Origin of the sequence: Nocardioides halotolerans DSM 19273 (genome assembly GCF_000422805.1) — a bacterium.
GTDB lineage: Bacteria > Actinomycetota > Actinomycetes > Propionibacteriales > Nocardioidaceae > Nocardioides > Nocardioides halotolerans.
On sequence record NZ_AUGT01000031.1, the window covers coordinates 1 to 49,778 of the forward strand.

The following is a 49,778-nucleotide window of genomic DNA, read 5'->3' on the forward strand; positions in this document are numbered from 1 at the left end:
GCGCCCCGCCAAGCCCGGTCTCGGGCTTGAGCCGACTGCGACGTGCAGCGCGAGGAGCCGACCCACGTTTCGACTGTGAGCCACCAGACCGACTGGTGACGCTCGACCTCAGAGAAGCGGAGCGCTCCTGCCGAACGCCGTCATGCGGTAACCAACCCGCGCATATCAGTCTCGACCGCGCGTCGCCAAGACACGCTGCGAAGCAGTCACCCACCCGAGACCGACGAGGCGCCGCCAGGTCACCCGACCCGGCGGCGCCTCACCCTGCCCTTGACAGCCAGCACTCACATATCAGTCGACACCTTCGACGATGCGGAAGTCACGCTCGGCGGCGTCCGAGAGCGTCGCCAGCGCCTGCTGGTAGGCCTGGCTCTCGTAGGCGGCGACGGCCAGGTCGAAGCTGTCGAACTCGATGAGGACGACCCGCTCCGCGGTGGCCGCCTCGTGGGCGACGAGCCGGCCGTCACGGGACAGGACCCGCCCTCCCCCGGCTCGGACGGCCGACCCGGCCAGCTCGTCGTAGGCCGCCAGCCGCGCCCGGTCGGCGACGGCGCGGTAGACACTGACCCAGTAACCCTTGGCCACGGAAGCCTCTCCGTTCCTCAGATGTATAAAGTGTTCATATAAAGCCTGTATGTTTCAGGCATGAGCCGTCAAGCCGCTTCCAGTTCGGCGTCCGCTGCCATCGGGGCAGCCCTCCACGGGCTGGCCGTGAGGGCCGTCCGCCGCCTCCCCCGCGACATGAGCATCACGTCCGCCGCCACCTTGGCGACGCTGCACCGGACCGGCCCCCGACGCATCACGGACCTGGCCGCGTCCGAAGGTGTCACCCAGCCCGCGATGACCGTGCTGGTCAGGGTGCTGGAGGAGTCCGGACTGGTCGAGCGGCGGGGCGACCCGTCCGACCGGCGCGTGACGCTGGTGAGCGTGACCGAGGCCGGTGCGGCGTACGTCGAGCGGCGGCGGCAGACCGGCGTCGACGCGCTCGCCCGGCTGGTCGACGAGCTCCCCGACGACGAGGTGGAGGCCCTCGTCGGAGCCCTCCCGGCGCTGGCCCACCTGGCGGAGCTGGAGAGCCAGGAGCGCGAAGGACCGGCGCGGTGACGGGGCGGGCCTCGGTGCGCTCCGAGGCGCGGCTGCTGGTGCCCGCCCTCATGTTCATCGCCCTCGTCGTGGCTGCGGTCGCCAGCCTCGGAGCGCCGCTGATCACCAGCGTGGCGACCACGTTCGACGTGTCGCTGGACAGCGCGCAGTGGACCCTGACCGCCCCACTGCTGAGCGGGGCCGTCGCCACGCCCGTCCTCGGCAGGCTCGGAGCCGGCGCCCACCGACGTGGCGCGATCCTCGCCACCCTGGCGGTCGTCGTCCTCGGCAGCGCGCTGACCGTGCTGCCGCTGCCGTTCGCGGGGCTGCTCGCCGGCCGGGCGGCCCAGGGCGTCGGGCTCGGTCTGACCGCGCTGATGATGGGAGTGGCCCGCGACCACCTGACCGACGAGCGCAGCTCGGCGACCATCGCCCTGATCTCGGTGGTCTCGATCGTCGGCGCCGGCGTCGGCTACCCGCTGACGTCCCTGCTCGCCGAGCTGGGCGGCGTGCGCGCCGCCTACGGCCTCGGCCTGGCCGTCACCGCAGGAGCGCTGCTGACCGCCTGGCGCTCGGTCCCCCGCGCCCCGCAGGGGCGCTCGGCCCACGTGTCCGTGCCGAGCGCCGTGCTCCTCGCGGGCGCGCTGTTCCTCGTCCTGTTCCTGGCCAGCCAGCGCAGCACGTGGACCGGGCACCTCCGCGTGGCGGTCGTCCTCGCCGGCGTCGCCGTGCTCCTCCTGTGCGTCTGGGCCGCCTCCGAGCTGCGCAGCACGACGCCCCTCGTCGACGTCCGGGCGGTCCGCCACCCCGCGGTCGCCGGGGCGAACCTCGCCATGCTGGTCGGCGGGAGCGGCATGTACCTCCTGCTCACGCTCGTCACGCGCTACGCGCAGACGCCGCACGGCGCCGGCTACGGCTTCGGGCTGACCACCTTCGTGGCCGGGCTGGTGTTCGTCCCGTTCTCGGTCCTGGGCTTCGTCGCCGGCAGGCTCACGCCCCGGGTCCGGACGGTCGTCGAGGGCCCCGTGCTCCTGGCCATCAGCGCGGTCGTCGTCGGCGGCGGGTTCGTCCTGTTCGCCGCGGCCCGGTCGAACCTGGCCGAGCTGTTCGCCGCGATGGGGGTGCTGGGGCTGGGAGTCGGCAGCTTCTCGGCCGCGATGCCCGGCGTCATCCTCGCCGCCACGCCCATGAGCGAGACGTCGAGCGCGATGAGCGTCAACTACGTCGTGCGCAGCGTCGGCTTCTCCCTGGGCAGCGCGATCGGCGGCCTGGTCCTGGCCACCGGCACGGCCACCGGCGAGCTCTTCCCCGACGGCCACGCCTACACCACCGCAGCCCTCGTCGGCGTCGCCGCGATGGCGGTCACCGCCCTGACGGCAATCACCCTCGCCCGGCGGCGACCGAGCAGCTGACCGCCCCGTGTCACAGCGAGGCTCGATGCGCCGTCTAGGGCATGTCCCTCGATTCGCGGTGGATGCCGGCGTCGTCCAGACGCGGGCTGGCAAGGCGCCGGCACGCGCGCAGACTGGGTGTCTTCGAAGTGTCGGCAACGCCGCCAGCGCGTGATCTGGGCGGCGTTCGGCGCCGCCGGGAATCGAGGGACATGCCCTAGTGCTCACAGCCGGAAGAGGAAGAGGAGAAGGACAGATGTCGACGTTCGTACTCGTGCACGGTGCCTGGCACGGCGGGTGGTGCTGGGACCGCGTCGCCGGCCGCCTGCGCCACGACGGCCACGAGGTGCTCACCCCCACCCTCGCCGGAGCGGAGGCCGGCGCGCCGACCGCGTCCGCCGTCGGGCTGCGCGACCACGTCGACCAGGTGGTCGCCCTGCTGCGCGACGGCGACCTGCGCGACGTCGTGCTGGTCGGCCACAGCTACGCCGGCCTCGTGGTCCGCGAGGTCGCCGACCGCGAGCCCGACCGGGTGGCCGAGCTGGTGCTCGTGGACGCCTGGGTGGGGCGCGACGGCGACTCCCTGGACAGCCTGGCGCCGGAGTGGTTCCGCACCTGGATCGAGACCAACACGTCCGAGGGCCTCATCGCGATCCCGGCCCCCGGCGTCGTCGGGATCACGGAGGCGGACGACATCGCCTGGGTCGAGCCGCTGCTGACCGCGCAGCCGCGGCGCACCTTCTCTGAGCCGACCCGGCTGACGGGCGCCGTGGACACCGTCCCGTGCCGGGCGGTGGTCTGCTCCCCCGGCAACGGGATCCCGTTCCGGACCTGGGCCGAGGAGGTCGCCGGCTCGGTCATCGACGTCGAGACCGGTCACGACGTGATGGTCACCGAGCCCGAGCAGCTCACCCGCTTCCTGACGCGCGCGGCCTGACCTACGCCGGCACGGACGTGAGCAGCCGGTGGGGCGAGCGGAGGGCCACGCTGACCGGGTCGGTGCGGTCCCCGGCCCGCGCCGGACCGGGATGCGTCACGACGTCCGCGGGACCTGGGGTGGCGCCGCACTCCGGGCACCGACCGTGGTCGTCCAGCTCGGCGTCGCACCCCCAGTGCCGGAACGTGCGGCCGGACCGCCGCTCGGGCGGCCCGAACCGCTCACCCCACCGCGCCAGCGCGTAGAGGCTCGGCCAGGTGGCCGTCCCGGCCTCGGTGAGGAGGTAGACCGGGTGGCCGCCCTCGGCCCGGCGCTCGACGATGCCGGCCTCGACCAGGGTGTTGAGGCGCTCGGTCAGCACGGCGCGGGAGATGTCGAGGTGCGCGAGCAGGTCGCTGAAGCGACGTACGCCGTAGAAGCAGTCGCGCAGGATGAGCATCGTCCAGCGTTCGCCGAGCACCTCCAGGGCGCGGGCCAGGTTGCAGGTCTGGTCGGCGTAGCCGATCCCTAGCGCCACGACGGCACGCCCCTCATCGCTCCACTCCTCCCGCGCCGGCCGGTCGCACGCCCCGCCCGTGCAGGACGAGCACGGCGACGGCGCTCACGGCTGCCATGATCGCCGACGCCAGGACCGCGTGGTCCCACCCGGCGACCCGCGCGTCCGCGCTCGCGCCCGGGCTCGTCGCGATCACGACCACGATCGTGACGCCCACGGCCGAGCCGAGGTAGCGCGCGGTGTTGTTGGCGCCGCTGCCGAACGACGCGCGGTCCGCCGGCACCGTGGCCACGGCCTGGCGACCGAGGCCGGCGTTGAGCACGCCGCTCGCGACCCCGGCGAGCACCAGTCCAGGGATCAGGCGCTCGATCGATCCCGGCGACGCGCCGAGCAGGGCCAGCTCGCCGACCGAGACCCCCAGGAGGCCCACGACCAGCTGCCGTGACCCCGCGAGCGCGGGCGGCAGCCGTCGGGCCAGCGACGCGGACACGGCGCTCGTGCCGGACCAGGCGAACAGGACGGCCGCCGCGCCGAGCGTGGTCGTCTCCATCGTGCCGACGAGGAACGTGCACGCGTAGGACATCAGCCCGATGACGCTGACGCCGGTCGCGAGCGCCGCCAGCGTCGCCGCCGTGAACGGCGCCTGGCGGAAGAACGCCAGCTCGAGCACGGGGTGCTCGGCCCGCCGCTCGACGACCACGAACACCGCCGCGAGCAGGCCGGCGCCGGCCGTGACGACGGCGACGACGGGGTCGACGCCGTGCCGGCCCTCGACGAGGGCGACCAGGGCCAGCACGATCGCGCCGCTGAGGGTCACCGCGCCGGGGATGTCGAGGGGCCGCGGCGCCGGTGACCGCGACTCGGGCAGGCGGCCCCGCCCCGCGCCGGCGAGCAGCAGCGTGCCGGCGGCGAGCACGACGTACATCCAGCGCCAGGCGTCCGCGAGGTCGAGGAGCCCGGTGGCCACGGGTCCGATCGCGATGCCTGCGCCCACGCTGGCCCCCCACGCGGCGCTGGCGCGTGCCCGCTGGTCAGGAGTGGTGAAGACGCTCCCGATCAGACCCAGGCTGGCCGCGATCACCGCGGCACTGCCCACCCCCTGGACCAGGCGCCCGACGATGAAGGCGGGCGTGCCCTGGGCAGCGGCGCACAGCACCGAGCCCAGGGCGAGCACCAGGCAGCCGAGCACGAACGCGCGTCGCCGCCCGTGCCGGTCGGCGAGGGTGCCCACCGTGAGCAGGGAGGCCGCCAGCGCGACGCTGATCGAGCTCAGGATCCAGGTCTGCCCTGTCGGACCGGCACCGAGGGCGTGCGCGACGGTCGGGAGGTTGCCGAGCGGCCCCGTGTAGGCGACGAGTGCGACGAAGGTGCCGAGCGAGGCGATCGACAGGGTCGCGCGCGGGTGCGCCTCCTCCGGGCGAGCGCCGGGCACGGCGTCTCGCACATCGAGTCTGTTCACCAGACAAAGAATAGAGTTGGTTCAGTCTGATGACCAGACAATAATCGGCTGCATCGAGCCGGCGCCCCACCACCGCCACCCACTGACGGAGAACCTCGTGCCCAAGGCCTACTGGATCAACACGTTCCGCACGATCAGCGACGACCAGAAGCTCGCCGCCTACGTCGAGCTCGCCGGTCCGGCCATGCGCGCGGCAGGCGGCCGCTTCCTGGCTCGCGGTGACGCCGCGGCCGCGTTCGAGCTCGGCGTCACCGAGCGCACCACGCTCATCGAGTTCGACAGCGTGGCCGACGCGGTGGCGGCGTACCACAGCGAGCCCTACCAGGAGGCGCTGCGCGTGCTCGGCGACGGAGCCGAGCGTGACCTGCGCATCGTCGAGGCGATCGCGTAGCCGTCACTCGATGCGGTTGCCGTCCGCTTCCCAGTGCTCCTCGACCTTCTTGCTGGGCTGCACCCGCGGCGGCTCGCCGGGCATCTTGGGGTAGTCCGGCGGGAACGGCATCTCGCCGCCCGGCAGCTCGTCGTAGAGCGCGAGCAGCGGCTCGATCGAGTACGCCGTGTCGTCGATGCCCGCCCAGGCGTCGCCCGAGTCGGCCAGCCGCTCCGGCACGGTGAAGAGGTTGAGCCCGCGCGGGTCGTCGAGCGCCGCGAGCTCGTCCCAGGTCAGCGGCATGGAGACGGGCGCGCCGGGGATCGGGCGCAGGGAGTACGCCGAGGCGATGGTGCGGTCGCGGCAGTTCTGGTTGAAGTCGACGAAGATCCGCTCGCCCCGCTCCTCCTTCCACCAGTCGACGGTGACACCGGGGTCGCGCCGGGCCAGCTCGCGGCCGAAGCCGATCGCGGCGTGCCGGACGTCGAGGAACTCCCAGCGCGGCTCGATGCGCACGAACACGTGGATGCCGCGGTTGCCCGAGGTCTTCGCGAAGCCGTGCAGCCCGAGCTCCTCGAGCAGCTCGCGGGCCACGCCGGCGACCCGCACCGCGTCGGCGAACGACGTGCCCGGCTGCGGGTCGAGGTCGATGCGGAGCTCGTCGGGGTGGTCGACGTCGGTGCGCCGCACCGGCCACGGGTGGAAGGTCAGCGTGCCCATGTGCGCGCACCACACGGGCACCGCGATCTCGGTGGGGCAGATCTCCTCGGCGGTGCGGCCGGAGGGGAAGGTGATCTCGACCGACTCCAGGTAGTCGGGAGCGCCCTTCGGCACCCGCTTCTGGTAGAACGCGTCGGCGTCGCGGTCCATCCGCGACGTGGCCAGCTTCATCCCCGGGCGTACACCGGACGTCCACCGCTCCAGCGCGGTCGGCCGGTCGCGGAGCGCGCGCATGAGGCCGTCCTCGACGGAGGCGAAGTACTCCGCCACCATCAGCTTGGTGACCTCGGGCGTGGTGTCGGTCGCCTCGTAGATCACCCGGTCGGGGCTCGAGACCCGGACCGTCCGGTCGCCGGCCTGCACCTCGACGGCAGCCGCCTTCGGCATCAGACGCCCTTCTTCCTTGCGAAGAACGACGCCGACGGGCCGCTGTGGTTGTTCGCCTCGTGGGCGACCTCCACCTCGAACCCGTTGGCCTCGAACACGTCGAGGATCGTCTGCTTCTCGACCCACGCCGTCGTGGTGTGCACGCCGCCGATGAACTTCGGGTCGCTGGTCGGGTTCCTCTTGTAGGCCCGCCGGTGCAGGGGGTAGGTCCGCCCGCGGTGCTCGTGCTCCTCGACCCCGACGAACCAGCGCTTGTAGCGCCGGTCGGTCACCGGCATCAGCTCCAGGTCGACGTAGTGCGTCCAGAGGTAGACCTGGTCGCCGGCCCGGCAGATCGCGTCGAGCACGGTCACCGGGTCGGAGAGGTGGTAGAGCACCCCGGCGGCGACTACGAGGTCGTAGGTCTCCTCCGTCTCGAGCAGCCAGGGCACGAAGTTGCCGAGCTCGAACCGCGACCGCTTCAGACCGAACAGCTGCTGCACCAGCAGGCACTTGAGGTAGCACAGCGTGTTGGCCTCGATGGCGCGCACGTCGACGGCGCCGGCGCGCTCGAGCATGAAGGTGTGGCCGCCCTCGAGCGGCCCGAGCTCGAGCACCCGCTTGCCGGCCACCCCGCCGGCGAGGTCGATCGCCCACTGGATGCGGTCGTCGCCGAACAGCGGCACGTCGCCCGACGGCAGCCCCGGCAGCGCGGAGACCCACTGACCGTCGAACAGGGCGACGACGGCCTCCGGACTGGGCGCCCGGTCCTCGTACAGATCGTTGACGACGAGCTCCATGCCGGGACCCTACCCAGCGCCCCGCGGCCGTCCCGGCGCGGTCGAGCTCCAGCCTCTAGGTTGGTTGACCGTGAGCGAGCCAGCGTCCGACGGCCTGACCTTCCGCACCTTCCGAGCGGCGGACGAGCCCGACCTGATGCCCGGGTGGTACGAAGCTCAGTCGCGCGGCTTCCACCAGGGCCGGACCAGCGAGGAGCTGCGCGAGCGCTTCGGCCACCACCTCGACGCCGACCACGCCGTGCTGCGCGGCGCCTGGCAGCAGGCCCCGGCGCTCGGCTCGGGAGCGATCCCCGTCGCGACCTACGCCAGCTACGACAAGACCCTCAACACCGGCAGGGGCCTCGAGCGGGTGCGGATGGTGAGCGACGTGACGGTCAGCCCCACCCACCGGCGGCGCGGGCTGCTGCGCACGATGATCACCGAGGACCTCGCGGACGCCGCAGAGCAGGGCGTCCCCCTGGCGGTCCTCACCGCGTCGGAGGGCGCGATCTACGGGCGCTTCGGTTTCGGCCCTGCAGTCTTCCGGCACCGCCTCGAGGTCGACACCGGCGCGGGGTTCGCGTTGCGCCCCTTCGCCGACGACGGCGTGGTCGAGCTCGTCGAGCCGCTGGAGGCCTGGCCGGTCGTGACCTCGGTCTTCGCGCTCTTCCACGAGCGCACCCGCGGATCGGTGGAGCGGCCGCAGTTCTACGAGCCCATCCTCACCGGAGAGTTCAACTTCGAGGACGGCCGCGACACCAAGCTGCGCACCGCCGTGCACCTCGACGGGTCCGGAGACGCCGATGGCTACGTCGCCTACCGACCCGGGCCGCGCAAGGACGGCCGCCGCACCATCCACGTGAGCGACCTCGTCGCGCTGACGACGGCGGCGTACCTCCGGTTGTGGAGGTTCCTCGCCGACCTCGACCTGAGCGACTCGGTCGAGTGGGACAACGCACCGGTGGAGGACCCGCTCTCCTGGGCCCTGGTCGACCCGTTCACCGCCCGGGTCACGCGACAGGTGGACTCCCTGTGGGTGCGGGTGCTCGACGTGCCGGCCGCCCTCCGGTCGCGACCGTGGGGACGCGACGGCGAGGTGGTCCTCGAGGTGGACGACCCGCTCGGGCACGCCGCCGGCCGCTTCCGCCTCGTCACCCGCGACGGCGCCGCCGAGGTCAGCGACGCCGACGACACCGGCGCCGACGTCCGGATGGACGCCGACACCCTCGGCGCGCTCCACCTCGGCGGGGTGGGCATCGGCACGCTCGGGCGCGCCGGCCGGATCTCCGGACCCGGCGTGGAGGCGTTCGCCGCGATGGCCGACGTCGGGCCCGCGCCGTACTGCATCACCGGGTTCTGAGCTCGCCGGCGTGATGGCTGACGGCGGACCGACCGCAGCGGACCGCGGGCCTGGAGCGGGACCGCGCCCTCATAGGGTGACCCCCATGACCGACGACCCTTGGCCCGGCCAGCAGACCCGGCGGGCGGAGCGCCGGCGGCGGTTCTGGCGGATGCACGACTTCGGCTCGGGGCACGGGCTGGAGATCGGACCGCTCGACCGGCCGATGGTCCGCGAGGAGCGTGCCGACGTCAGCTACCTCGACGTCGTGAGCCGCGACGCGCTGCAGGAGCACTACGCCGAGGGGCACGGCGTCGTGGTCGACAACATCCCCGACATCGACTACGTGCTGATCCAGCCCGACGGCCGCACGCTCTCGATCGCCGACGCAGCCGCGCCCGGCGCGCCGTACGACTGGGTCGTCGCCTCGCACGTCATCGAGCACGTGCCCGACGTGGTCGGCTGGCTGACCGACCTGGCGGAGATCACCGTCGACGACGGGGTGCTCGCCCTCATCGTCCCCGACCAGCGCTTCAGCTTCGACGTGCACCGGCCGCTGACGACGGTCGGGCAGATGCTCCAGGCGCACGCGGACGGCGACAAGCGCCCGTCCGTGCGCGCGGTCTACGACCACTTCTCCGCCACGCTCGACTACAAGCACCTGGACATCTGGCGGGGCAACGCGCCGACGTACGACACACCCGCCCATCCCTGGTGGCAGGCGAACGACGAGGTCCAGCGCACGCTGCGCGGAGAGTACGTCGACTGCCACGTGTGGCTCTTCACGCCGGAGTCGTTCCTGCGGCAGATGCGCGAGCTGCGCCGAGGCGGCCACTCGAGCTGGTACGTCGAGCAGATCGTCCCGACCCGGCCCGACGACGTCGAGTTCTACGCGATCATGCGCCGCGTCCCCCGCGGCACGGAGGCGCGGATGGACCCCGAGGCCGAGATCGTCCCGCAGCTGGAGAAGCCGGAGTCGGTGCTGGTCCAGGACGTGCAGCAGCAGCTCGCGCACGCCAAGGCGACCATCGAGATGCTCGAGAAGCGGGTCAAGCAGCAGGGCCGACGCCTGGCCCGTCAGCGCCAGGTCATCGAGGAGCGCGACGCCGAGCTGGCGAGCCGCCGCCGGCCGCTGGGCCGGCTCCGGCGCTCCAACCCGGGGGACGGCTGACCCGCCGGAGCTGCGCTCAGAGCAGCGAGTTGGGCTCGAACCTCGGCTCGCGGTCGAGGTCCTCGGTGGCCGGCCGCACGAACTCGAACCCCGCCGTCGTGACCAGCTGCCACGTCGGGTCGGCGCCCGGAGTGCGCCGCAGCTCCTCGGCGCACGCCGTGTGCATCGGCGGCAGGTGGAAGGCGTTGCGCGCGACCTCGTCGGGCGTGCCGAGGAACGCGATCGGCCGGCCGAGCGACATCGCGCAGCCGCCGCAGATCCGCGCGAGGGCGCACTGGGTCACCCAATGACGTTCGTGCACCCGCGAGGCTTGAGTCAGCGCATGTCCGGGGTCCCCGCGGAAGCGCGCCGCCGCCAGCGCGGAGCGTCCCCCGGTGCGGTTTCGTGGGGTGGACGTCACGACGCCTGCCGCTCGGTGGACTTGCCGCGCGACCAGACCCCCAGCTCCTGGATGCGGGAGGGTCGCTCGGAGTCGGACTTGCGCTTGCGCGAGCGCGACGGCGTGGGCGGCTCCGGCTGGTCGCTGGAGGTCATGCCGTTGGGCAGCGAGAGCTTGATGATCGTGCGCAGCGCCTGGCCGTACTGCTTGTAGAGGGGTCCTGTGGTGTACGGGATGTCGTACTTCTCGCAGAGCGCGCGGACCTTGACCGAGATCTCGGCGTAGCGGTTGCTCGGCAGGTCGGGGAACAGGTGGTGCTCGATCTGGAAGCCAAGGTTGCCCGACATGATGTGCAGCAGCGGCCCGCCGTTGAAGTTGGCCGACCCCAGCATCTGGCGCAGGTACCACTCCGCGCGGGTCTCGTCCTCCAGCTCCTCCTCGGTGAAGTGCAGGGCACCGTCGGGGAAGTGGCCGCAGAAGATGATCACGTAGGCCCACAGGTTGCGCATCAGGTTGGCCGTGGCGTTGGCGGCCAGGGTGGTCTTCCACTGTCGACCCGACAGCGCCGGGTAGATCACGTAGTCCTTGAGCACCTGGTTGCGACCCTTGCGCCCGATCTGGCGCAGCTGGCGCTTCATCTCCTTCGGATCCTTCTCGCCCTTGCGGATCCGCTCGAGGTCGAGGTCATGGAGCGCGACGCCCCACTGGAAGAGCGAGGCGAGCAGCGCGTTGTAGACCGGCTGCCCGAGGTAGACCGGGTGCCACTTCTGCTCGCGGGCCATCCGGAGGATGCCGTAGCCGATGTCGTTGTCGTAGCCCAGCACGTTGGTGAACTGATGGTGGATGTAGTTGTGGCTGTGCTTCCACTGCTCGGCCGGCTGCGCGGTGTCCCACTCCCAGTTGGAGGAGTGGATCTCGGGATCGTTCATCCAGTCCCACTGGCCGTGCATCACGTTGTGGCCGATCTCCATGTTCTCCAGGATCTTGTGCAGTCCCAGGAACGTCGCTCCGGCGATGGCCGCCGGCACCCGCGTCTTCTTCGACTGGGTGCCGAGCAGCAGCGTGAGCCGGCCGGCGACCGCGAGGTAGCGCTGGATGCGGATCATCCGGTTGATGTACGCCGCGTCGGAGTCGCCGCGCGACTCCTCGATCTCCTTGCGGATCGCGTCGAGCTCCCGGCCGAGCTGCTCCACCTCCTCGTCGGTGAGGTGGGTGTACTCCTGGACGTCCGAGATGGCCACTGGATGCCTTCCTTTCAGAGGTTTCGAGACGGTCGCTGCGCGACCTCCTCGACCACCGGGGTGGTCAGATGTCGAGCGTGCACGCGCCCACGGCGGTGGTCACGCAGGTCTGCACGGGCTCGTTGGGTGAGTCGAACTCGTCGCCGTTGCGCAGGTCGCGGACCTTGCCGGAGACGAGGGTGAGGGTGCAGGTGTGGCAGATGCCCATGCGGCAGCCGTAGGGCATGCCGATGCCGGCCTCCTCGCCGGCCTCGAGCACGGTGGTGGCGCCGTCGACCTCGACGGTCTTGCCGGTGTTGCGGAAGGTGATCTCGCCGCCCTCCCCGCCGTCGCCGCCCAGGTCGAGCGAGAATCGCTCGAGGTGCAGGTGGTCCTCGAGGTCGGCGGCCTCGAAGTGCTCGGTGATCGCGTCGAGCATCGGCCCCGGACCGCACGCGTAGGTCTCGCGCTCACGCCAGTCGGGGCAGAGGTCGTCGAGGTCGGCGAGCTCGAGCATGCCGTCGGTCTCGGTGAAGAGCTTGTGGACCGTGAGCTCGTCGTACTTCTCCTCGAGCCGCTCGATCTCATGGCGGAAGATCATCCGGTCCTCGGTCGGCGAGGAGTAGTGCAGGACTACGTCGGGCATCGCCCTGCCGTTGCCCGCCGAACGCCGGTCGAGGGTGCGCAGCATCGCCATCACGGGCGTCACCCCGCTCCCACCGACCAGGAAGAGCAGCTTCTCGGGCGGCGGGTCCGGCAGCACGAAGTCGCCCTCCGGGAGCGCGAGCCGCACGATCGTGCCCGGCTCGAGGCCGCCGACGAGGTGGGACGAGACGAACCCCTCGGGCATCGCGCGCACCGTGATGGCAATGGTCCGGCCGCTGCCCGGCTGGTAGGAGCGCTGCGGCGGCGAGCTCACCGAGTAGGACCGCCACTGGAACTTCCCGTCGACCTGCACGCCGATCCCGACGTACTGCCCCGGTCTGTGGTCGTAGCGCCAGCCCCACCCCGGGCGGATCACCAGGGTGGCGGCGTCGTCGGTCTCCTGCACGACCTTCTCGACCCGGCCGCGGAGCTCGCGCGAGCTCCAGAGCGGGTTGAGCAGGGTGAGGTAGTCGTCCGGCAGCAACGGTGTGGTGAGCTTCGAGCCCGCGCGCCTGACTCGTTCCCACGGGATCGTCCCCGACATGCGTTCGCCTCCCCGAAGCGGTGGTTCATTTCAGTGAACGAGTGTTCTCCCAGCGTGTCAACAGCGGTACCCGCCTTTGTGGCCTTCATTACCCTTGAGGCATGGAGTACGCCGTGCAGAAGACCGACGAGCAGTGGCGCGAGGAGCTGTCCCCGGAGGAGTACGCCGTGCTCCGTCAGGCCGGCACCGAGCGGGCGTTCACCGGTGCCTACACCGACACCGAGACGAAGGGCGTCTACTCCTGCAAGGCCTGCCACGCCAAGCTCTTCGAGTCCGACACCAAGTTCCACTCCGGCTGCGGCTGGCCGTCGTTCTACCAGCCGATCAGCGACACGATCGAGTACATCGAGGACAACACCCTCGGCATGAAGCGGGTCGAGGTCCGCTGCGCCAACTGCGGCTCGCACCTCGGCCACGTCTTCCCCGACGGCTACGGCACGCCCACCGGCGACCGCTACTGCATCAACTCGATCAGCCTGACCCTCGAGCCGGCCGACGGCGCGGACGCTTCCTAGCGCTCCTGGTCCGTCACGTCGACCAGTGCCGAGCTGACGAGCACCACGCCCGCGCCGTACGCCGCGTCCGCCCACGCCTGGTAGGACCCGTCGTCGTAGGTCACCGACACCTCGACCTGTTCGATGCCGGGACCGTAGCTCAGCACCCCGGGCAGGCCCTCCATGTCCCCGGCGACGGACTGCAGCTCGCGGGCGCTGTGCGCGGCCACGGTCACGCAGAGCGGGCCGCCGTAGACCGCCCGCAGCTGCCGCTCGGCCGCGTCGGCGTCGTGGGTCACGGTGACGTTGAGGACCTCGAGGGCGGGGTCGTTGAGCTTGCCCATGTCCGCGAGCGACGAGGTGTCGACGTGGCCGTAGACCGGGTTGATCGACTGGTCGACCCACGTGGCCGCGTAGCCGTCCAGCTGCTCGGCCGTCGTCATGGCGGTGTTGAAGTCGTCCATCGACACCTTCGCGGGGTCGGTCGGCTGCCACCCGCCGGCGGGCTCCGCGCACGGCGTCGCGAACTCGTCGTCGTCCTCCGGGATCGGCAGGTCGTCCACCTCGGCCGCCGCCCGCACCTCGGACGGCGTGACCGAGGTCCCGTCGAAGGTGCCGGTGACGACGAAGTCGCCCCAGCGCACGTCGCCGGACGTGTCGTACTGGCCGTCGTGGTCGGCCCAGTCCCATGCGACCAGGCGCGGACCGCCGCACTGCGGCGGATAGGAGTCCAGCACCCCGCCGAGGCAGAGCTCGGCACCGCCGCCGTCGTCCAGCACGGTCACGGGGACGACCGTCGTCACCTCGCCCGCCGCGGCCGGCACCGCGGTCGGACGGCCGGGTGGCGTGCTTGCCTGCGTGGTCGTCTGTGTGGTCGTCGGCGCGCCCGGCGGCTCGCTCGAGGCCCGGCTCCCGACCTCGTCGCCGCAGCCCCCGACCAGGGCGGCCAGCAGCACGACACCGGCGGCCGCGGTCGACCGGGCGCGGCTCACCGTGCGTCCACCAGCGCCGCGCTGACGAGCACCACGCCCGTGCCGTACGTCGCGTCGGCCCACGTCTGGAGCGTCCCGTCGTCGTAGTAGACGTCGACGAGCACATGACCCTCGCTCCCCTCGCCGCCGTAGGCGCCCAGCACGCCCGGGGCCGCCTGCAGCTCGGTCGCGATCTGCTCGAGCTCGGCGTCGGAGTGGGCGGTGGCGGGGCTCGGCGTCGGGGTCGGCGTCGGCATCGCGGGGTCGTAGAGCGCGCCGGGGACGGCGTCGGTCGCGGTGAAGGCGGTGCCGTCCCAGGTGCCGGTGACGGCGTAGGTGCCCCAGCGGATGTCGCCCTGCTCGTCGTAGGTGCCCGCGTGCTCGGCCCAGTCCCACCCGAGGAGCGCCGGCCCGCCGCACTGGGGCGGGTAGGACTCGGCCACCGGCCCCAGGCACAGCTCCGGCGACCCGGTGTCCATCACCGTGGCCAGGTCGCGCGTGCGCACCGGACCGTCGGGCACCGCCGCGGCGGGCGGCCCCGAGGGCGCGGACGGCGTGGGGTCGCGCGCGACGTCGTCGGAGCCCTCGTCGCCGCAGGCCGACCCGGCCAGGACGAGGGTGGTCAGGGCAGCCAGCAGCGACAAGCGGGTCCGCATGATGCTCTGACGCGCGTTCACGTCCCGACGTTCCCACACGTCCCTGCACTGTTGCGGCGACGCCCGCACGCGGGGACGCCCGCCGGGCCGGACTACGGCAGCCGGTCGACCAGCTCGGCGACGGGGACGAGCGCGCCGGTGTAGAACGGCACCTCCTCGCGCACGTGCCGCCGCGTCTCCGAGCCGCGTAGGTGCCGCATCAGGTCGACGATGCGAGACAGGTCGTCGGCCTCGAAGGCGAGGATCCACTCGTAGTCGCCGAGCGCGAAGCTGGCCACGGTGTTGGCGCGCACGTCGGGGTAGTCCCGCGCCATCTTGCCGTGCTCGGCGAGCAGCGCCCGGCGCTCGTCGTCCTCGAGGAGGTACCACTCGTAGGAGCGCACGAACGGGTAGACGCACACGTGTCGCTTCGGCTGCTCGTCGGCGAGGAACGCCGGGACGTGGCTGCGGTTGAACTCCGCGGGCCGGTGCAGCGCCATCTGCGACCAGACCGGCGCGAGCCGGCGGCCGAACGCCGTGCGGCGGAACCGGTGGTAGGCCGCCTGCAGCGCCTCGGAGTCGGACGAGTGCCACCAGACCATGAGGTCGGCGTCCGCGCGCAGCCCGCTGACGTCGTAGACGCCGCGCACGACGACGTCCTCCTCCGCGAGCGCCGCGAAGAGCTTCTCGACCTCGGCGCCCTCGGCGGTCCGGTCCTGCTCGCCGAGCACGTCGGCGAGCCGGAAGACCGACCACATCGTGTAGCGGATCGAGTCATTGATCTCGCGGATCCGCGCGGCGTTCGACTGGCCCTCGCTCATGAGGTCCATTGTGCCGCCCGGGCGGGCACGAGGACGGGGTGGCCTACGCGCCCGACGACCTGAGTCACCTAACCGGCCGCCACGTCGGAATACGCCGTGCCCGGGTCGGCGAGCTTCTCGGGGTCGACCACGGTGCCGGCGGCGATCAGCGGCTTCACCGCGTCGGGGACGTCCCAGACGTTGACGTTCATCGCGGCCAGGATCCGGTCGCCCTCGTCGAGCCAGAACGCCACGAACTCCCGCGCGCCGACGTCGCCGCGGGTGACCACGCGGGCGGTGTCGTCGCGGGACGCGTGGCCGACGTACTCCATGCCGAGGTCGTACTGGTCGCTGAAGAAGTAGGGCAGCCGGTCGTAGGCCGCGTCCTCGCCCATCATCGCCGCCGCCGCGGTGGCGGGCTGGTTCAGCGCGGTCGCCCAGTGCTCGACACGCACCCGGTGGCCCAGGACGGGGTGGTCGTGGTTGGCGATGTCGCCGACGGCGTAGATGTCGGGGTCGCTGGTGCGCAGCGACCGGTCGACGAGCACCCCGTCCTCGACCTCGAGCCCGGCCGCCTCGGCGAGCTCGGTGCGCGGACGCACCCCGACCCCCACGACGACGGCGTCGGCCGCGATCTCCTCGCCGTCCTCCAGGCGTACGCCGGACGGCGTGACCTCGGCGATCCGCGCGCCGAGCCGCAGGTCGACACCGTGCTCGCGGTGCAGTGCGGCGAAGACCGCGCCCAGCTCGGGGCCGAGCACACCGAGGAGCGGCTGCTCGGCGGCCTCGAGGACCACGACGTCGGTGCCCGCCTCGCGCGCGGCGGCCGCCACCTCGAGGCCGATCCAGCCCGCGCCGATGACGACGAGGCGGCGCCTCTCGCCGAAGGTCCCCCGGACCCGGTCGGAGTCGGCCCGCGTCCGCAGGGTCAGCGCCCCGTCGGCGCCGGGGATCGCCAGCGTCCGCGGCTCGGCCCCGGTGGCCAGCACCAGCGCGCCGTAGTGGAGCCGGCTGCCGTCGGCCAGCTCGACCTCGTGCGCGGCGCGGTCGATCGCGGTGACCTCGGTGCCTCGGCGCAGCTCGACGTCGTGGTCGGCGTACCAGCCCTCGGGGTGCACGAGCGCCTTGGCGAACTCGTCCTTGCCGGCGAGGTAGCCCTTGGACAGGGGCGGTCGCTCGTAGGGCAGCTCGTCCTCGGCGGCGAGCACGGTCACCGGCCCGGCGAACCCGCGCTCGCGCAGGGCCTCGGCGGCCTTGGCGCCGGCCAGCCCTCCTCCCACGATCACGACGCTCTCGGGCGACTCAGTCACGTCGGGCCTCCATCCGGGTGAGTGCGAAGAACTCCTGGCGCGACCTCGGGTCGGCGCGGAGGACGCCGCGCAGCGTGGAGGTCACGGTCGTGGTGCCACGCGCCTGCACCCCGCGCAGGGTCATGCAGGTGTGCTCGGCCTCGATGACCACGCCGACGCCCCGCGGCGCGAGCTGCTCCTCGATCCAGCCGGCGACCTGGGTGGTCAGCCGCTCCTGCACCTGGGGCCGGGCGGCGAAGTGGCCGACCACGCGGGCGAGCTTGGAGAGCCCCAGGATCCGGTCGCCGGGCAGGTAGCCCACGTGCGCGACGCCGATGAACGGCAGCAGGTGGTGCTCGCAGACCGCCCGCAGCGGGATCGACCGCGCGAGCACGAGCTCGTCGTAGCCCTCGTCGTTGGGGAACGTCGTGAGGTCGAACTCGGGCGCGCTGAACAGCTCGGCGTAGGCGCGGGCCATCCGGCCCGGGGTGCCGCGCAGGCTCTCGGTGTCGGTCTCGATCCCGAGGGCGTGCAGCAGGTCGGCGGCGGCGCGCTCCGCGGCGGACAGGTCCATCGTGGCGGTGGGCGGCACCACCCGGAGGGCAGCGGTGGCAGTCATCAGTCTCCGTTCCTTTTCACTAACGAAGACTGGTTTTATTTTCAGTCAAAGTCAATACGTGCGTGGGATTCTCATGAACCAGTAGTCGTTGGTTCAATGAGGGGCATGGACCGGGCAGCGGTGGCCGCGATCGCGGCGCTCGACGACGACGTGCGCCGCGCGCTCTACGAGCACGTGCGCGGCGCCGGGTCGCCGGTCACCCGCGAGGAGGCCGCTGCCGCGGTCGGCATCTCGCGCAAGCTGGCGGCCTTCCACCTCGACAAGCTGGTCGAGCTCGGCGTGCTCCGGTCCGGCTTCGAGACACCCGGTGCCGTCCGGCGGGTCGGGCGGGCGCCGCGACGCTACGAGCCCGCGGCCGACGACATCGCGGTCCGCGTGCCGGAGCGGAGCCCCGAGCTGCTGGCCTCGATCCTGGTCGAGGCGGTGACGACCGAGCGCGACGACGAGCGGGCCGAGGACGCCGTGCTGCGGGTGGCCCACGAGCGCGGCACTGCGTTGGGCGCGGCCGAGCGCGCCCGGGTGCGCGGGGGCAGGGTGGGAGCCGAGCGCGCGCTGGCGACGAGTGCCGACCTGCTGGCGCGGCACGGTTTCGAGCCATTCCGCGAGGACGGCTCGGTGCGGCTGCGCAACTGCCCGTTCCACCCGATGGCCGGCGTGGCTCCCGCCCTGGTGTGCGGACTCAACCGCGCCTACCTCGCCGGCATGGTCGAGGGACTCGACGCCGGCGACCGAGTAGCCACCGAGCTCGCCCCCCGCCCCGGCGAGTGCTGCGTCGAGCTCCGCCCGCACTGACCGCCGACCCGGGCAACGGGTCAGTGGTCGGTTGAGGGGGGTCGGGTCGCTGACGCGGCGGCCGCGCGGGCGGAGGCGATGACGGCCGGGACGCCGACGCCGTCGTACGCCGCTCCGCAGACGGCCAGGCCGGGCACGGCTGCGACCGCGGCGCGGATGCGGGCGACGCGGTCGAGGTGGCCGACGGCGTACTGCGGCAGCCCGCCGCCCCAGCGCTGCACGTGCGTGTCGACCGGCCGGGCGGTCAGTCCGACGGCGTCCGCGAGGTCGGCGAGCGAGAGCGCCACCAGGTCTGCGTCCGGGCGCTGCAGCACCTCCGCCTCGCCGTGGCGGCCGAACGAGGTGCGCAGGTGGACGAGCCCCTCGGCGGCACCCGCCTCGCGCACCCAGCCCCACTTCGCGAACGAGAACGTCGACGCCTTGATCGCCCGGCCCTCGACCGGCGGCACCAGGAAACCCGAGGAGTCGTCGAGGCCGGAGACGTCGGCCGCTCGGAACGCGAAGGTCACCACGACGACCGACGCCGACTCGATCGCGGCCAGCTCCGTCGCGGCTGCCGGCGCGACCCGCTCGAGGAGGCGCGCGGTCGGCGCCGCCGGCGTGGCGACCACGACGGCGTCGGCGTCCACGCGCCGCGGCTCGGTGGTCGGGCCGACCGTCAGGGCGAAGCCGGCGGCCGTCCGCACCAGCTCCCGGACCGTCTCGCCGAGGCGCACGTCGATCCGCGCGGCCAGCGCGTCGGTCAGCAGGCCCATCCCGCCCGGGAGGCCCGCGAAGACAGGCAGGTCGTAGGTCGTCGCGATCTCGCCCGCCTGCGCCAGCACCGACCCCCTGCCCGCCATCGTGAGGAGCTGGGGCACCGCGGCCCGCGCCGAGATTGCGCGGGCGCGGCCGGCGTAGACGCCACCGAGCAGCGGCTCGACCAGCCGGTCGGTGACCTCCGGCCCGAACCTCGCGTCGACGAGGTCGCCCACCGAGACGTCCTCATCCGGGTCCGTGGGCGGGAGATCGCGCTCCGCCTCGACCCGTTGGACGCCGCCCTCGGAGAGGACGCCCGACGACCGCAGCTGCTCGAGGTCGAGCGGCACGCCCATCAGCGAGCGCGGCAGCGGGCGGAGAGCGCCCCGCGTCCAGATCCGCGACGACGCGACCGTCGGGTGCTCGACGGTCAGCCCGAGCTCGCGGGCCAGCGCGACGCCCTCGGGCCGCCGGTTGAGCATCGCCTCGGCGCCGACGTCGACCAGCACGCCACCGACCTCGGCGCGCCGCAGCTTGCCGCCCGCCGCCGGGGACGCCTCGAGCGCAGTGACCTCGTGCCCCTCGCCGGTGAGCGCGTGGGCCGACGTCAGCCCGGCCAGCCCAGCGCCCACGACGACCACTCGCACGCGCCCAGTGTGTCCCTGCAGACCTCGTGCCGCCCCGGCCGGGTGCAGGCGGGGGCGGCACGAGGAGTCTCAAGCCGGTCGGGAGAGCTGTCCGAACCCGCTGCGGTGGAAGATCAGCGGCAGCGTGGCGTCGCCGCCGTCGGGCAGCGTCTCGACGGCGTGCAGGCGCAGGATCACGATCGTGTGGTCACCGGCCTCGACCTCGCGGTAGACCGTGCAGTCGAACCGCGCGAGGCCCTCGTCGAGCGTGACCGCGCCATCCTCGGACGAGGTGACCGCGACGTCGTCGAAGCGGTGGGCCACCGGGCCTGCCAGCCGCCGGCAGACCTCGCCGTGGCCGGCCGCGAGCACGGTGAGGCCGAGGTGCGCGGCGCGCCGCAGGTCGGGCCAGGTCTTGGAGGTGTTCGCGACCGAGAACGACACCAGCGGCGGGTCGAGGCTGACCGAGGTGAACGAGCTGGCCGCGAGGCCGGTCAGTTGACCGTCGACCTCGGCCGCGACCGCGACGACACCGCTGGGGAACGTCCCGAACGCCGCGCGCAGCCGGGCCGGGTCGAGGTCCTGGTTGGTGGTGAGCGGCCCGAGCCTCACGCCGGCACCCCCGTCCGCGCCCCGGCCTGCACACGTGTGTGGGCGTCGACGACCGGGCGCACCCGGGCCAGCCACTCGGCGTACGCCGCCGGGTCGTCGTGCCGACTGTCGACGACGTAGTGGCCGCGGACCGTCGTGCCGCCGATCTCGGCGAGCAGCGGGCGCAGTGTGAGCTCCGGCGCCAGCGCGTGCGCGGGCCCCGCTCCGAGCATCAGCGGCACCGCCACACCGCGCAGCCCGTCGGTCGAGAAGCGGTCGAGGAACAGCTTGAGCAGCCCCGTGTACGTCGCCTTGTACGTCGGCGAGGCCACCACCACCAGGTCAGCAGCGCCGACCTCGGCGACCAGCGCCGCCACCCCCGGGTCCTGCCAGTCGAGCAGCGCGGGCCCCAGCGTGGCCAGGTCGACCACCAGGTCCGGCTCGCCACCGGCCAGCTCGCGGGCGACGTAGGTCGCGGCCGCGAGGGTCCGGGAGCCCGGCTTGGGATTCCCGACGACGACTGCTGACGGCACGGGCGCCTCCTTGTGTCCTGTAATTCGACTCGACTACTGCACTTTAACCCATCCGCAGCGGATCACGGTTCGGACACGTCCGGAACCGACCGGCACGCCACCCCGTCCGAGTCGCCATGGTGGCGACTCGACGACCCGGCAGCACCCGGGTCAGGTTCCTGCGCACGGCGTCCGCGGCGGGGGCCGCGGTCGTCCTCGTCGTTCTCAGCGGCTGCTCCTCCACGTCCGACGACGCCGGCTCCGCAGGTGACTCCGGCGGCGCCTCCGCCGACCGCGCGGTCGCGGCCGAGCCAGCGGGCCCGGCCCTCGACGAGAACGCGTCCGACGCGGGCGCCGAGGGCGCCGCGCTCTCGTCCCAGGGCGGCGACGACGCCGCCGCGCCCGTCGAGCAGCAGAAGCTCATCTCGACCGGCAACGTCCAGCTCAGGTCGGGCGACGTCGGGCAGGCGGTCTTCGACGTGCGCAAGGTCGTCGACGCCCATGGCGGCACCGTGTCGGAGGACGACACCGAGACCGACAAGGAAGGCGTCCCGCTGCGCTCGCGCATGGTGCTGCGGATCCCGACCGCCGACTTCGACGACGCCATGACCGAGCTCGAGGGCGTCGCGACGCTCATCTCCTCCAAGCACCAGACCGCCGACGTCACGACCCAGGTCCTCGACGTCGACGTCCGCGTCGAGGCCCAGCAGCGCAGCATCGACCGGATCCAGGTCCTCTTCGACAACGCCACCACGATCAAGGACGTCGTCAGCATCGAGGCCGAGCTCTCCCGCCGCCAGGCCGACCTCGCCTCGCTGCAGGCCCAGCAGCGCTACCTCGCCGACCAGACCTCGATGTCGACGATCACCCTGGCGGTCGAGCGGACCCGCTCCGCGACCAAGCCGGAGCCGAAGGACGACGACGCCACGGGCTTCCTCTCCGGGCTGTCCGACGGCTGGGGTGCGCTCAAGACGTTCCTGGTCGGCGGCTCGACGGTGGCCGGCGCGCTGCTGCCGTGGCTGGCCCTCGCGCTGGTCCTGGCCGTCCCGGGCTGGCCCCTGGTCCGGCGTCTGCGGCGGCGGACACCGGCGGCGGCCTAGCCACGGCCTAGTCTCGGGGGGTGCCGTCACCCGAGAACGTCCGGATCGCCGTCCTCATCGACGCCGACAACACCTCCCCCAAGCACGCCGAGGCGCTGTTGGAGGAGGTCGCCAAGTACGGCGTCCCGACGGTCAAGCGGGCCTACGGCGACTGGACCAACTCCCACCTCAACGGCTGGCGCAGCGAGCTGCCGAAGTTCGCCGTCCAGCCGATGCTCCAGATCGCCAACACCACGGGCAAGAACTCCACCGACTCCGCGCTCATCATCGACGCGATGGACCTGCTCTACTCCGAAAACGTCGACGCGTTCGCGCTGGTCTCCAGCGACAGCGACTTCACCTCGCTCGCGATCCGGCTGCGCGGCTCCGGACGGACGGTCTACGGCATGGGCCTGCGCAAGACCCCGCAGTCGCTGCGCCAGGCGGTGGACCGCTTCATCTTCCTGGAGGACCTGCACGACGGCGGCAGTGGCGACGAGACGTCCGGCGAAGACGCCGAGCAGCGCAGCATCCCCGACCTGCGCCGGCTCCTCGAGCGGGCGGTCACCGGCACCGCCCACGACGACGGGTGGGCGTCGCTGTCGTCGGTGGCCAACCACGTGACGCGCGTCGAGCCGTCGTTCTCGGTCAAGGACTACGGCGCGGGCAAGCTCATCGACCTGGTCCGGGCGCAGGACTACCTCGAGGTCGAGCAGCCCGACGGCGGGTCCGCGCGGGTGCGCCTGCGCAGCAACCGGCCGTCGAAGAGGGCCGCCCAGAAGACGGCAGAGAAGTCGGCCCAGAAGGCGACCCGGAAGTCGACCGAGAAGTCGGCTCAGAAGTCAGCCCGGAAGACGGCCGAGGAGTCGGCCGAGGAGGTGCCGGCGAAGAAGACCGCCAGGAAGGCTGCGGCGAAGAAGACCGTCGCTCCGCCCGAGCCGGCACCGTCCGTCGCGACGACCGAGCCGACCGAGCCGACCGAGCCGCCAGCGGCGCCCGAGCCGAGCCGACCCACGGTGACCACGCGCAAGCGGTCGGAACGGAAGTCTCAGAGAGGGTAGGACTGCACGAACTCCGTCAGCCGCTGGAGCTGGTCGGGGTCGGTGCTCGGCAGCACGCCGTGCCCGAGGTTGAAGACGTGGCCGCGGGCCGCGCGACCGGCCTCGATGATCTCGGCCGCGCGCGCGGTCATCACCTCGGTGGGCGCGAAGACCAGGGTGGGGTCGAGGTTGCCCTGCACCGCTCGGTCGCCGACCTGACCGATCGCGACGTCGAGCGGGGTCCGCCAGTCGACGCCCACGACGTCGCCGCCCGCCTCGCCCATCAGCCCGAGCAGGTTGGCGGTGTTGACGCCGAAGTGGATGCGCGGCACCCCCAGTGCGCCGGCGCGGGCGAGGACGGCTGTCGAGTGCGGCTGGACGTGGGTCGCGTAGTCACGCGGCGTGAGCGCGCCGGCCCACGAGTCGAAGAGCTGCACCGCCGAGGCGCCGGCCGCGACCTGCACCTCGAGGTAGGCCGCCGCGACGCCGGCGATCTTGCGCATCAGCGCGTCCCAGACCTCCGGGGCGCCGAACATCATGGCCTTGGTCAGTGCGTGCTCGCGCGACGGCCCGCCCTCGACGAGGTACGACGCCACGGTGAACGGCGCGCCGGCGAAGCCGATCAGCGGCGTGCTCCCGAGCTCGGCGACGAGCTGGCCGATCGCCTGCGTGATGAACGGGACGTGCTCGGGCGTGAGGTCGGGGATCGCGGCGACGTCGTCGAGGGTCCGCACCGGCGTGGCGACGACGGGCCCGACCCCCGGCTTGATGTCGAGGTCGACGCCGACCGCCTTGAGCGGCAGCACGATGTCGGAGAAGAAGATCGCGGCGTCCACGCCGTAGCGGCGCACCGGCTGCAGGGTGATCTCGGTGACCAGGTCGGGGTCCATGCACGACTCGAGCATCCCGACGCCCTCGCGAAGCTTGCGGTACTCCGGCAGCGAGCGCCCGGCCTGCCGCATGAACCACACCGGCGTGTGCGGCACGGGCTCGCCGCGCACCGCCCGCATGAACGCACTCGTCAGGATCGGGTTGGCGGGGGTGCTCACAGCTCCAGCCTGTCAGGCGGTGCCCAGGGCTCCCAATCCCGCGTGCGCGCGGGCGGGCGGGGCGCCGTACGGCGTGTTCGGGCATCGAGAATCAGCGCCCACACATACTGTGTGCGCATGGTCGTGCGTCAGGAGACGCGCCCGGGAGCGGGTGCCGACGGCGAGCCGCCGGAGTTCGTGGCGGCCGTCGAGACCATGCGTGCGGCCCGGCTCCGTCCCGAGATCCACTGCGAGGAGATGCCCGCGCCGCAGCGCATCGCGCCGTTCGCGGCGGCCCTCTCCGCCGACGTGACGGTCGACGGCGACGAGGTCGGCACCGGTCGGATCATCCTGCTCCACGACCCGCAGGGCAACGACGCCTGGGACGGCGAGTTCCGCTGCGTCGCCTACGCGCGGGCCGAGATCGACGTCGACCTGGTCACCGACCCGATGCTGGCAGCGGTCGGCTGGACCTGGCTGACCGACGCCCTCGAGGCGCACGGTGCGGCCTTCCACATGGCCTCCGGCACGGTCACGAAGGTGGCGACCGAGAGCTTCGGCGGGATGGCCGACGACAGCGCCGCCGCCCAGCTTGAGATCCGTGCCTCGTGGACCCCCCTCGCACCCGCCGGTGCCCTCGGCACCGCGACGTCGAGGGCGCAGCTCGACGTCGGCCCGCACGTCGAGGCCTGGGGCGAGCTGCTCTGCACGGCCGTGGGACTGCCGCCCGTGCCCGACGGGGTCGCGGTCATCCCGAGCCGCCGGGGGCAGCGCGGCTGATGCCGGACGCCGACCAGCAGCACGACGCCGGCGGGCCCGGCCACGACGTGCCGGAGGAGCCCGAGCGGCCGCTCCTCACGCTCCGCGACGGCCTCCCGGCGATCACCGACACCGACGCCGCGCTCGCCGAGGCGTGCGCCGCGCTCGCTGCCGGCAGCGGCCCGGTCGCGATCGACGCCGAGCGCGCCTCGGGGTACCGCTACTCCAGCCGCGCCTACCTCATCCAGCTGCGCCGGGAGGGTGCCGGCACCTGGCTGGTCGACCCGATCGCCTTCGAGTCGCTGGCCCCGCTGGCCGCGGCCCTCGAGGGCACCGACTGGATCCTGCACGCGGCGACCCAGGACCTGCCCTGCCTGGCCGAGGTCGGCCTCCGGCCGGGGTCGCTGTTCGACACCGAGCTGGCCGGCCGGCTGCTCGGCTACCCCCGCGTCGGCCTCGCCACCCTGGTCGAGACCGTGCTCGGCGGGCGGATGAAGAAGGAGCACTCTGCCGTCGACTGGTCGCGGCGGCCGCTGCCCGAGCCCTGGCTGGAGTACGCCGCCCTCGACGTCGAGGTGCTGGTGGAGCTCCGCGAGGCCCTGGCGGCCCAGCTCGTCGAGGCGGGCAAGGACGAGTGGGCCCGGCAGGAGTTCGAGAGCCTCCTGTCCTTCGAGGCCACGACGCGGGTCGATGCGTGGCGGCGTACGTCGGGGATGCACCGCATCCGCGGGCGCCGTGGGCTCGCGGCGGTGCGCGCGCTGTGGCAGACCCGCGACGAGCTCGCCGAGCGCCGCGACGTCACCCCCGGCCGGATCATCCCCGACGCGGCCATCGTGGCGGCGGCGCAGGCCATGCCGTCCGACCGCGACTCGCTGCTGGCGGTGAAGGGGTTCCACGGGCGCGGGGCCGAGCGCTACGCCTCGCGCTGGGTCGCCGCGCTGCGCGACGTCGCCGGCCTCGACGAGTCCGAGCTGCCCACCCGGTCCCCCCGCTCCGACGGCCCACCGCTCCCCCGCGCCTGGGTCGACCGCGACCCGGTCGCCGCCCGGCGGCTCACCCTCGCCCGGGCCGCGCTCGGCGAGCTGGCCGAGGAGCAGGGGCTGCCGGTGGAGAACCTCCTCACCCCCGACTACCTGCGTCGCGTGCTCTGGTCCCCGCCCTCGACCCGGGACCCGGCGTCGCTCGCGGCGGCGGTCGACGCCGCGCTCGCCGGGCTCGGCGCCCGGGCCTGGCAGATCGGGCTCGCCGGACCGGTCGTCACCAGGGCCATCCTGGAGGCCGACACGCCTGCCGCCGAGCCGGAGCCCGAAGCCGACACCGAAGCCGACACCGAAGCCGACACCGGGACCGACGACGCGGACTAGTCGTCGTCCGCGTCCGGCTCGTCGGCGCCGGGCGACTCGGTGCCGCCCGGGTCGGGGGCGTCGGGGTCCTCGGGCGGCGCCAGCACGCTGCGCGACGCCTCGTCGATCTGCTCGGTGAGCACGTCGAGGTCGACGACCTCGACCTCCATCAGCTGCTTGAGCGGCGCCGCGACGGCGGCCTCGAGGTCGGCGCCGTTGGTGAGCAGCGGCGGAATCCGCATGTACTTGACGCTGTTGTTGAACACGCCCGAGTGCACCGGCGTGCGGCCCACCTGGAGGAAGGCGTCGGAGAGCGCCACCTCGGTGTTGGCCGGGGCGAGGTAGCCCGCGGCCGCGACCGCGCTCACCGACTCGGTCGAGATGAAGTCGACCAGGAAGTCGGCCGACTCGGCCACGTCGGCGGTCTCGCTCGAGATGCAGATGCCGGTGAGGTCGCCGATGGTCGCCGCGTCGTCGACCACCGGCATCGGCATGACGTCCCAGTCGAGGACGCCGGTGGGCCGCAGCTCCGGCACGAGGTCGCGGGTGCCGGCGATCATGCCGAGCTTGCCTTCGCGGAACCACTCGAGGGGGGTCTTCTGCGACAGCATGTCGGCCGAGAGCGTCAGCTTGGGGTCGCGCAGCGTCGGCAGCACCTCCTCGAGCGCCGACTTGGTGTCGTCGGAGGAGAAGGCGAGCGAGGTGGGCTCCTCGTCGTTGTCGAAGACCTGCCCGCCGCCGGAGTAGATGAACGGCGCCAGCCCGCGCACGGTCGGCGAGATGAAGAAGCCGCCGATGTTGCGACGCGGGCGGCTGGCGTAGTCGGCGGCGGTCTGGAACTGCTCGAGGGTCCAGGTCGGCTTCTTGGCGAGGTCCTCGTTGTCGACGTTCGGCACGTCGAGGCCCTTCTCGGCCATCGCCTCGAAGTCGACGAGCTTGGTGTTGTAGTAGATGACCATCGGCGAGATGCCGTAGGGCATGCACTGGAGCTCGCGGTCTCCGGAGAACGCCTCGAGCGCCGGGCGCGAGTAGCCGTCGCCGAAGTCGACGTCGCGGTCGTCGAGGAGGTTGCCGATGGGCTGGTTGAGGTTGCGCTCGCGGAGGTCGGCGAGGTCGCCGCGGCTGACCAGGAACACGTCAGGGACGTCGCCGCCGTCGATCGCCGTCATCAGGTCGTCGTGCGTGCCGTAGGCCTCCACCTTGACCTTGACCTTCTCGGCGGCGTGCCAGGCGTTGTAGGTGTCGACCACCGACCGGTAGGCGTCGGTCTCCTTCTTGGTGCCCCAGACGCCGAAGGTCAGGTTGACCTTGGAGACGGCCCGGGTGGGCGACGGCGGCGCGGGGTCGGGGTCGTCGTCACCGGTGCACCCGGCCAGGGCCGCACCCAGCACGAGAGCCAGTGGCACCACGACCCACCTGCGCTGCACGCCCCGCCCTCCTCTCGGCCCGCGCCACCCTACAGACCGCCCACCGACAGCAGTCCGAGCCCTCCGCCGGGCGCTCACCTGATGGCGTGGAAGCGCCTGGCCTCGGCCACGACGCGGTCGAAGACCTCGCGGGTGACCGCCGCGCCCTCGCGGCGGATCGCGGCGTCCTCGAGGATGATCAGCCGGTCGAGGCGGACCTCGCTCGGCCGGTGCTCGTCGTCCCACGCGCCGGTGCCGATGTCCATCCAGTGCCGGCCGTGCCGTGCCTCGTCCGCGGCGTCGCGGTCGTGGTCCTGGCTGGTCAGCATGAGCCCGGCCCAGTACTCCACGCCCTCGATCTCGGTGTGGCCGATCAGCAGCACCGGGCGGTCCTTGCCCTGGCTCGGGTCCTCCTCGAACGGCACCCAGCCCCACACCACCTCACCGGGGTCGGGCTGACCGTCTGCCTCGGGCTCGTAGGACGTCACCGGACCAACCTAGGGTCGGAATCTGAGGAGAACCTGGAATGCCGCCCCGGGGCCGGTCGTTACAATGAACGTGCATGCCGGGCCGCGGCAGCCCCGGGTCCCAAAATCAGCCGCTTCGAGCGGCCACGCGCCGTGAGGCGCTCCCGGTCCGGCATGCACCAGCTCCAGGGTCGAGCAGCCCGGTCAGGCCAGTCCGTGCGCGAGCTCCTCGTGCCCCGCGGCCTCGAGCTGCTCGGAGAGCACCAGCATCCGGGCGACCTCCGTCTCCGACGCCTCGTCGAGCGCGGCCCGGCCGGTCGCGACCACCCGCGCGAACGCCGCCGCGCGGAACAGCACGTCGGCGAAGTCGCTGCCCGCGATCCCGCGCAGCACCGCGTCGACCATGGTCCGCAGCTCGTCGGGGCCGGGCGGGTCGGCGACGCCAGCCACGACCTGCGCGACCTGGGCCGTACGCCGTCCCGCGTCGTACTCGCGCGCGACCGCCACCGGGTCGGCGTAGACCCACGACCGCAGCACGAACAGCCGCCACAGGCACCCGGCGAGCGAGTCGGCCGGCGACCCGGCCCACACCTCGGCGATCGTCTCGATGCCCTCGGTCTCGGCGAGGTGCAGGACCCGCTCGGCGACCTCCGGGTCGTCGGTGTCGCGCACGCCGCGGACCAGCAGGTTGGCCGCCCGGTCGGCCGCCTCGCTCACGCGGGCCGGGTCCTCGCCGCCCACGATGTCGGCGAAGAACTCCGCACCGGGCTTCATCGGGCGGTGGTGCTGGCGGTCGGACGACACGCTGCTCACGCTACTGGGGCGCTCCTCGCGCCTCAGCCGTCCGTCAGCACCGCCCTCAGCCGCTGCTCGCTGACCGGGTGGGCGGTGCCGAGCTGCTGGGCCCACAGCGAGACGCGCAGCTCCTCCAGCATCCAGCGCGCCCGCCGCAGCCGCTCGCCCGGTGGCCGCCCCTCGGGGAGCGCCGCCACCTGGTGGAGGTAGGACTCCTGCAGGTCGGCGACCCGGTCCATCAGCGCGCGGTCGCGGTTGACGGCGCCCCCGCCCTGGTCGAGCGCCGCGCGGCGCAGCGAGAGGGCGCGGAGGTAGGTCAGGTAGCGGCGCAGCTGCTCGGGGCCGGCCTCGGCGACGAAGCCGACGTGCACCAGCCGGCCGAGCTGCGCCTTGAGGTCGGCGAGCGCGGGCAGCAGCGGCAGCTCGGCGCGTCCGCTCAGCACCTTGTCGGCGGCCCGCCAGTCGTCCAGCACGCGGAGCAGGTCGGCGAGCAGCGTCCGGACACCGTCTGGTGCGGTGGCGCTCGCCGACGCGCGCAGGGCCGCGTAGGTCTCCGGCGTGCGCACGGGCGGCGCGGCGTCCACCAGCCCCTGCACGACCGCGGCGCGGACGTCGTCGAGCAGCGCCGGGACCGCGCCGTACGGCGTGCCGACGAGCCCGAGCCGCTGCGCGGTGCTCAACCCACCCGTCAGCTCGGCGTCCGACGGCAGGTCGAGGCCGAGCAGGAGCAGCCGCCGCACGCCGAGCCGGTGCCGTGCCTCCGCCTCGTCGGTGGTGCCGAAGACACCGAGCCCGACGCTCTCGCCCTCGTCGACCAGCGCGGGGAACACGGTCACCCGGTGCCCGGCGCGGGTCAGCGTGGCCGACTCCTCCAGGGTCCCGAACGCCCAGGTCGTCTCGCCCGTGCGGGCCAGGCCGCTGTCGGTCGCGACCTCCTCCAGCGCCCGCTCGAACTGCGGCCGCAGCGGCGCCTTCAGCGCCTCGAGGTCCTTGCCACGGGCCTGCTCGGTGCCGCCCTCGTCGACCACGCGGTAGGTCGGCTGGAGGTGCGGCGCGACCTTCGACCAGTCCCACGCGTCGCGCGGCACGACGACGCCGGTGGTCGACCGCATCCAGCGCTCGAGCGCATCGAGCAACGGCTCCTCGCCCGCCGGCACCGCGGCGAGGAACTCCTTCGCCTTGTTGGGCGCGGGCACGAACGACACCCGCAGGCTCTTGGGCAGCGACCGGATGAGGCTGGTGACGAGCTCCTCGCGGAGCCCCGGGACGTTCCACGAGAAGTCGTCCGCCTCGACCCGGTTGAGCGTCGCGACCGGCACGTCGATCGTGAGGCCGTCCTCGGCCGTGCCCGGCTCGAAGTGGTAGCTGATCGGGAAGGTCAGATCCTCGCCGCCGTCCCACTGCTCGGGGTAGTCGGCGTCGGTGACGGCCTCGGCCGTGTCGTGGGTGAGCATCGCCGGGTCGAAGGTGAGCAGGTCGGGCCGCTCGCGTCGCTCCTGCTTCCACCACTGGTCGAAGTGGGCGCCGCTGACGACGCCGGCGCCGACGCGCTCGTCGTAGAAGTCGAAGAGGGTGTGCTCGTCGACCACGATGTCGCGCCGCCGGGCCCGGTGCTCGAGCTCCTCGGCCTCCTCGAGCAGCCGGCGGTTGGTCTCGAGGAAGCGGTGCCGACCGGACTCGGACGCGGCCCACTCCCCGTGCACGAGGGCGTGCCGGATGAACAGCTCGCGCGAGAGCGCCACGTCGATCCTGCCGTAGGCCACCAGCCGGTCGGCGACGAGCGGGACGCCGTACAGCGTCACCCGCTCGTGGGCCATGACGGACGCCCTCTTCTTCGACCAGTGCGGCTCGGAGTAGGTCCGCTTCACCAGGTGGCCGCCGAGCTCCTCGGCCCACTCGGGCTTGATCGCGGCGTTCTGCCGGGCCCAGAGGCGTGAGGTCTCCACCAGCTCGCCGGCCATGAGGAACTGCGGGTTCTTCCGGTGCAGGCCGCTGCCCGGGAAGATCGCGAACCGCGCACCGCGGGCGCCGAGGTACTCGCGCGGGCCCCTGGTGCGGCCGGCGTCGCGCCGGTCGCGCTCCTCGAGCAGCCCGATGTGCGAGAGCAGCCCGGCCAGGAGCGACTGGTGGATGCCGTCGGCGTCAGGGGTGTCCGCAGGGTGCCCGAGCCGGATCTCCATCTCCTTGCAGACCTGGCGCAGCTGCGACTCGAAGTCCTGCCACTCGCGGACCCGCAGGTAGTTGAGGAACTCGCGCTTGCACATCCGCCGGAACGCCGACGACGACAGCTCCTTCTGCTGCTGCTTGACGTAGCGCCACAGGTTGAGCCAGGTGAGGAAGTCACTGCCCTCGGCCTTGAAGCGTGCGTGCTGCTGGTCGGCCTGCGCCTGCAGGCTCTGCTGGTCCGGGCCGGGCCGCTCGCGCGGGTCCTGGAGCGACAGCGCCGCGGCGATCACGATCACCTCGCGGACGCACCCCCGGCGCTCGGCCTCGACCACCATCCGCGCCAGCCGCGGGTCGACGGGCAGCCGCGCGAGCCGCCTCCCGACCTTGGTCAGCCGCTCACCGCGCAGGGCGCCGAGCTCCTCCAGGAGCTGGACGCCGGCGGTGACGTTGCGGCGGTCCGGGGGCTCGACGAACGGGAACCGCGCCAGGTCGCCCAGGCCCAGCGAGGCCATCTGAAGGATCACGCTCGCGAGGTTGGTCCGCAGGATCTCCGGGTCGGTGAACGCCGGTCGCGCCTCGAAGTCCTCCTCGGAGTAGAGCCGGATCGCGATGCCGGGCCCCAGCCGTCCGCAGCGGCCCGAGCGCTGGTTGGCCGAGGCCTGGCTGATGGGCTCGACCGGGAGCCGCTGCACCTTCGTGCGCACCGAGTAGCGGCTGATCCGCGCGACGCCGGTGTCGACGACGTACCTGATGCCGGGCACGGTGAGCGAGGTCTCCGCGACGTTCGTGGCCAGCACGACCCGGCGACCCGTGTGCGGGGCGAACACCTTGTGCTGCTCGGCCGCCGAGAGCCGGGAGTAGAGCGGCACGACCTCGGTGCCGCCGCCCCGGGTCGAGCCGGTCAGCTCGGCGAGGGCGTCAGCGGTGTCGCGGATCTCCCGCTCGCCCGGCAGGAACACGAGCACGTCGCCGGGCCCCTCGGCGGAGAGCTCGCGGACCGCCTCGACGATGGCCTCCACCTGGTCCCGGACGATCAGCTCGCCCTCGCTGTCCCTGTCGTCCCGGCGATCCTCGGGAAGCTCCATCAGCGGCCGGTAGCGCACCTCCACCGGGTAGGTGCGCCCGGACACCTCGACCACCGGCGCGTCGAAGTGCTCGGCGAAGCGCTGGACGTCGATCGTCGCGCTGGTGATGATGAGCTTGAGGTCGGGCCGGCGCGGCAGCAGCCGCTTGAGGTAGCCGAGCAGGAAGTCGATGTTGAGCGACCGCTCGTGCGCCTCGTCGATGATGATCGTGTCGTAGCGGCGCAGGTCGCGGTCGCGCTGCAGCTCCGCGAGCAGGATGCCGTCGGTCATCAGCTTGACCCGGCTGCTCCTCGACGTCCGGTCGGTGAAGCGCACCTGGTAGCCCACGAGGTCGCCGAGCTCGGTGCCGAGCTCCTCGGCGATCCGCTCGGCCACCGACCGCGCCGCGATGCGGCGGGGCTGGGTGTGCCCGATGATCCCTCCGCCGCGGCCGCCCTGGCGCCCGGCCCCGCGACCGAGCTCGAGGCAGATCTTCGGCAGCTGGGTGGTCTTGCCCGAGCCCGTCTCACCGGCCACGATCACGACCTGGTGGTCGCGGATGGCGGCGGCGATGTCCGCCCGGCGTTCGCTGACCGGGAGCTCTTCGGGATAGCTGATCCGCAGCGAGGTCTCGGTCATGACAGGTCCATTGTCCAGTGCGTGCGTGACAGAGAGCGAGGCGATTGCGGTGGGCGACGACGGCGGGTCGGCCGGTTACCCGCCACTTGCCTAGAACACGTTCTAGTTGCAACGATCGCCGGCATGAGCGAGTACGACGTCGTGGTGGTCGGTTCCGGCGGCGGTGCGCTCACCGGCGCGGCGCTGGCCGCCAAGGCCGGGCTCTCAGTCTGCGTGGTCGAGAAGACCGACAAGCTGGGCGGCACCTCGGCGTACTCCGGCGGCGCGTGCTGGCTCCCGGGCTCCGAGGTGCAGCAGCGCGCGGGCATCGCCGACTCGACCGAGGGCGCGCGTGACTACCTCGCCGCGATCCTCGGCCCCGGCCTGCCGAGCGCCCAGCAGGCGAAGGTCGAGGCCTTCCTCCAGACCGCGCCCGCGCTGGTCGCCCGCCTCGAGGACGACCCCGACATGGAGTTCGAGTGGCTGCCGTTCTCGGAGTACTACGACGCGCCCGGCCGGGTGCCGTTCGGCCGCTCGATCCAGCCCACGAACCTCAAGCGCGCCGACCTCCCGCCCGAGGTCGCCGAACTGGTCCGGCCGCCGGTCGAGCGCGACCGCGCCGGCGAGCGCGGCCGCAACACGCTCAGCGGCGGCCAGTCGCTGATCGCCCGCCTCGCTGCCGTCGTGGTCCGCGAGGGCGGCACGTTCCGCACCAACCTCCCGGTGACCGGGCTCGTCACCGACCCCGACGACCCGGGCGGCCGCGTCGTGGGGGTCGCGGCCATGTCGCCCGAGGGGCCGGTCCGGCTCGGCGCCCGCCTCGGGGTCCTCCTGGCGTCCGGCGGCTTCGAGGGCAACGACGAGATGCGACGCGAGCACGGCGTGCCCGGCGACCCGGCCTGGACGATGGCGCCGCGCGGCACCAACACCGGCGAGCCGATCACCGCGGCGATCGCGATCGGCGCGGCCACCGACTTCACCGCGCAGGGGTGGTTCTGCCCCGGGCTCGAGCAGCCCGACGGCGGCGGCTCGTTCACGCTCGGGTTCCGCAGCGGGCTGATGGTCGACCGGACCGGCCGGCGCTACGCCAACGAGTGCCTGCCCTACGACCGGTTCGGCCGGGAGATGGCCGAGGCTCCTGACCGGATCCCGTCGTGGTTCGTCTTCGACTCCCGCGAGGACGGCCGGCTCCCCGCGATCGCGATGCCCGAGGGCGACCCGGCCGCGCACCTCGAGGCCGGCACGTGGGTCACCGCGACCACGCTCCCCGAGCTCGCCGAGGCGGCGGGACTCCCCGCCGGAGCTCTCGTCGAGACCGTCGAGCGCTTCAACGGCTACGCCGCGACCGGGGTGGACGACGAGTTCCACCGGGGCGAGGACGAGTACGACCTGTTCTTCGCCGCCGGTCACGGCCCCAACAAGGCGCTCTCCTCGCTCGACGCCCCGCCGTACTTCGCGGCGCGCTTCGTGCTCTCCGACCTCGGCACCAAGGGCGGCCTGGTCACCGACGCGGCCGGCCGCGTGCTCCGCGAGGACGGCACGCCGATCTCCGGGCTGTACGCCGCCGGCAACACCGCCGCGTCGGTCTTCGGTCCGGTCTACCCCGGCCCGGGGGCGCCGCTCGGCTCGGCGATGGTCTTCGCCGCGCTGGCCGTCGACGACCTGGCCGGCCAGAACACCTCCGGACAGATCATCTAGGCCGTGGCCTAGCGCGCCGGCTGCCAGGCCTGCTGGATGACGAAGCCGTAGGCCCGCTTCTTCGGGAACTTCGGGTTGGAGGAGAAGACCCGCACGCCGTAGGCGTCGCCGTCGTACTGCACCAGCCACCCGCCGCCGGCCCGCTTCTTCAGGCGCGCCAGGTGCACTGTGGTGCCGAGGTCGTCGATGACGACCTGCGAGCACGACCGGAAGCTGGTCAGGCACGTGAAGGTGCCGTGGCTGTAGATCGGCTCGACCGTCCAGGCGAGGGTGCCCTTCGACACCCCACCGACGCTCCACGTGCCGCGCACCCAGGGCGTCCGGCTGATGCCGGTCTGCGCGAAGGACTCGCCGGGCTTCACCAGGGCCGCCACCCCGGCGGTGACGAAGCCGTCGACGTCGATGCTGCGCGGCGCGACCGGCGCCGTGCCGGGCAGGATGAGACGGGGGTCCGAGGCCGCCGCCACGAGCTGGGCCTCGCTGGAGGTCACGCCGGCCGCGCGGCGGCCGGGGCTGTATGTCGGGTCGGACGTCAGCACCACGACCTGTCCGCTGTCGTGCTCCACCGCGACCTGGAGCACGCCGTCGTGCGTCGCGACCTCCGGCGCCCGGGTGTCGGGGGCGCGGGTGTTGGTGAAGCCGTCGGCGACGTGGCACTTCCAGGACGCGAACGACGCGCCGCACAGCCAGTCGACCTGGTCCCATCCGCTGGTGACGGTGATCTCGAGCCCTGACCGCGAGCGGCCGTTCTCCCAGCGGAAGGTCGAGCCCAGCGCGTAGAGGCTGCCGCCGAGGGTCTTGGTCTCCTTGGTGTCGATTTTGCGGTCGTACGGCTGCAGGTGCACGCGGTCGGGGTCGAGGCGCTCGGCGAGCACGGTGTTGTAGTAGCTCAGCACCCGGTGCACCCGGATCTTGCCGGTGTGGGTCGGTGGCACAGTCGGATCGGTCGTCGGCGCGACGGTCGGGGTGGACGTCGGCGTCTCGGTGGGCGTCGAGGTCGGCGTGCCGGTGGGGGTGCCCGTGGGCGTGGACGTCGGGGTGGACGTCGGGGTGGACTCCCCGGTCGGCCCGTGGCTGGACGTGTAGTGCGTCCCGCTCGTGCCCTGGGTGGCGGAGCCGCCGAGGTCCGGGCCGTGGGTCGACCCCTTGGCCGGCAGGTCGTCGCCGGCGCCCGACGGCGGGCCCGCCGGGTCGAGACCCTGAGCGCCCGCACCCTTGTCGTGGCCGTTCCCGGAGCCCTGGCCCTGCGCTACGACCCCGTCGCTGCTCTGCGCGGACGGCGTGGAGCCCGCGCTCGGCGTGGAGGTCGCCGTGCTCGAGGGCCGGGTGACCGACGGGACCTCGGTGGCCTTGGGGTCGCCGGCGGTGAGCCCGGTGACGCCGAGCACGACGGCCAGGGTCGCCGTGGTCGCGCCGGTCATCGCGACCCGCATGCGGAACAGCCGCCGGCGGCCGCGGCGCACGTCGTCGGTCGTGGGCACGACCGGCACGCTGACCCCGCGGGCCAGCGCGTGCAGCCGCTCCTCGAGGTGGCGGTCGGCTGGGTCGGTCATCGCCGTCCTCCTCGATGATCGGTGGCGGTCGGGGTCAGCAGGGCGGTGCGGAGCTTGTCGAGGGCGGCCGAGGTCTGGCTCTTCACGGTGCCGGGACTGACGCCGAGGTCGGCGGCCGTCTCCTCCACGGAGAGGCCCCAGTAGTGGCGCAGGACCACCACGCGCCGTTGCTTGGGCCCGAGGTCGCGCAGGGCGGCCCACAGGGCGTCGGAGTCCTCCGGCGCGACGCCCGTGGGCGCCGCCCGGTCGAGCCGGTCGTCCTCGGTCGGCGCCTCGCGGCGCCACGGGCGACGGGTCTCGTCGAGGTGGCTGTTGATGATCACCCGGCGGACGTAGGCGTCTACCGAGTCGGCGCGGGAGGCGCGCGGCCAGGCGACGTAGAGCTTCGCCAGCGCGGTCTGCACGATGTCCTCGGCGCGGTGCGGATCACCGCACAGCAGGTACGCGGTGCGGAACAGGTGCGCACGGCGACCGGCGACGTACGCCGTGAAGCCGTCGTCCCGTGAGCCGCCCAAGCGCCCGCTCCGATCGTCGGTGGCAGAACCTCTGTTCTACCCCTCTGACGAGGTGGCGCCCTCATCGGTTGGGATGGTTCCGAGAATTTTCCTCCGGCACCGCCGGGGGTCCGCGCTGCCGCTGCAGGCCGCCGGAAGGGCGCCGGCAGCGCGCCGAGTGGCACCGCCGTCGCCGCCGGGCTACGCTGGCGGCGTACAGAAATTGTCAGACAATCTGACGGACGACGCGACAAGACGGAGGAGGCGATCCCATGACGGCCACCCAGAACCCCACGCACGCGAGGGAAGAGTTCGAGCGGGCGGAGTCGCGCACGGCGCACAACTACCACCCGCTCCCCGTGGTGGTGTCGCACGCCGAGGGCGCCTGGATGTGGGACGTCGACGGACGCCGCTACCTCGACCTGCTCGCCGGCTACTCCGCGCTCAACTTCGGCCACAGCCACCCCGGCCTGATCGCCGCCGCGCACGCCCAGCTCGACCAGCTCACGCTGACCAGCCGCGCGTTCGTGCACGATCGCTTCGCCGACTTCTGCGCCGCCCTCGGCGACCTGTGCGGCAAGGACCTCGTGCTCCCGATGAACACCGGCGCCGAGGCCGTCGAGACCGCCATCAAGGTCTCGCGCAAGTGGGGCTACGAGGTCAAGGGCGTCCCGGCCGACCAGGCCAAGATCATCGTCGCGGCCGGCAACTTCCACGGCCGCACGACCACCATCGTCGGCTTCTCCGACGACCCCGACGCGCGTGACGGCTTCGGTCCGTTCACCCCCGGCTTCGTGACCGTGCCCTACGGCGACCTGGCCGCCATCGAGGCCGCGATCGACGCCAACACCGTCGCGGTCCTGATCGAGCCGATCCAGGGCGAGGGCGGCATCGTGATCCCGCCCGACGGCTACCTGCGCGGGATCCGTGACCTCTGCACCCAGCACGACGTGCTGTTCGCGGCCGACGAGATCCAGGCCGGCCTCGGCCGGACCGGCAAGACCTTCGCGTGCGACCACGAGGACGTCGTCCCCGACATCTACATCCTCGGCAAGGCGCTGGGCGGCGGCATCGTGCCGGTGTCGGCGATCGTCGCCGACCGCGACGTCCTCGGCGTGCTCCGCCCCGGCCAGCACGGCAGCACCTTCGGCGGCAACCCGCTCGCCTGCGCGGTCGGCCTCACCGTGGTCGAGATGCTGCGCACCGGCGAGCACCAGGCCCGCGCGGCCGAGCTCGGCATCCTGCTGCGCGAGCGCCTCGAGACGATGCTCGGCCACGGCGTGGTCGGGGTCCGCACCCGCGGTCTGTGGGCCGGCGTCGACGTCGACCCCGCGATCGGCACCGGCCGGATGGTCTGCGAGGCCCTGATGGCCCGCGGCGTCCTCGCCAAGGACACCCACGGCTCCACGATCCGGCTCGCGCCCCCGCTGGTCACCTCCTCCGAGGACCTGCTCTGGGGCCTCGACCAGCTCGAGGCCGTCGTCTCCTCCGCCTGAGCCTCAGACGAGGGCGGCCAGCGAGCCGCCGATGATCGCGAGCAGCTCCTCGCGCGTGACGGTCGGGCGGCCCGCCCGCTGGTCGGTGCCCCAGGTGATGACGAGCTCCTCGGTCATCGCCGACCAGCCGCGGACGACGAGGCGGTTGCGCGGGGTGTCGGCGACCAGCTCGCTGCCGGCGGCCAGGACCGACTCGGTGAAGATGCGCTCCGACAGCACGCCGCGCACCTCCTCGTAGATCGCGCGCAGCGCCTCGTTGCCGCCCGCGGCGCCCTTGAGCAGGGAGACGTAGCCCTCGAAGTTCGCCAGCACGTAGTCGACGTACGCCGCCACCGAGACCTGGAGCCGCACCAGCGGGTCGCCGTCGGCCGGTGGCGTCGTCTGCGCGATGAGGTCGTCGGCCGCCCGCCGTACGACTGCCTCGTGGAAGGCGTGCTTGTTGCCGAAGTAGTGGTAGAGCAGGCCGCGCGAGATGCCCGCCTCCTCGGCGAGCAGGTCGATCGAGAGCTCGTCCAGCGACCGCGTCGCGAGCAGCCGGACCCCGAGGTCGAGGAGCTGGCTGCGCCGCTCGTCCGGCGCGAGCCGGGAGCGTGTGGTGGCGGTCACGTCGTCCACCTTATTGACGTTTGTTCAACAACGCCAATACCGTCGGGGGATGACGTCCCGGACGGTCGACCACCTCATCATCGGCGCCGGCTTCGCCGGACTGTGCGCGGCGATCAAGCTCGACGAGGACGGGGAGAAGGACTTCGCGGTGCTCGAAGCCGGCTCCGACGTGGGTGGCACCTGGCGCGACAACACCTACCCGGGCGCGACGTGCGACATCCCCAGCCAGCTCTACTCCTTCTCCTTCGCGCCGCACGACTGGCCGCGGTCCTACTCCCAGCAGCCCGACATCCAGGCCTACATCCAGCAGGTCGCGGCCGAGTCCGGCACCCTGGACCGCTTCGTCTTCGACACCCCGGCGCAGGACGCCTCGTGGGACGACGAGGCGCAGCGCTGGACAGTGCGTACGCCGCACGGCGACTACGTCGCGAAGACGCTGATCGTCGGTGCCGGTGGCCTGTCCGCGCCCCGGATGCCCGAGATCGACGGCATCGAGACCTTCCAGGGCGAGGTGTTCCACTCGGCCCGGTGGAACCACGACCTCGACCTGTCGGGCAAGCGGGTCGCCGTGATCGGCACCGGCGCCTCGGCCATCCAGATCGTGCCGGAGCTGCAGAAGGTGCTGCAGGCGACGGGCGGCCACCTCGACGTCTACCAGCGCACCGCGCCGTGGGTCATCCCGCGCAACGACCGGGTCTACAGCTCCGTCGAGCGGTCCGCGCTGCGCCGGGTGCCGGGCCTGCGCAAGCTCTATCGCGCCGCGCTCTACTGGGGCCACGAGGCGTTCGTGCCGGCGTTCACCCTGGCCCCCGGGCTGGCCCTGCCGGCGGTCAAGCAGGCCCAGGCCAACATCAGGAAGGGGATCAAGGACCCGGAGCTCCGCGAGAAGGTCACGCCCCACTTCATGCTCGGCTGCAAGCGGGTGCTGAGGTCCAACGACTGGTATCCCGCGCTCGCCGCGGACAACGTCGAGCTGGTCACCGACCCGATCGCGAAGGTCACCGGCAACGCGATCGTCACCGCCGACGGCGTCGAGCGGGAGATCGACGTGCTGGTCGTGGCGACCGGCTTCTGGACGACCGAGCTACCGATCACCGAGCACGTCAGGGGGCGGAGCGGGCAGTCGCTGGCCGACCGGTGGCGCCAGAGCGGGATGGCGGCCTACAAGGGCACCGCGATCCCGGACTTCCCCAACCTGTTCATGATCGTGGGCCCCAACACCGGCCAGGGGCACACCTCGATGATCTTCATCATCGAGTCGCAGGTGGCCTACATCCGGGCCGCGCTCGAGCACCTGCGTCGCCACGGCCTCACCAGCGTGGAGGCGGAGCCCCGCGCCACCGACCGGTGGAACCGCTCCCTGCAGCGCCGCATGAAGCGAACCGTGTGGACCCGGGGCGGCTGCCAGAGCTGGTACCTCGACTCGCACGGCCGCAACACCACCCTCTGGCCGAGGACGACCGCCGACTTCCGTCGGCGGCTGGCGTCCTTCGACGCCGAGGCCTATCGGGAGGTACGCGCATGAAGACGCTCGACGACAAGGTCGTGGTGATCACCGGCGCGGGCTCGGGCATCGGCCGCGCCCTCGCGCTCGACCTCGCCCGCCGCGGGTCGCTGCTCGCGCTGTCGGACGTCGACGAGACCGGCCTGGCCGAGACCGTCGCGCAGGTCCGGAAGGCCGGCGTGGCGAAGGTGCGCAGCGACCGGCTCGACGTGGCCGACCGCGACGCGTTCGCCCGCTACGCGCTCGACGTCGTGCAGGACTTCGGCCGGGTCAATGTGGTCGTCAACAACGCCGGGGTCGCGCTGGCCGGCGACTTCACCGACCTCGAGTACGCCGACATCGACTGGATCGTCGGCGTGAACTTCTGGGGCGTGGTGCACGGCACCAAGGAGTTCCTGCCCCACCTGATCGCCTCCGGCGACGGCCACGTGGTCAACCTGTCCTCGCTGTTCGGGCTGGTCTCGATGCCCGGCCAGTCGATGTACAACGCGACCAAGTACGCCGTCCGCGGCATGACCGAGGCGCTGCGCGAGGAGATGCTCATCGCCGGTCACCCGGTCGGCGTCACCGCCGTCCACCCCGGCGGCATCAAGACCGCGATCGCCCGAAACGCGCGCGTCTCGGCGAAGGAGAGCAAGGAGCAGACCGCCCAGCTCTTCGACAAGAAGCTCGCGCGGATGACGCCCGAGCGGGCCGCCGAGATCATCGTGCAGGGCATCCTCAAGAACCGGGCGCGCGTGCTCGTCGGCATCGACGCCCACGCCGTGCACCACCTCGCCAAGCTGCTCGGGTCGCGCTACCAGGACGTCGTCGCGAAGACGTCGAAGCGGGTGCTGCCGGACAAGGCGACCGTGGTCTGAGTGTCTCGGATTGCGGTAGAACCTCGGGGTGGCTCTCTCCGCCGGTGACGCCGTCCGCGTCGTGATGACCAAGTGGGGCGACCGGCCGCACTGGGAGATGGACGCCCTCTACCTCGGCGCCGACCACGCCGGCGACTGGATCGCGTTCCCGGTCGGCACCGTCATGTCGCGGCCCGGGGTGTCCGTCACGACGACCAACGAGCAGGTGGGGCTGGTGCCGTCCGCCGGCACCGCCGTCGGCCGGGCCTGGCTGGCGACCTTTCACGGGCCGGGCGGCAACGTCTGGACCTACGTCGACATGACCACCGTGCCGTCGTGGCACGGGCACACCGTCCGGGCCGTCGACCTCGACCTCGACGTCGTCGAGGGGCTCGACCGCGTGGTGTACGTCGACGACCAGGACGAGTTCGACGAGCACCGGGTCGAGCTCGGCTACCCGCGCGAGGTGGTCGACCTGGCCATGGCGACGCGCGACCTGGTGCTCACCGCGGTGCGCGACAAGCACCCGCCGTTCGACGGGTCGGCCCAGCCGTGGTTCGACGTGCTGCACTCGCTCACCCGGTGAGCGACGGCGACTGGGCCGCCTACCGCCAGGAGGTCTTCGGCGAGCCCTACCTGGTCTGGCACGACGGGCCCGACTTCGACGAGATCGCGCGACGCTTCGCCGACGACCCGGAGGCCGTGCTCGCGCTGCTGGAGCAGGGCATCGCCGAGAACGACCCGGTCGCCGCGCAGGCCTGTCGCGAGCTGGGCGCGGCCGCCGAGCAGGTGCCGACCATCGTCGCGCTGCTCGAGCAGGCGAGGCCGGCGACGTACGGCGCCGCCCGCACCGAGGTGGCCGCCTCGCTGCACGCCCTCGGCGCCTCTGCCGAGGAGATGGGCGCCGAGGTCGCCGCCGTGCTGCGCTCGCCGGACCACTGGGGAGTGAGGCTCGACGCGGCCCGGCGGCTCGCCGACTTCGCGCCCACGCCCGCGCTGGTCGCCGCGGCCGCGGACGGCGTGCGCGCCGAGGCCTACCTGGTCCGCTACCACTCGGCGAACACGCTGCTGCGCTGGGCAGGCCGACGCGTCGACATCAGCGAGGACGACGAGCTGTTCGGGCTGATCGTCGACGACGGCGGACCGGGCCGGTGGGCCGAGGCCGCGGAGCGGCTGGCCGCCGCCGTGCCGCCACCCGTGTGACAGCCTGACCGGGTGCGGATCGACTTCCACCCCTCGGCCGAGCCCACGATCGGGGTGGAGTGGGAGCTGGCGCTGGTCGACCGGCAGACCCGTGACCTCCGCAACGACGCCGCGCACCTGTTCGCGCGGGCGAAGGCGAGGCTCCCCGACCCCGGGCGGCTGCACAAGGAGCTCCTGAAGAACACCGTCGAGGTCGTCACCGGCGTGTGCGCCACGGTCGACGAGGCGATGACCGACCTGCGCCGCACCCTCGAGGTCGTCGTGCCGGCCGGGGACGAGCTCGGCATCGACCTGTTCGGCGCGGGCACCCACCCGTTCGCGTCGTGGACGGTCCAGCAGCTGACCGAGGGCCACCGCTACGCCGAGCTCATCAACCGGACCCAGTGGTGGGGCCGGCAGATGCTGATCTGGGGCGTGCACGTGCACGTCGGCATGCCGGAGCGGTCGCGGGTCATGCCGGTGCTGTCGTCGCTGCTCAACCACTACCCGCACCTCCAGGCGCTGTCGGCGTCGTCGCCGATCTGGGCCGGCCACGACACCGGCTACGCGTCCAACCGCGCGCTGATGTTCCAGCAGCTGCCGACCGCCGGGCTGCCGTTCCAGTTCGCGGAGTGGTCGGAGTTCGAGGCGTACGTCGGCGACCAGGTCACCACCGGCGTGATCGACGAGCTGACCGAGGTGCGCTGGGACGTCCGGCCCGCCCCGCACCTCGGGACGCTGGAGAACCGCATCTGCGACGGCGTCTCGACCTTCGCGGACCTCTCGGCGCTGGTCGCGCTCATGCACTGCCTCGTCGTCGACCTCGACGCCAGGGCCGCCGCCGGCGAGGAGCTGCCCGTGCTGCCGCCGTGGCACGTGCAGGAGAACAAGTGGCGCGCGGCCCGCTACGGGCTCGAGGCGATCATCATCCTCGACGCCGAGTCGCACGAGGCGCTCCTCACCGACGACCTCACGCGCCTGGTCGAGCGGCTGGCCCCGGTGGCCGAGCGGCTCGGCTGCGCCGCCGAGCTGGCGTCGGTGCTCGACATCCCGGCCCGCGGGGCGTCGTACCAGCGGCAGCGGGAGGTCGCCGCCCGGGCCGACGGCGACCTCGTCGCGGTCGTCGACGCGGTGGTGCAGGAGCTGCGGGCGGAGCTCGGGTGAGCCTCGAGCTGGTGCCGCTGAGCGTGGACCACGCGCCCGCGATGGTGGCGGTGCTCGCCGACCCGTCGATCTATGAGTTCACCGGCGGCACGCAGCCGACGCTCGAGGAGCTCACGGCCCGCTACGCCCGACAGACGGCGGGGCACTCCTCCGACGGCTCGGAGCGGTGGCTCAACTGGGTGGTGCTGCTCGACTCCGACCCGGTGGGCTACGTCCAGGCCACGGTGACCGGCGACTCCGCGGAGATCGCGTGGGTCGTCTCCCCGCCCGCCCAGGGCCGCGGCGTGGCGAGCGCGGCCGCGCGCGCGATGGTCGACGAGCTCACCGCCAGCGGCGTACGCCGGCTCGTCGCGCACGTCCACCCCGACCACGCGGCGTCGGCCCGCGTCGCCGAGCGGCTCGGCCTGCGGCGCACCGACGTCGTCGAGGACGGCGAGGTGCGCTGGGTCCGCGACGACCTCGACCCCGACGGCTTCGTGGCCGAGTGGCGCGCCTGGCACGACGCGCGCGAGGAGCGGCTGCGCGACCCGCACGGCTGGCTGTCGATCACCGCGATCCACTGGCCGACGTCGGTGCCGCAGCGCTTCGCCGACGCACCTGGAGAGTGGTCGGCCGACGGCGCCCGGGCGACCGTGTCGCTCGGGCCGGGCGAGACGCTGCAGCCTCCGGACGGCCCCGTGCTGGCCGCCGGCGTGCACGTGCTCGGGCCGCTCGACGACCTCGGGGTGCGGCTGGGCTTCGGCGACGCGGTGGTGCAGGTGGCCGAGCGCGAGGGGCGCGTGATCCTCCGCCCCCGCCACCCAGACTCCCCGAACCTGCGCGCCTACCGCGGCACCCCCTGCTACCCCGCCGACCCCGGCTGGGTGGTGCGGGGCCGGTTCGAGCCCTACACCCGGCCGGACGGCGACGCCGTCGGCGAGGTGGTCTTCGAGCGCGACGGCGCCGAGCACCGGCTCGTCGCGTGGGGCGAGGATGACGGGAGCCTGTGGATCCTGTTCCGCGACGCGACCTCGGGCGTGACGACGTACGCCGCCCTGCGCCAGCTGGTCGTCGAGCCGCCGGCGCAGGACGGCAGCGTGCGGATCGACTTCAACCGCGCGTTCAACATGCCGTGCGCCTACACCGACTTCGCGACGTGCCCGCTGCCCCCACCGGCGAACACGCTGGGCTTCGCGGTGGAGGCAGGCGAGCAGGTCCCGGACACCGCCTGAGCGGGCCGAGCACGAGGCGGGCGAAGCCGACCCGGTCAGTAGCCGGTCAGTAGCCGCCCTCGGGCGGCACCATCTCGAGGCGGACGCCGAGCAACCGCACCGGCCGGTCCTTCTCCACGCGGTCGAGCAGGCTCACCGCCTGCTCCGCGAGGTGCTCGGGGTCGTTGCTCGACTCCTTGAGCGTCAGGCTGCGACTGATCGTGAAGAACGGCTTGTAGCGCAGCTTCAGCCCGACCCGCGCTGCCGGCCGGCCCTCGCGGTCGATGTCCTCGACGACCTGGCGGGTGAGCGCGCGCACCTCCTCGGCGATCCGGTCCCAGTCCTCCAGGTCCTCCTGGAACGTGGTCTCCCGCCCGTGCGCCCGAGGCACCCACGGCTCACCGGTCACCACGCTGTCGCTCACCCCGCGACCGATGCGGTGGTACCACGGCCCCATCGTCGGCCCCAGCTCCGCCGCCAGCACCCGCGCGTCCGACTGCGCGAGCTGGGTCACGGTGTCGATCCCGAGCGCGGCGAGCTTCTTGGCGGTCTTGCCGCCGATCCCCCACAGCGCCGTCGTCGGCCGGTCCCCCATCACCTCGAACCAGTTCTCCGCCGTCAGCACGAAGCTCCCCCGCGGCTTCCCGAACTCCGTCGCGATCTTGGCCCGCAGCTTGTTGTCGCCGATCCCCACCGAGCAGTGCAGCCGCGTCTCCTCCAGCACCCGGGCCCGGATCTCCCCCGCGAACGCGAGGGGGTCGAGGGTTGGCCCACCCGTGGGCCCCTTCCCCAAGGAGACGTCCGCCTCCTGCTGCACGGGTGGGAGGCTCCCCTGCCCCGCCTCCTCCACCGGTGGTGCTGCGTCGGCCTCGAGCTGGTCGGCGGCGCCGGCCCACGGCCGGCCGCGGCCGAGCTGGCCGGTGCCCTTCGTCGCCGGGTCGCCGGGCTGCGGGCCGGCGGCGACGAACGCCTCGTCCCAGCCCAGCACGTCGACGACAACCGGACGCCCACCCCACTCGAGCGACCGGATCGTGCCCATCACCGCGGCCGACGCCTCGTCGTAGGCCTCGCGGTCGACCGGCAGGAACACCGCGTCCGGGCACTTGCGCGCCGCGATCCGCAGGGCCATGCCGGAGCCGACCCCGAACTCCCGCGCTTCGTACGACGCCGTCGACACCACGCCGCGCTTCGTCGGGTCGCCGTCGCCGCCGACGATCACCGGTCGGCCCGCGAGCTCGGGCCGGCGCAACACCTCGACCGCCGCGATGAACTGGTCGAGGTCGACGTGCAGGACCCAGTGGTCGATCGGGTGCTCCATCGCAGTCGGACCCGCGGTGCCGTCCTCAGTCATCGCCAGCCGGGTCCGCGCCCGGGCGCGCCTCCCACCGGGGTGGCGGCGGCAGCGCCTCGGTCGACTCGATCTGCGTCATCCCGGTGAGGAGCAGCAGGTCGACGATGACCGAGCGCAGCTGGCCCAGCACCACCTCGGCGGTCATCTCCTCGGCCCGCTCCACCAGACTCGACGCCTCGCCGACCTGCAGCAGCGCACCGCGCGCCGCCACCGCCATCCGGTCGGCCGCCAGCTCGTCGGCCACGAGGTCGGCGGCGTTCGCCAGGTCGAGGGCCAGCAGCGAGTAGGACTTCGGGACGTGCCGGTCGTGGTAGGCCGCCACCGCGGTCTGCCGGACCAGCACGCGGGTGCTCCGCAGCGCCCGGTCGAGGGGCTCGACCAGGTCGGCCATCAGCCGGACCCCGGGCCGGTGCCTGACCCGGAACGGCGACGACGACACCACCGCCATGCCCTCGTCGGCGGCGTCCTGCAGCTCGCGGATCAGGCTGTCGGTCGAGCGCGCGTCGGCCAGCAGCTCGAGGCCCCGCTCGGCCACGCCGTCGACCATCACCTCGCCCGCGGCCCGCAGCAGCTCGGCGATCTTCCGCATCACCGTCGCCGCCTGCTCGCGCGGCCGCCGGAGCGCCGCCGCCGGCACCAGCGTGGCCGCCACCAGGGCGACGCACCCGCCGACCAGGGCGTCGCTCCACCGCACGAGGGCGTCGGAGGGCGCCGGCACCAGCGCCGAGATGATGATCGACTGCACGGCCGCCTGGGTGACGAACATCTGGCCGCTCGTGATCAGCAGCGCCGAGGTCATCGACAGCGTGACCACCAGCGTCAGCTGCCACCATCCCGACCCGATGAGGATCGCGAGCAGGTCGGCGAGCAGCACCCCGAGCGCGACGCCGGTCGTCACCTCGGCGACCCGGCGCAGCCGCTGCCCGTAGGACGTGCCGAGGCTCACCACCGCAGCGACGGGCGCGAAGAACGGTCGCGGGTGACCCAGGAGGTCGGCCGCGATCAGCCACGCCACCCCGGCGGCGGCCGCGCACTGAGCGATCTGCCAGCGCTTGGCGGCGACCCGGGCGAGACGGGCCCGGACCGAGACGCGGCCGCGGTCCCACAGCCGGTCGACCAGCTCCGCCTCGGCCTCCATGTCCGTCGATGCTGCCAGACGGGGCAGGCCCCCGCGCCGGGCACGCGGCGGCCGATCACGGCCGGCCCGCCGCGCCGGGCGCGACCGTCGAGGTCGGCGGTGGCGAGACGGCCGACCAGGCGACGATCGCGGTCGTCACCGTCGCGACCACCAGGCCGAGGGTGCGCAGGGCGCCCGGCGAGGCGCCGGGCGGGACGTTGGGCGCGGCGCCGGGCGAGGCGTTGGGCGAGGCGTTGGGACGTGGGTGCAGCGGGTGCATGAGTCCTCCGCAGGACGTGGGGCTGGGAACGGGTCGACGCTAGGACGGCGGAGCGACGCACGCCCGCGCGCAGCTGCCGGGCTGTGGACAGCGTCCGCACCGGGGCCACCTGTGGAGAGCTCGTGGCGGCCGGCCCCGCCCCGGGGTTGTGGCACCCGGCAGCGCGGGGAAGGATCACAGCCAGCCCTCAGACCCAAGGAGTCCGGTGCCCACTCCGATCGACCCGACGTCCACCGCGTTCCTCCTCGCGGAGAACCGCAACATGCCCATGCACGTCGGCGGGCTGCAGCTGTTCGAGAAGCCGGAGGGCGCCGGCCGCAACTACACCCGCGAGATGTTCGAGGCGATGCGGGACGTCGAGGAGATCCGGCCGCTCTACCTCAAGCACCCCCACCGCTCCATCCGCACCGGCGGCCAGCTGGTGTGGAAGGAGGACGACCAGTTCGACATCGAGCACCACCTCCGCCACAGCGCCCTGCCCAAGCCGGGTCGGGTCCGCGAGCTCCTCGACCTGTGCGGACGCCTGCACTCGACCCGGCTCGCGTGGGAGCGACCGCTCTGGGAGACCCACGTCATCGAAGGCCTCCGTGACGGCCGCGTCGCGATGTACTCCAAGCTCCACCACGCGCTCGTCGACGGCGTCTCGGCGATGCGGCTCCTCCAGAGCGTGCTCAGCACCGACCCCGACGAGCGCGGCATGCCCGCGCCCTGGGGCGCCGGGGCCGGCTCGACGCGACCCAGGAAGGAGCGGCAGGACTTCAGCCTCTCCGAGGTGCCGATGACGGCCCTGCGCGGCGCGCTCGGCATCACCGCGGAGGCCGCCGGCATGCCGAGCGCGCTCGTCAAGACGCTCACCAAGAGCGTGCGCAACGAGACCTCGGCGCTGTCCCTCTACGCGCCCCGCACGCTCTTCAACCAGAAGATCACCGGTTCCCGCCGGTTCGCCGCCCAGGACTGGCCCGTCGAGCGGCTCCGCGCGATCGGCAAGGCCACCGGCACCACGCTGAACGACGTGGTGCTGGCGATGTGCAGCGGCGCCGTGCGCGCCTACCTGCTCGAGCTCGACGCGCTCCCCGAGGCGCCGCTGGTCGCGATGGTCCCCGTCGGCCTCAACGCCAAGCAGTCGCACGTCGCCTCCGCCGAGGGCGGCAACGCCGTCGGCGCGGTGATGTGCCAGCTGGCGACCGATCGCAGCGACCCCGCCGCCCGCCTCAAGTCGATCCACGCCTCGATGAAGGACGGCAAGCAGGCCCTCGAGGGGATGACACCGGTCCAGATCCTCGCGATGAGCGCGCTCGGCCAGGCGCCAGCCATCCTCACGCCGATGCTGCGCATGCAGGGGATCGTCCGGCCGCCGTACAACCTGATCATCAGCAACGTCCCCGGCCCCCGCACCACCCACTACTGGAACGGCGCCCGGATGGTCGGCACCTACCCGCTCTCGATCCCCATCAACGGGATGGCGCTCAACATCACCTGCACGTCCTACGACGGCAACATGGCCTTCGGGCTCACCGGCTGCCGTCGCACGGTGCCGCACCTCCAGCGGCTGCTCACGTTCCTCGACGACGAGGTGAAGGCGCTGGAGAAGGCCGCGGGCGTCTGACGCCTCGGTCAGTCGATGTAGAGGCGCGTCATGATCGCGTCGAACGCCCGGTCGGGCAGCACCCGTCGCGTCGTCATCACGGTGCTCGCGCCCTTCCCGGTCGAGTAGCGCGACTTCGGCCGCCGCGCGGTCGCCGCCTTGACGATCGCCTTCGCCACGACGTCGGGGCCGCTCGAGAGCCGCGGGTTGTCGACGCCCGCCATGGCCTTCGCGGCCTTGACCGCGCTGGCGGCGTAGACGCCGTCCTTGCTGCGCTCGACCAGCGAGGTCCGGGCGATCTCGTTCCACTCGGTGACGATGCCGGCCGGGTGGACCAGCACCACGTCGATCCCGAACGGGCGCAGCTCGACCCGCAGGCTGTCGCTGAACCCGTCGACCGCGAACTTGGTCGCGTGGTACCACGCCCCGAACGGCTCGTAGATCACCGCTCCGATCGAGGAGATGTTGATGATCCGGCCCGACCCCTGCTCCCGCATGTGCGGCGTCACGAGCTGGACCGGCCGGCGGCAGGCCGAACAGGTTGACCTCGAACTGCCGCCGCGCCTCCTCGATCGGCACGTCCTCGACCGCGCCGTACGAGCCGTAGCCCGCGTTGTTGACCAGCACGTCGATCCGGCCCTGCTCGGCCAGGATCCTCCCGATGCCGGCGACCATCGAGTCCTCGTCGGTGACGTCCATGGCGAAGGTGTGCACGCCCGCGGCCTCGAGCCCGGCCATCCGGTCGACGCGCCGCGCGACGGCGTACGTCGTGAAGCCGGCCTCGCGGAGCCGCAGCGCAGTCTGCTCGCCGATGCCGCTCGACCCGCCGGTGACCAGCGCGACCCTGCCGTCGCCCTTCCCGCTCATGCGCGCATCCTCGCGGCTGCGGCTGCCGCACCGCTACAGGCCGGTGGACCAGTGCCGGCGCGACGACAAATGCGTCACCATCCGTCGAGATCACCGCAACCCGCGCACGGACTCACCCCAG

Annotated in this window: 49 protein-coding genes and 1 pseudogene; 21 read left to right on the forward strand and 29 right to left on the reverse strand. The window is 73.0% G+C overall.

The annotated features are described in order from the left end of the window. Positions 1-291: 291 nt before the first annotated feature. On the reverse strand, positions 292-585 hold the full coding sequence (locus G514_RS0110105; protein WP_028651652.1) for a DUF1330 domain-containing protein: 294 nt from the start codon (positions 583-585) through the stop codon (positions 292-294). 156 nt (positions 586-741) lie between these two features. Here G514_RS0110105 and G514_RS0110110 point away from each other — a divergent pair, with 156 nt between their 5' ends. The 3 genes from G514_RS0110110 to G514_RS0110120 all read left to right on the forward strand — a co-directional run bounded on the left by G514_RS0110110 (position 742) and on the right by G514_RS0110120 (position 3,411). Further along, complete coding sequence (locus G514_RS0110110; protein WP_028651653.1) at positions 742-1,104, forward strand: MarR family winged helix-turn-helix transcriptional regulator; 363 nt, start codon at positions 742-744, stop codon at positions 1,102-1,104. Beyond that, entirely contained in the window at positions 1,101-2,495 is a 1,395-nt protein-coding gene (locus tag G514_RS0110115; protein WP_028651654.1) for an MFS transporter, read from the forward strand. The genes G514_RS0110110 and G514_RS0110115 overlap by 4 nt, the downstream gene beginning before the upstream one ends. Before the next feature lie 235 nt (positions 2,496-2,730). After that, complete coding sequence (locus G514_RS0110120; protein ID WP_028651655.1) at positions 2,731-3,411, forward strand: alpha/beta fold hydrolase; 681 nt, start codon at positions 2,731-2,733, stop codon at positions 3,409-3,411. Position 3,412: 1 nt separating this feature from the next. Here the strand turns inward: G514_RS0110120 and G514_RS0110125 are convergent, their stop codons facing one another. Both G514_RS0110125 and G514_RS0110130 read right to left on the reverse strand, forming a co-directional pair. Beyond that, entirely contained in the window at positions 3,413-3,928 is a 516-nt protein-coding gene (locus G514_RS0110125; protein WP_028651656.1) for a winged helix-turn-helix transcriptional regulator, read from the reverse strand. A gap of 13 nt (positions 3,929-3,941) precedes the next feature. Continuing rightward, positions 3,942-5,366: an MFS transporter gene (locus tag G514_RS0110130; protein ID WP_245582163.1), complete on the reverse strand. Its 1,425-nt coding sequence runs from the start codon at positions 5,364-5,366 to the stop codon at positions 3,942-3,944. Positions 5,367-5,463: 97 nt separating this feature from the next. Between G514_RS0110130 and G514_RS0110135 the strand changes: the two genes are divergently transcribed. Then, positions 5,464-5,757, forward strand: coding sequence for a DUF1330 domain-containing protein (locus tag G514_RS0110135; protein WP_028651658.1), 294 nt, complete (start codon positions 5,464-5,466; stop codon positions 5,755-5,757). Between the two features lie 3 nt (positions 5,758-5,760). Here the strand turns inward: G514_RS0110135 and G514_RS0110140 are convergent, their stop codons facing one another. Further along, positions 5,761-6,843, reverse strand: coding sequence for a DNA polymerase domain-containing protein (locus G514_RS0110140; protein WP_028651659.1), 1,083 nt, complete (start codon positions 6,841-6,843; stop codon positions 5,761-5,763). Then, entirely contained in the window at positions 6,843-7,622 is a 780-nt protein-coding gene (locus G514_RS26020) for a class I SAM-dependent methyltransferase (RefSeq protein WP_051247274.1), read from the reverse strand. Before G514_RS26020 ends, G514_RS0110140 begins: the two co-directional genes overlap by 1 nt. 70 nt (positions 7,623-7,692) lie before the next feature. On the opposite strand from G514_RS26020, the gene G514_RS0110150 reads away from it, so the two are divergent. Continuing rightward, positions 7,693-8,961 carry a GNAT family N-acetyltransferase gene (locus G514_RS0110150; RefSeq protein ID WP_051247275.1) on the forward strand — a complete coding sequence of 423 codons (1,269 nt, stop codon included), beginning with the start codon at positions 7,693-7,695 and terminating at the stop codon, positions 8,959-8,961. A gap of 85 nt (positions 8,962-9,046) precedes the next feature. Further along, positions 9,047-10,111, forward strand: a complete 1,065-nt coding sequence (locus G514_RS0110155; RefSeq protein WP_028651661.1) for a class I SAM-dependent methyltransferase — start codon at positions 9,047-9,049, stop codon at positions 10,109-10,111. A 16-nt stretch (positions 10,112-10,127) separates the two neighbouring features. Here G514_RS0110155 and G514_RS0110160 read toward each other — a convergent pair whose 3' ends face one another. From G514_RS0110160 to G514_RS0110170, 3 genes are all read right to left on the reverse strand, one after another. Continuing rightward, complete coding sequence (locus G514_RS0110160; RefSeq protein WP_028651662.1) at positions 10,128-10,394, reverse strand: hypothetical protein; 267 nt, start codon at positions 10,392-10,394, stop codon at positions 10,128-10,130. 113 nt (positions 10,395-10,507) lie between these two features. Beyond that, on the reverse strand, positions 10,508-11,731 hold the full coding sequence (locus tag G514_RS0110165; protein ID WP_028651663.1) for a fatty acid desaturase family protein: 1,224 nt from the start codon (positions 11,729-11,731) through the stop codon (positions 10,508-10,510). 64 nt (positions 11,732-11,795) lie between these two features. Next, positions 11,796-12,899, reverse strand: coding sequence for a ferredoxin reductase (locus tag G514_RS0110170; RefSeq protein ID WP_028651664.1), 1,104 nt, complete (start codon positions 12,897-12,899; stop codon positions 11,796-11,798). Positions 12,900-13,000: 101 nt separating this feature from the next. Here G514_RS0110170 and msrB point away from each other — a divergent pair, with 101 nt between their 5' ends. Further along, positions 13,001-13,414: a peptide-methionine (R)-S-oxide reductase MsrB gene (gene msrB / locus G514_RS0110175; protein ID WP_028651665.1), complete on the forward strand. Its 414-nt coding sequence runs from the start codon at positions 13,001-13,003 to the stop codon at positions 13,412-13,414. Here msrB and G514_RS29140 read toward each other — a convergent pair. The 5 genes from G514_RS29140 to folE all read right to left on the reverse strand — a co-directional run bounded on the left by G514_RS29140 (position 13,411) and on the right by folE (position 17,707). Next, positions 13,411-14,385, reverse strand: coding sequence for a hypothetical protein (locus G514_RS29140; protein ID WP_051247276.1), 975 nt, complete (start codon positions 14,383-14,385; stop codon positions 13,411-13,413). The genes msrB and G514_RS29140 overlap by 4 nt on opposite strands. After that, the gene (locus tag G514_RS0110185) at positions 14,382-15,041 is read right to left on the reverse strand and encodes a hypothetical protein (RefSeq protein WP_051247277.1); all 660 of its coding nucleotides are present in this window, start codon (positions 15,039-15,041) and stop codon (positions 14,382-14,384) included. Before G514_RS0110185 ends, G514_RS29140 begins: the two co-directional genes overlap by 4 nt. A gap of 71 nt (positions 15,042-15,112) precedes the next feature. Continuing rightward, the gene (hemQ, locus tag G514_RS0110190; protein WP_028651667.1) at positions 15,113-15,820 is read right to left on the reverse strand and encodes a hydrogen peroxide-dependent heme synthase; all 708 of its coding nucleotides are present in this window, start codon (positions 15,818-15,820) and stop codon (positions 15,113-15,115) included. Positions 15,821-15,888: 68 nt separating this feature from the next. Beyond that, the gene (locus tag G514_RS0110195; protein ID WP_028651668.1) at positions 15,889-17,109 is read right to left on the reverse strand and encodes an NAD(P)/FAD-dependent oxidoreductase; all 1,221 of its coding nucleotides are present in this window, start codon (positions 17,107-17,109) and stop codon (positions 15,889-15,891) included. Next, the gene (gene folE / locus G514_RS0110200; RefSeq protein WP_036564447.1) at positions 17,102-17,707 is read right to left on the reverse strand and encodes a GTP cyclohydrolase I FolE; all 606 of its coding nucleotides are present in this window, start codon (positions 17,705-17,707) and stop codon (positions 17,102-17,104) included. The genes G514_RS0110195 and folE overlap by 8 nt, the downstream gene beginning before the upstream one ends. A gap of 105 nt (positions 17,708-17,812) precedes the next feature. Between folE and G514_RS0110205 the strand changes: the two genes are divergently transcribed. Then, positions 17,813-18,499 carry a helix-turn-helix transcriptional regulator gene (locus G514_RS0110205; protein WP_028651670.1) on the forward strand — a complete coding sequence of 229 codons (687 nt, stop codon included), beginning with the start codon at positions 17,813-17,815 and terminating at the stop codon, positions 18,497-18,499. A 20-nt stretch (positions 18,500-18,519) separates the two neighbouring features. Here the strand turns inward: G514_RS0110205 and hemG are convergent, their stop codons facing one another. The 3 genes from hemG to G514_RS0110220 form a co-directional block, all read right to left on the reverse strand. After that, positions 18,520-19,884 carry a protoporphyrinogen oxidase gene (gene hemG / locus G514_RS0110210; RefSeq protein ID WP_051247278.1) on the reverse strand — a complete coding sequence of 455 codons (1,365 nt, stop codon included), beginning with the start codon at positions 19,882-19,884 and terminating at the stop codon, positions 18,520-18,522. 69 nt (positions 19,885-19,953) lie between these two features. Continuing rightward, on the reverse strand, positions 19,954-20,475 hold the full coding sequence (locus G514_RS0110215) for a flavin reductase family protein (protein WP_028651672.1): 522 nt from the start codon (positions 20,473-20,475) through the stop codon (positions 19,954-19,956). Next, on the reverse strand, positions 20,472-20,987 hold the full coding sequence (locus G514_RS0110220; RefSeq protein ID WP_028651673.1) for an NADPH-dependent FMN reductase: 516 nt from the start codon (positions 20,985-20,987) through the stop codon (positions 20,472-20,474). Before G514_RS0110220 ends, G514_RS0110215 begins: the two co-directional genes overlap by 4 nt. Positions 20,988-21,106: 119 nt before the next feature. On the opposite strand from G514_RS0110220, the gene G514_RS0110225 reads away from it, so the two are divergent. Next, positions 21,107-22,066 (forward strand): DUF4349 domain-containing protein, encoded by a 960-nt coding sequence (locus tag G514_RS0110225; RefSeq protein WP_169576390.1) that lies wholly within the window; start codon positions 21,107-21,109, stop codon positions 22,064-22,066. Positions 22,067-22,086: 20 nt separating this feature from the next. Next, complete coding sequence (locus G514_RS26030) at positions 22,087-23,106, forward strand: NYN domain-containing protein (RefSeq protein ID WP_084151980.1); 1,020 nt, start codon at positions 22,087-22,089, stop codon at positions 23,104-23,106. On the opposite strand, the gene hemE is transcribed toward G514_RS26030, so the two are convergent. Then, positions 23,094-24,095, reverse strand: coding sequence for a uroporphyrinogen decarboxylase (gene hemE, locus G514_RS0110235; RefSeq protein ID WP_084151994.1), 1,002 nt, complete (start codon positions 24,093-24,095; stop codon positions 23,094-23,096). The genes G514_RS26030 and hemE overlap by 13 nt on opposite strands. 156 nt (positions 24,096-24,251) lie before the next feature. Here hemE and G514_RS0110240 point away from each other — a divergent pair, with 156 nt between their 5' ends. Both G514_RS0110240 and G514_RS26035 read left to right on the forward strand, forming a co-directional pair. Next, positions 24,252-24,893: a DUF3000 domain-containing protein gene (locus tag G514_RS0110240; RefSeq protein WP_028651676.1), complete on the forward strand. Its 642-nt coding sequence runs from the start codon at positions 24,252-24,254 to the stop codon at positions 24,891-24,893. Beyond that, positions 24,893-26,236 (forward strand): HRDC domain-containing protein, encoded by a 1,344-nt coding sequence (locus G514_RS26035; RefSeq protein WP_084151982.1) that lies wholly within the window; start codon positions 24,893-24,895, stop codon positions 26,234-26,236. The genes G514_RS0110240 and G514_RS26035 overlap by 1 nt, the downstream gene beginning before the upstream one ends. Here the strand turns inward: G514_RS26035 and G514_RS0110250 are convergent. From G514_RS0110250 to hrpA, 4 genes are all read right to left on the reverse strand, one after another. Further along, a complete protein-coding gene (locus tag G514_RS0110250; RefSeq protein ID WP_036564452.1) occupies positions 26,233-27,642 on the reverse strand; it encodes an extracellular solute-binding protein in 1,410 nt (469 codons plus the stop codon). The two genes, G514_RS26035 and G514_RS0110250, sit on opposite strands and share 4 nt — an antisense overlap. A gap of 74 nt (positions 27,643-27,716) precedes the next feature. Continuing rightward, positions 27,717-28,109, reverse strand: coding sequence for a type II toxin-antitoxin system PemK/MazF family toxin (locus tag G514_RS26040; RefSeq protein ID WP_051247279.1), 393 nt, complete (start codon positions 28,107-28,109; stop codon positions 27,717-27,719). A 183-nt stretch (positions 28,110-28,292) separates the two neighbouring features. After that, a complete protein-coding gene (locus G514_RS0110260) occupies positions 28,293-28,892 on the reverse strand; it encodes a hypothetical protein (RefSeq protein ID WP_028651678.1) in 600 nt (199 codons plus the stop codon). 32 nt (positions 28,893-28,924) lie between these two features. After that, positions 28,925-32,752, reverse strand: coding sequence for an ATP-dependent RNA helicase HrpA (hrpA, locus tag G514_RS0110265; RefSeq protein WP_028651679.1), 3,828 nt, complete (start codon positions 32,750-32,752; stop codon positions 28,925-28,927). A 123-nt stretch (positions 32,753-32,875) separates the two neighbouring features. On the opposite strand from hrpA, the gene G514_RS0110270 reads away from it, so the two are divergent. Next, positions 32,876-34,429 carry an FAD-dependent oxidoreductase gene (locus G514_RS0110270; protein ID WP_028651680.1) on the forward strand — a complete coding sequence of 518 codons (1,554 nt, stop codon included), beginning with the start codon at positions 32,876-32,878 and terminating at the stop codon, positions 34,427-34,429. 8 nt (positions 34,430-34,437) lie between these two features. Here G514_RS0110270 and G514_RS30650 read toward each other — a convergent pair whose 3' ends face one another. Together G514_RS30650 and G514_RS0110280 are read right to left on the reverse strand one after the other, a co-directional pair. Then, positions 34,438-35,982, reverse strand: coding sequence for a hypothetical protein (locus G514_RS30650; RefSeq protein ID WP_028651681.1), 1,545 nt, complete (start codon positions 35,980-35,982; stop codon positions 34,438-34,440). Beyond that, positions 35,979-36,497, reverse strand: a complete 519-nt coding sequence (locus G514_RS0110280) for a SigE family RNA polymerase sigma factor (RefSeq protein ID WP_028651682.1) — start codon at positions 36,495-36,497, stop codon at positions 35,979-35,981. Before G514_RS0110280 ends, G514_RS30650 begins: the two co-directional genes overlap by 4 nt. 251 nt (positions 36,498-36,748) lie before the next feature. Here G514_RS0110280 and rocD point away from each other — a divergent pair, with 251 nt between their 5' ends. Beyond that, positions 36,749-37,972 carry an ornithine--oxo-acid transaminase gene (gene rocD, locus G514_RS0110285; RefSeq protein WP_028651683.1) on the forward strand — a complete coding sequence of 408 codons (1,224 nt, stop codon included), beginning with the start codon at positions 36,749-36,751 and terminating at the stop codon, positions 37,970-37,972. 3 nt (positions 37,973-37,975) lie between these two features. Here rocD and G514_RS0110290 read toward each other — a convergent pair whose 3' ends face one another. Continuing rightward, a complete protein-coding gene (locus G514_RS0110290) occupies positions 37,976-38,578 on the reverse strand; it encodes a TetR/AcrR family transcriptional regulator (RefSeq protein WP_028651684.1) in 603 nt (200 codons plus the stop codon). A gap of 49 nt (positions 38,579-38,627) precedes the next feature. Here G514_RS0110290 and G514_RS26045 point away from each other — a divergent pair, with 49 nt between their 5' ends. From G514_RS26045 to G514_RS31095, 6 genes are read left to right on the forward strand one after another with little or no spacing between them, the layout of a single operon-like run. Continuing rightward, positions 38,628-40,103, forward strand: a complete 1,476-nt coding sequence (locus G514_RS26045; RefSeq protein ID WP_036564477.1) for a flavin-containing monooxygenase — start codon at positions 38,628-38,630, stop codon at positions 40,101-40,103. Then, positions 40,100-40,942, forward strand: coding sequence for an SDR family NAD(P)-dependent oxidoreductase (locus G514_RS0110300; protein WP_028651685.1), 843 nt, complete (start codon positions 40,100-40,102; stop codon positions 40,940-40,942). The genes G514_RS26045 and G514_RS0110300 overlap by 4 nt, the downstream gene beginning before the upstream one ends. Before the next feature lie 28 nt (positions 40,943-40,970). Next, complete coding sequence (locus G514_RS29145) at positions 40,971-41,507, forward strand: ribonuclease FAU-1 family protein (protein WP_051247280.1); 537 nt, start codon at positions 40,971-40,973, stop codon at positions 41,505-41,507. Next, on the forward strand, positions 41,504-42,124 hold the full coding sequence (locus G514_RS0110310; protein WP_028651686.1) for a hypothetical protein: 621 nt from the start codon (positions 41,504-41,506) through the stop codon (positions 42,122-42,124). The genes G514_RS29145 and G514_RS0110310 overlap by 4 nt, the downstream gene beginning before the upstream one ends. Positions 42,125-42,136: 12 nt before the next feature. Then, entirely contained in the window at positions 42,137-43,267 is a 1,131-nt protein-coding gene (locus tag G514_RS0110315) for a glutamate--cysteine ligase (protein ID WP_028651687.1), read from the forward strand. Then, the gene (locus tag G514_RS31095; RefSeq protein ID WP_084151988.1) at positions 43,264-44,478 is read left to right on the forward strand and encodes a GNAT family N-acetyltransferase; all 1,215 of its coding nucleotides are present in this window, start codon (positions 43,264-43,266) and stop codon (positions 44,476-44,478) included. Before G514_RS0110315 ends, G514_RS31095 begins: the two co-directional genes overlap by 4 nt. Positions 44,479-44,524: 46 nt before the next feature. Here G514_RS31095 and G514_RS0110325 read toward each other — a convergent pair whose 3' ends face one another. From G514_RS0110325 to G514_RS30255, 3 genes are read right to left on the reverse strand one after another with little or no spacing between them, the layout of a single operon-like run. Then, entirely contained in the window at positions 44,525-45,808 is a 1,284-nt protein-coding gene (locus tag G514_RS0110325; RefSeq protein WP_245582164.1) for a DNA polymerase IV, read from the reverse strand. Further along, positions 45,801-46,946, reverse strand: a complete 1,146-nt coding sequence (locus tag G514_RS26055) for an FUSC family protein (protein ID WP_051247282.1) — start codon at positions 46,944-46,946, stop codon at positions 45,801-45,803. The genes G514_RS0110325 and G514_RS26055 overlap by 8 nt, the downstream gene beginning before the upstream one ends. 55 nt (positions 46,947-47,001) lie before the next feature. Beyond that, positions 47,002-47,205, reverse strand: a complete 204-nt coding sequence (locus tag G514_RS30255; protein WP_028651690.1) for a hypothetical protein — start codon at positions 47,203-47,205, stop codon at positions 47,002-47,004. A 205-nt stretch (positions 47,206-47,410) separates the two neighbouring features. Between G514_RS30255 and G514_RS0110340 the strand changes: the two genes are divergently transcribed. Then, positions 47,411-48,811: a WS/DGAT/MGAT family O-acyltransferase gene (locus G514_RS0110340; RefSeq protein WP_028651691.1), complete on the forward strand. Its 1,401-nt coding sequence runs from the start codon at positions 47,411-47,413 to the stop codon at positions 48,809-48,811. Positions 48,812-48,819: 8 nt separating this feature from the next. On the opposite strand, the gene G514_RS31290 is transcribed toward G514_RS0110340, so the two are convergent. Both G514_RS31290 and G514_RS31345 read right to left on the reverse strand, forming a co-directional pair. Continuing rightward, positions 48,820-49,287: an SDR family NAD(P)-dependent oxidoreductase gene (locus G514_RS31290; protein WP_211222110.1), complete on the reverse strand. Its 468-nt coding sequence runs from the start codon at positions 49,285-49,287 to the stop codon at positions 48,820-48,822. Positions 49,288-49,378: 91 nt separating this feature from the next. Next, positions 49,379-49,657, reverse strand: a pseudogene (locus G514_RS31345) (SDR family NAD(P)-dependent oxidoreductase); the annotation flags it as partial. Positions 49,658-49,778: the final 121 nt, after the last annotated feature.

Coding starts and splice junctions, on each gene's coding strand:
- G514_RS0110110 (WP_028651653.1), top strand. CDS start 742: ATGAGCATCACGTCCGCCGCCACCTTGGCGACGCTGCACCGGACCGGC.
- G514_RS0110120 (WP_028651655.1), top strand. CDS start 2,731: ATGTCGACGTTCGTACTCGTGCACGGTGCCTGGCACGGCGGGTGGTGC.
- G514_RS0110140 (WP_028651659.1), bottom strand. CDS start 6,843: ATGCCGAAGGCGGCTGCCGTCGAGGTGCAGGCCGGCGACCGGACGGTC.
- G514_RS26020 (WP_051247274.1), bottom strand. CDS start 7,622: ATGGAGCTCGTCGTCAACGATCTGTACGAGGACCGGGCGCCCAGTCCG.
- G514_RS0110155 (WP_028651661.1), top strand. CDS start 9,047: ATGACCGACGACCCTTGGCCCGGCCAGCAGACCCGGCGGGCGGAGCGC.
- G514_RS0110170 (WP_028651664.1), bottom strand. CDS start 12,899: ATGTCGGGGACGATCCCGTGGGAACGAGTCAGGCGCGCGGGCTCGAAG.
- msrB (WP_028651665.1), top strand. CDS start 13,001: ATGGAGTACGCCGTGCAGAAGACCGACGAGCAGTGGCGCGAGGAGCTG.
- hemQ (WP_028651667.1), bottom strand. CDS start 15,820: ATGAGCGAGGGCCAGTCGAACGCCGCGCGGATCCGCGAGATCAATGAC.
- folE (WP_036564447.1), bottom strand. CDS start 17,707: ATGACTGCCACCGCTGCCCTCCGGGTGGTGCCGCCCACCGCCACGATG.
- G514_RS0110205 (WP_028651670.1), top strand. CDS start 17,813: ATGGACCGGGCAGCGGTGGCCGCGATCGCGGCGCTCGACGACGACGTG.
- hemE (WP_084151994.1), bottom strand. CDS start 24,095: ATGCGGGCGGTGCGCGGCGAGCCCGTGCCGCACACGCCGGTGTGGTTC.
- G514_RS0110240 (WP_028651676.1), top strand. CDS start 24,252: ATGGTCGTGCGTCAGGAGACGCGCCCGGGAGCGGGTGCCGACGGCGAG.
- G514_RS26035 (WP_084151982.1), top strand. CDS start 24,893: ATGCCGGACGCCGACCAGCAGCACGACGCCGGCGGGCCCGGCCACGAC.
- hrpA (WP_028651679.1), bottom strand. CDS start 32,752: ATGACCGAGACCTCGCTGCGGATCAGCTATCCCGAAGAGCTCCCGGTC.
- G514_RS0110270 (WP_028651680.1), top strand. CDS start 32,876: ATGAGCGAGTACGACGTCGTGGTGGTCGGTTCCGGCGGCGGTGCGCTC.
- G514_RS30650 (WP_028651681.1), bottom strand. CDS start 35,982: ATGACCGACCCAGCCGACCGCCACCTCGAGGAGCGGCTGCACGCGCTG.
- rocD (WP_028651683.1), top strand. CDS start 36,749: ATGACGGCCACCCAGAACCCCACGCACGCGAGGGAAGAGTTCGAGCGG.
- G514_RS26045 (WP_036564477.1), top strand. CDS start 38,628: ATGACGTCCCGGACGGTCGACCACCTCATCATCGGCGCCGGCTTCGCC.
- G514_RS0110300 (WP_028651685.1), top strand. CDS start 40,100: ATGAAGACGCTCGACGACAAGGTCGTGGTGATCACCGGCGCGGGCTCG.
- G514_RS0110325 (WP_245582164.1), bottom strand. CDS start 45,808: ATGACTGAGGACGGCACCGCGGGTCCGACTGCGATGGAGCACCCGATC.
- G514_RS26055 (WP_051247282.1), bottom strand. CDS start 46,946: ATGGAGGCCGAGGCGGAGCTGGTCGACCGGCTGTGGGACCGCGGCCGC.
- G514_RS30255 (WP_028651690.1), bottom strand. CDS start 47,205: ATGCACCCGCTGCACCCACGTCCCAACGCCTCGCCCAACGCCTCGCCC.
- G514_RS31290 (WP_211222110.1), bottom strand. CDS start 49,287: ATGCGGGAGCAGGGGTCGGGCCGGATCATCAACATCTCCTCGATCGGA.